Annotated in this window: 56 protein-coding genes (2 of these 56 running past the window's edge); 26 read left to right on the top strand and 30 right to left on the bottom strand. The window is 71.4% G+C overall.

The features are described from left to right. Positions 1-400, bottom strand: partial view of a transcriptional regulator NrdR gene (nrdR, locus tag AC3A3L_RS13285; protein WP_487640506.1) — the 5' portion only. Its footprint begins 77 nt before the window's first position; 400 of the gene's 477 nt are visible here — the first part of the coding sequence; it begins with the start codon at positions 398-400; its stop codon lies off the left edge, out of view. 347 nt (positions 401-747) lie between these two features. Here nrdR and AC3A3L_RS13290 point away from each other — a divergent pair, with 347 nt between their 5' ends. Then, a complete protein-coding gene (locus AC3A3L_RS13290; RefSeq protein ID WP_487640507.1) occupies positions 748-1,083 on the top strand; it encodes a hypothetical protein in 336 nt (111 codons plus the stop codon). Positions 1,084-1,092: 9 nt separating this feature from the next. Here the strand turns inward: AC3A3L_RS13290 and AC3A3L_RS13295 are convergent, their stop codons facing one another. The 4 genes from AC3A3L_RS13295 to AC3A3L_RS13310 form a co-directional block, all read right to left on the bottom strand. Next, on the bottom strand, positions 1,093-1,560 hold the full coding sequence (locus AC3A3L_RS13295; protein ID WP_487640508.1) for a hypothetical protein: 468 nt from the start codon (positions 1,558-1,560) through the stop codon (positions 1,093-1,095). 308 nt (positions 1,561-1,868) lie between these two features. Further along, positions 1,869-2,420 (bottom strand): hypothetical protein, encoded by a 552-nt coding sequence (locus tag AC3A3L_RS13300; RefSeq protein WP_487640509.1) that lies wholly within the window; start codon positions 2,418-2,420, stop codon positions 1,869-1,871. A 286-nt stretch (positions 2,421-2,706) separates the two neighbouring features. Next, positions 2,707-3,057 (bottom strand): LysM peptidoglycan-binding domain-containing protein, encoded by a 351-nt coding sequence (locus tag AC3A3L_RS13305; protein WP_487640510.1) that lies wholly within the window; start codon positions 3,055-3,057, stop codon positions 2,707-2,709. Between the two features lie 188 nt (positions 3,058-3,245). Continuing rightward, the gene (locus AC3A3L_RS13310) at positions 3,246-4,040 is read right to left on the bottom strand and encodes an SDR family NAD(P)-dependent oxidoreductase (RefSeq protein WP_487640511.1); all 795 of its coding nucleotides are present in this window, start codon (positions 4,038-4,040) and stop codon (positions 3,246-3,248) included. Between the two features lie 128 nt (positions 4,041-4,168). Here AC3A3L_RS13310 and lexA point away from each other — a divergent pair, with 128 nt between their 5' ends. The 3 genes from lexA to AC3A3L_RS13325 all read left to right on the top strand — a co-directional run bounded on the left by lexA (position 4,169) and on the right by AC3A3L_RS13325 (position 6,967). Continuing rightward, the gene (gene lexA / locus AC3A3L_RS13315) at positions 4,169-4,891 is read left to right on the top strand and encodes a transcriptional repressor LexA (protein ID WP_487640512.1); all 723 of its coding nucleotides are present in this window, start codon (positions 4,169-4,171) and stop codon (positions 4,889-4,891) included. Between the two features lie 88 nt (positions 4,892-4,979). Beyond that, complete coding sequence (locus AC3A3L_RS13320) at positions 4,980-6,197, top strand: NAD(P)/FAD-dependent oxidoreductase (RefSeq protein ID WP_487640513.1); 1,218 nt, start codon at positions 4,980-4,982, stop codon at positions 6,195-6,197. 38 nt (positions 6,198-6,235) lie between these two features. After that, a complete protein-coding gene (locus tag AC3A3L_RS13325) occupies positions 6,236-6,967 on the top strand; it encodes a sulfotransferase family 2 domain-containing protein (protein ID WP_487640514.1) in 732 nt (243 codons plus the stop codon). On the opposite strand, the gene AC3A3L_RS13330 is transcribed toward AC3A3L_RS13325, so the two are convergent. The 3 genes from AC3A3L_RS13330 to secD all read right to left on the bottom strand — a co-directional run bounded on the left by AC3A3L_RS13330 (position 6,949) and on the right by secD (position 11,573). Beyond that, entirely contained in the window at positions 6,949-8,964 is a 2,016-nt protein-coding gene (locus tag AC3A3L_RS13330; RefSeq protein WP_487640582.1) for an ATP-dependent DNA helicase, read from the bottom strand. The two genes, AC3A3L_RS13325 and AC3A3L_RS13330, sit on opposite strands and share 19 nt — an antisense overlap. 64 nt (positions 8,965-9,028) lie before the next feature. Beyond that, on the bottom strand, positions 9,029-9,160 hold the full coding sequence (locus tag AC3A3L_RS13335; protein WP_263575278.1) for a hypothetical protein: 132 nt from the start codon (positions 9,158-9,160) through the stop codon (positions 9,029-9,031). 127 nt (positions 9,161-9,287) lie between these two features. Further along, on the bottom strand, positions 9,288-11,573 hold the full coding sequence (gene secD, locus AC3A3L_RS13340) for a protein translocase subunit SecD (protein WP_487640515.1): 2,286 nt from the start codon (positions 11,571-11,573) through the stop codon (positions 9,288-9,290). 211 nt (positions 11,574-11,784) lie between these two features. On the opposite strand from secD, the gene AC3A3L_RS13345 reads away from it, so the two are divergent. Further along, positions 11,785-13,923 carry a M14 family metallopeptidase gene (locus tag AC3A3L_RS13345; RefSeq protein ID WP_487640516.1) on the top strand — a complete coding sequence of 713 codons (2,139 nt, stop codon included), beginning with the start codon at positions 11,785-11,787 and terminating at the stop codon, positions 13,921-13,923. A gap of 76 nt (positions 13,924-13,999) precedes the next feature. Here AC3A3L_RS13345 and hflX read toward each other — a convergent pair whose 3' ends face one another. The 7 genes from hflX to AC3A3L_RS13380 all read right to left on the bottom strand — a co-directional run bounded on the left by hflX (position 14,000) and on the right by AC3A3L_RS13380 (position 21,204). Continuing rightward, positions 14,000-15,523, bottom strand: coding sequence for a GTPase HflX (gene hflX, locus AC3A3L_RS13350; protein ID WP_487640517.1), 1,524 nt, complete (start codon positions 15,521-15,523; stop codon positions 14,000-14,002). A 72-nt stretch (positions 15,524-15,595) separates the two neighbouring features. Then, positions 15,596-16,324 (bottom strand): NYN domain-containing protein, encoded by a 729-nt coding sequence (locus tag AC3A3L_RS13355; RefSeq protein ID WP_487640518.1) that lies wholly within the window; start codon positions 16,322-16,324, stop codon positions 15,596-15,598. Positions 16,325-16,461: 137 nt separating this feature from the next. Beyond that, entirely contained in the window at positions 16,462-17,238 is a 777-nt protein-coding gene (locus AC3A3L_RS13360; RefSeq protein WP_487640519.1) for an SDR family oxidoreductase, read from the bottom strand. Between the two features lie 24 nt (positions 17,239-17,262). Further along, complete coding sequence (gene dapF, locus AC3A3L_RS13365) at positions 17,263-18,048, bottom strand: diaminopimelate epimerase (protein ID WP_487640520.1); 786 nt, start codon at positions 18,046-18,048, stop codon at positions 17,263-17,265. Positions 18,049-18,113: 65 nt separating this feature from the next. Then, positions 18,114-19,970: a gamma-glutamyltransferase gene (gene ggt, locus AC3A3L_RS13370; RefSeq protein WP_487640521.1), complete on the bottom strand. Its 1,857-nt coding sequence runs from the start codon at positions 19,968-19,970 to the stop codon at positions 18,114-18,116. A 78-nt stretch (positions 19,971-20,048) separates the two neighbouring features. Next, entirely contained in the window at positions 20,049-20,567 is a 519-nt protein-coding gene (locus AC3A3L_RS13375) for a dihydrofolate reductase family protein (RefSeq protein WP_487640522.1), read from the bottom strand. A gap of 61 nt (positions 20,568-20,628) precedes the next feature. After that, positions 20,629-21,204 carry a TetR/AcrR family transcriptional regulator gene (locus AC3A3L_RS13380; RefSeq protein WP_487640523.1) on the bottom strand — a complete coding sequence of 192 codons (576 nt, stop codon included), beginning with the start codon at positions 21,202-21,204 and terminating at the stop codon, positions 20,629-20,631. A 66-nt stretch (positions 21,205-21,270) separates the two neighbouring features. On the opposite strand from AC3A3L_RS13380, the gene AC3A3L_RS13385 reads away from it, so the two are divergent. After that, on the top strand, positions 21,271-21,900 hold the full coding sequence (locus AC3A3L_RS13385; RefSeq protein ID WP_487640524.1) for an NAD(P)H-dependent oxidoreductase: 630 nt from the start codon (positions 21,271-21,273) through the stop codon (positions 21,898-21,900). A 12-nt stretch (positions 21,901-21,912) separates the two neighbouring features. Here AC3A3L_RS13385 and miaA read toward each other — a convergent pair whose 3' ends face one another. Then, positions 21,913-22,827, bottom strand: a complete 915-nt coding sequence (gene miaA / locus AC3A3L_RS13390; protein WP_487640525.1) for a tRNA (adenosine(37)-N6)-dimethylallyltransferase MiaA — start codon at positions 22,825-22,827, stop codon at positions 21,913-21,915. 36 nt (positions 22,828-22,863) lie between these two features. Here miaA and AC3A3L_RS13395 point away from each other — a divergent pair, with 36 nt between their 5' ends. Genes AC3A3L_RS13395 through AC3A3L_RS13405 form a run of 3 tightly spaced genes read left to right on the top strand, consistent with a single transcriptional unit; the run spans position 22,864 to position 23,944 of the window. Next, on the top strand, positions 22,864-23,082 hold the full coding sequence (locus AC3A3L_RS13395) for an antitoxin (protein ID WP_487640526.1): 219 nt from the start codon (positions 22,864-22,866) through the stop codon (positions 23,080-23,082). Positions 23,083-23,102: 20 nt separating this feature from the next. Continuing rightward, positions 23,103-23,630: an NUDIX hydrolase gene (locus AC3A3L_RS13400; protein WP_487640527.1), complete on the top strand. Its 528-nt coding sequence runs from the start codon at positions 23,103-23,105 to the stop codon at positions 23,628-23,630. Then, positions 23,627-23,944 carry a hypothetical protein gene (locus tag AC3A3L_RS13405; RefSeq protein WP_487640528.1) on the top strand — a complete coding sequence of 106 codons (318 nt, stop codon included), beginning with the start codon at positions 23,627-23,629 and terminating at the stop codon, positions 23,942-23,944. The genes AC3A3L_RS13400 and AC3A3L_RS13405 overlap by 4 nt, the downstream gene beginning before the upstream one ends. Positions 23,945-24,036: 92 nt before the next feature. On the opposite strand, the gene AC3A3L_RS13410 is transcribed toward AC3A3L_RS13405, so the two are convergent. From AC3A3L_RS13410 to AC3A3L_RS13420, 3 genes are all read right to left on the bottom strand, one after another. Then, complete coding sequence (locus AC3A3L_RS13410; RefSeq protein WP_487640529.1) at positions 24,037-25,014, bottom strand: hypothetical protein; 978 nt, start codon at positions 25,012-25,014, stop codon at positions 24,037-24,039. Between the two features lie 155 nt (positions 25,015-25,169). Continuing rightward, on the bottom strand, positions 25,170-26,258 hold the full coding sequence (locus tag AC3A3L_RS13415; RefSeq protein ID WP_487640530.1) for a glycerate kinase: 1,089 nt from the start codon (positions 26,256-26,258) through the stop codon (positions 25,170-25,172). Further along, complete coding sequence (locus AC3A3L_RS13420) at positions 26,255-27,250, bottom strand: LacI family DNA-binding transcriptional regulator (RefSeq protein ID WP_487640531.1); 996 nt, start codon at positions 27,248-27,250, stop codon at positions 26,255-26,257. Before AC3A3L_RS13420 ends, AC3A3L_RS13415 begins: the two co-directional genes overlap by 4 nt. A gap of 163 nt (positions 27,251-27,413) precedes the next feature. On the opposite strand from AC3A3L_RS13420, the gene AC3A3L_RS13425 reads away from it, so the two are divergent. The 10 genes from AC3A3L_RS13425 to AC3A3L_RS13470 all read left to right on the top strand — a co-directional run bounded on the left by AC3A3L_RS13425 (position 27,414) and on the right by AC3A3L_RS13470 (position 38,665). Continuing rightward, complete coding sequence (locus AC3A3L_RS13425) at positions 27,414-28,643, top strand: amino acid ABC transporter substrate-binding protein (protein ID WP_487640532.1); 1,230 nt, start codon at positions 27,414-27,416, stop codon at positions 28,641-28,643. A 57-nt stretch (positions 28,644-28,700) separates the two neighbouring features. After that, complete coding sequence (locus tag AC3A3L_RS13430; RefSeq protein ID WP_487640533.1) at positions 28,701-29,579, top strand: branched-chain amino acid ABC transporter permease; 879 nt, start codon at positions 28,701-28,703, stop codon at positions 29,577-29,579. A 10-nt stretch (positions 29,580-29,589) separates the two neighbouring features. After that, a complete protein-coding gene (locus tag AC3A3L_RS13435; protein ID WP_487640534.1) occupies positions 29,590-30,690 on the top strand; it encodes a branched-chain amino acid ABC transporter permease in 1,101 nt (366 codons plus the stop codon). Further along, a complete protein-coding gene (locus AC3A3L_RS13440; protein WP_487640535.1) occupies positions 30,687-31,448 on the top strand; it encodes an ABC transporter ATP-binding protein in 762 nt (253 codons plus the stop codon). The genes AC3A3L_RS13435 and AC3A3L_RS13440 overlap by 4 nt, the downstream gene beginning before the upstream one ends. After that, positions 31,438-32,211, top strand: a complete 774-nt coding sequence (locus tag AC3A3L_RS13445; RefSeq protein WP_487640536.1) for an ABC transporter ATP-binding protein — start codon at positions 31,438-31,440, stop codon at positions 32,209-32,211. Before AC3A3L_RS13440 ends, AC3A3L_RS13445 begins: the two co-directional genes overlap by 11 nt. 38 nt (positions 32,212-32,249) lie before the next feature. Beyond that, positions 32,250-33,389 carry a Gfo/Idh/MocA family protein gene (locus AC3A3L_RS13450; protein WP_487640537.1) on the top strand — a complete coding sequence of 380 codons (1,140 nt, stop codon included), beginning with the start codon at positions 32,250-32,252 and terminating at the stop codon, positions 33,387-33,389. Continuing rightward, the gene (locus tag AC3A3L_RS13455; protein ID WP_487640538.1) at positions 33,386-34,558 is read left to right on the top strand and encodes a dihydrodipicolinate synthase family protein; all 1,173 of its coding nucleotides are present in this window, start codon (positions 33,386-33,388) and stop codon (positions 34,556-34,558) included. The genes AC3A3L_RS13450 and AC3A3L_RS13455 overlap by 4 nt, the downstream gene beginning before the upstream one ends. Next, positions 34,555-35,472: a sugar phosphate isomerase/epimerase family protein gene (locus tag AC3A3L_RS13460; RefSeq protein WP_487640539.1), complete on the top strand. Its 918-nt coding sequence runs from the start codon at positions 34,555-34,557 to the stop codon at positions 35,470-35,472. The genes AC3A3L_RS13455 and AC3A3L_RS13460 overlap by 4 nt, the downstream gene beginning before the upstream one ends. 65 nt (positions 35,473-35,537) lie before the next feature. After that, entirely contained in the window at positions 35,538-36,239 is a 702-nt protein-coding gene (locus AC3A3L_RS13465) for a hypothetical protein (protein WP_487640540.1), read from the top strand. Between the two features lie 125 nt (positions 36,240-36,364). Further along, on the top strand, positions 36,365-38,665 hold the full coding sequence (locus AC3A3L_RS13470; RefSeq protein ID WP_487640541.1) for a PQQ-dependent sugar dehydrogenase: 2,301 nt from the start codon (positions 36,365-36,367) through the stop codon (positions 38,663-38,665). Positions 38,666-38,788: 123 nt separating this feature from the next. On the opposite strand, the gene miaB is transcribed toward AC3A3L_RS13470, so the two are convergent. After that, positions 38,789-40,294, bottom strand: a complete 1,506-nt coding sequence (gene miaB / locus AC3A3L_RS13475; protein WP_487640542.1) for a tRNA (N6-isopentenyl adenosine(37)-C2)-methylthiotransferase MiaB — start codon at positions 40,292-40,294, stop codon at positions 38,789-38,791. Positions 40,295-40,577: 283 nt separating this feature from the next. On the opposite strand from miaB, the gene AC3A3L_RS13480 reads away from it, so the two are divergent. The 6 genes from AC3A3L_RS13480 to AC3A3L_RS13505 all read left to right on the top strand — a co-directional run bounded on the left by AC3A3L_RS13480 (position 40,578) and on the right by AC3A3L_RS13505 (position 45,675). Then, the gene (locus AC3A3L_RS13480) at positions 40,578-41,723 is read left to right on the top strand and encodes a glycoside hydrolase family 16 protein (RefSeq protein WP_487640543.1); all 1,146 of its coding nucleotides are present in this window, start codon (positions 40,578-40,580) and stop codon (positions 41,721-41,723) included. A gap of 19 nt (positions 41,724-41,742) precedes the next feature. Further along, complete coding sequence (locus AC3A3L_RS13485) at positions 41,743-42,240, top strand: 2'-5' RNA ligase family protein (protein ID WP_487640544.1); 498 nt, start codon at positions 41,743-41,745, stop codon at positions 42,238-42,240. Positions 42,241-42,299: 59 nt separating this feature from the next. Beyond that, entirely contained in the window at positions 42,300-43,076 is a 777-nt protein-coding gene (locus AC3A3L_RS13490) for an amino acid ABC transporter ATP-binding protein (protein ID WP_487640545.1), read from the top strand. Between the two features lie 50 nt (positions 43,077-43,126). Then, a complete protein-coding gene (locus AC3A3L_RS13495) occupies positions 43,127-44,014 on the top strand; it encodes a glutamate ABC transporter substrate-binding protein (RefSeq protein WP_487640546.1) in 888 nt (295 codons plus the stop codon). A 111-nt stretch (positions 44,015-44,125) separates the two neighbouring features. After that, on the top strand, positions 44,126-44,815 hold the full coding sequence (locus AC3A3L_RS13500; RefSeq protein ID WP_487640547.1) for an amino acid ABC transporter permease: 690 nt from the start codon (positions 44,126-44,128) through the stop codon (positions 44,813-44,815). After that, positions 44,812-45,675, top strand: coding sequence for an amino acid ABC transporter permease (locus AC3A3L_RS13505; RefSeq protein WP_487640548.1), 864 nt, complete (start codon positions 44,812-44,814; stop codon positions 45,673-45,675). Before AC3A3L_RS13500 ends, AC3A3L_RS13505 begins: the two co-directional genes overlap by 4 nt. Here AC3A3L_RS13505 and AC3A3L_RS13510 read toward each other — a convergent pair. From AC3A3L_RS13510 to AC3A3L_RS13530, 5 genes are all read right to left on the bottom strand, one after another. Then, a complete protein-coding gene (locus tag AC3A3L_RS13510) occupies positions 45,672-46,142 on the bottom strand; it encodes a hotdog fold domain-containing protein (RefSeq protein WP_487640549.1) in 471 nt (156 codons plus the stop codon). The genes AC3A3L_RS13505 and AC3A3L_RS13510 overlap by 4 nt on opposite strands. A gap of 119 nt (positions 46,143-46,261) precedes the next feature. Continuing rightward, entirely contained in the window at positions 46,262-47,176 is a 915-nt protein-coding gene (locus tag AC3A3L_RS13515; RefSeq protein WP_487640550.1) for a N5-glutamine methyltransferase family protein, read from the bottom strand. Next, positions 47,173-48,021, bottom strand: a complete 849-nt coding sequence (locus tag AC3A3L_RS13520) for an SGNH/GDSL hydrolase family protein (protein WP_487640551.1) — start codon at positions 48,019-48,021, stop codon at positions 47,173-47,175. The genes AC3A3L_RS13515 and AC3A3L_RS13520 overlap by 4 nt, the downstream gene beginning before the upstream one ends. Positions 48,022-48,097: 76 nt before the next feature. Further along, a complete protein-coding gene (locus AC3A3L_RS13525) occupies positions 48,098-48,484 on the bottom strand; it encodes a VOC family protein (protein ID WP_487640552.1) in 387 nt (128 codons plus the stop codon). Next, positions 48,481-49,284 carry a trans-aconitate 2-methyltransferase gene (locus tag AC3A3L_RS13530; protein WP_487640553.1) on the bottom strand — a complete coding sequence of 268 codons (804 nt, stop codon included), beginning with the start codon at positions 49,282-49,284 and terminating at the stop codon, positions 48,481-48,483. The genes AC3A3L_RS13525 and AC3A3L_RS13530 overlap by 4 nt, the downstream gene beginning before the upstream one ends. Before the next feature lie 208 nt (positions 49,285-49,492). Between AC3A3L_RS13530 and AC3A3L_RS13535 the strand changes: the two genes are divergently transcribed. Beyond that, positions 49,493-49,978 carry a MarR family winged helix-turn-helix transcriptional regulator gene (locus AC3A3L_RS13535; protein ID WP_487640554.1) on the top strand — a complete coding sequence of 162 codons (486 nt, stop codon included), beginning with the start codon at positions 49,493-49,495 and terminating at the stop codon, positions 49,976-49,978. Between the two features lie 99 nt (positions 49,979-50,077). Here AC3A3L_RS13535 and AC3A3L_RS13540 read toward each other — a convergent pair whose 3' ends face one another. The 5 genes from AC3A3L_RS13540 to rsmA all read right to left on the bottom strand — a co-directional run. Then, on the bottom strand, positions 50,078-51,913 hold the full coding sequence (locus AC3A3L_RS13540) for an ABC-F family ATP-binding cassette domain-containing protein (RefSeq protein WP_487640555.1): 1,836 nt from the start codon (positions 51,911-51,913) through the stop codon (positions 50,078-50,080). 194 nt (positions 51,914-52,107) lie between these two features. Continuing rightward, positions 52,108-53,640 (bottom strand): flotillin family protein, encoded by a 1,533-nt coding sequence (locus AC3A3L_RS13545; RefSeq protein ID WP_487640556.1) that lies wholly within the window; start codon positions 53,638-53,640, stop codon positions 52,108-52,110. A 43-nt stretch (positions 53,641-53,683) separates the two neighbouring features. Beyond that, positions 53,684-54,181, bottom strand: coding sequence for a hypothetical protein (locus AC3A3L_RS13550; protein ID WP_487640557.1), 498 nt, complete (start codon positions 54,179-54,181; stop codon positions 53,684-53,686). Positions 54,182-54,300: 119 nt separating this feature from the next. Then, a complete protein-coding gene (locus tag AC3A3L_RS13555) occupies positions 54,301-55,212 on the bottom strand; it encodes a 4-(cytidine 5'-diphospho)-2-C-methyl-D-erythritol kinase (protein WP_487640558.1) in 912 nt (303 codons plus the stop codon). Next, on the bottom strand, positions 55,209-55,642 hold the 3' end of the coding sequence (gene rsmA / locus AC3A3L_RS13560; protein ID WP_487640559.1) for a 16S rRNA (adenine(1518)-N(6)/adenine(1519)-N(6))-dimethyltransferase RsmA. The gene runs 478 nt beyond the window's last position; only the last 434 of its 912 coding nucleotides appear in the window; its start codon lies off the right edge, out of view — the gene reads right to left on this strand; the stop codon is at positions 55,209-55,211. The genes AC3A3L_RS13555 and rsmA overlap by 4 nt, the downstream gene beginning before the upstream one ends.

The raw sequence follows: 55,642 nt of genomic DNA on the forward strand, positions 1-55,642 counted from the left end.
CCGACTCGAACGCGCGGTAGACGGAGGCGAACCGGAGGTACGCCACCTCGTCGAGCGCCCGCAGCGGCGCCAGGATCGCGAGCCCGACGTCGTTGGCGTCGAACTCGGCCTGCCCGCTCAGGCGCAGGGCGTCCTCGACCTCCTGGCCGAGGCAGGCGAGCTGGGCGTCGGTGACCGGGCGGCCCTTGCAGGCCTTCCGGACGCCGGCGATCGCCTTGTCGCGGTTGAACGGCTCGGTCGCGCCGGAGCGCTTGAGCACCGTCAGCTGCATCTTCTCGACCGTCGTGAAGCGGCGGTCGCAGGCGGCGCACGTACGACGGCGACGGATCGAACCGCCGTCGTCGGCGACCCGGGAGTCGAGGACCTTGGTGTCCTCGTTCTTGCAGTAGGGACAGTGCATGCTGGTCCTCCTTCCGGGCGCGCTTCACACACCTGTAGAACAGGGTGCGGACTGGGGATCTTCCTGTGGACAACTAGCCTGTTGCTGTGTGCTTCTCCCCCTGGCCTGTGCACCAGATGTGGATAACTACAGCGGTGTAACTACTAGATGTAGTGGTAACCGTACGCCCCGACCACTACGTCTGACAAGCGAACGGCAGACTTCCTCCGACCTTTTTGCCGGGGTCGGTAAAACCGCAGGTCAGTAGCGTTTCGGCGCCCTCGAGACGGCGTGTCGACGGCTTCTCTCGGCCGGTTCTCCGCCGGTTCCACTGCCCCACTCAGGCCACATCGGCCACAATGAGCCCCGTGTCCACCGGGAAGAGAGCAGGGTCGCGCCGGGCGGCTCCGGCACCCCGGAAGCTCAACAAGGCTGCCCTCGGTCTCGGCACCGCGATCACCCTTTGCCTCGTCGCCTGGGGCTACCTCGTCTACGCAGCCATCGACTTCGGTACGGCGGCGCGCAGCGGCTCCAGCGGCTCGGCCTGGAGCTTCATGGCCCTGGCCTGCCTGGGCGCGATCGCCTGCCTCTTCGTCGGGCTGCTGCTGGTCGCCCGGTTGACCCGGGCACTGGGGATCACCCAGCCCCCTCCCTCAGCCGACGCTCCTCCGCGTCCCGTCGGCGGGAAACGCGCCGCTCGTTGATCGACCCGGCTACTCGAGAACGAGCTGCGGGAGGGCCTCGACGACCTCGAGGTCCTGCTCGGCCCCGGCGACCGTTAGCGTGTCCGGGATCGAGGTCCACTCCCCCTGCCCGATCCGGTACTCGCCGGCGTACGTCGTGTCCACGCGTACGACGACCTCGCCGGTGCGCTCGTACATGTGCGTGATCTCGAGATCGGGGTGCGGGCTCCCGGGGCTGGCGGTCGTGGTGCTGGCGTCGTCGCCGAAGTAGTAAGTGTAGGAGACCGGCACTGCGCGGAGGACCACCGACTGGCCGGCGATCGTGAGGTCCTGGTCGATCGACCGGTGGTCGGGCGTGTAGAAGTTCGTCTCGAAGTTCACCAGCGTCTTGCCGCCGCGCGGTTGCACCACGAGCTTCGACGACGGCCACGCGATCCGCTTGAACTGCCGGATGATCAGCTTGGCCAGGTCGATCTCCTGGACCGCGTTCTGGGGCACACAGACGTCGCCGACGTCTTCCCCGTCTCTGAAGACGTCGTGGACGTATCCCTCTTGGCCACCTTCCGTGCACTCGACGTGCTCCGTGCAGATGCCCCCGTTGTCGCACTGGATCGAGACGACCCACGTGTGGCCGTCACCCGAGCCGGCGCTGTCGGAGTAGTCCGCATATGTCCATTGGCATTGAGCATTCGCCCCCTGCAGGCCTGCACTTATGCAGCCGTCCGCAGCCGCGGGCGGGGCGCCGACCAGCACTAGTCCGCCCGCTACGCACGCCAGCATCGTTACGAAGCGGCACGCTAGTGCCATCAGAGAATCCCGTAGTGAGTAACCGTCCAACCCCCGGTGGTCTCCTTCAACGTCACCCGGATCGTCATCCTGCCGGGCGGCAAGGTCTCCGGCCGTCCCGAGGACTGCCTATAGATGCGGGTCTCAGGCAGGCGAAGGCCGACGTCGTAGGTCGGCGGCTGAGACCCTGCTTCCTCTAGGCGTACGACCTTCGCACCGGCGAACTCGATACGCCCACCATCCCCGTAGATGTCATCCACGTTCTTGGCGAGGCTCTTGCAAGCTGCGCAGTTCGGCGAGATGTCCAGGTAGTCAGCCGACTCACCGGTTCTCTGCATCTCATCACCAGTGGCTTGCCACCGCCGGATGAAGTCCTCCGGACTCTCCGCCTCAGCCGTCTCGGTCTCGGTCGGAGTGGGCGTCGGAGACGAGCTCGTGGTCTCGGGCATCTTCGGCTCGGGTTCCGGCTCAGGGTCGTCAGAGCACCCGGCCAGCAGGACGGGGACCGCGAGGGTCAGCGCGAGTGCGCGGCGTACGTGCATGAGGTGCCTTCCCGAGAACAACGTCAGCACGCTGAAACTACCCATCTAGCTGACTGCGGAACCAGACAGAAGGCAAAACCTGTGGAGAACCGGCCGAGGGTGGCGGCGGACGACAGCCGATCGGGCGCCGCGGATGTCGTATGCCGCCACCCCTCGACCGCCTGGATCTCGTGACGGTCGCTGCGCGACCTCCTCGATCAGCAAGACTGCGCGACTGGCAGGAAATGCGCCGAGGGGCAGGCCACCAGGCCCGCCCCTCGGTCTTCCCCTTGGTTCCACCAGCCGGGGTCGAAGCGGCTGATGGAGGCCTCGCGCGTCAGTCGGAGACGACCGGGACGCGGAGCTTCTGGCCGGCCGAGAGGCCGGCGGACTCGAGGGCGTTGAGCCGCTCGATCTCGCTCATCATCGAGCGGACGTCGCCGTCGGTGGCGATCTCGCTGGCGATCCCCCAGAGGGTGTCGCCGGGCGCGACCTGGACGACCTCGGTCGGGGCCGGCTTGCCGGCCTCGCCGGTGCCGACCGCGCCGCCGGCGAGCATGAACGCCACGCCGAGGACGAGGAACAGCGACGTCAGGAACACCACCAGGCGGCCGCGACGGGTCAGACGGACCGTCGAGCGGGCACGCGGGGTGGCAGTGAAAGCGGGGGCAAGGCTGAGGGTGCTCATGGTGGCCTCCTGGGGAAGATCAGCCGGTCGTGTTCTGTCGAGCGAATGTCTAGTCGGACCCACCGACAGTGGCCTCGGCCACCGGGTGTCGATCAGACATTCGATCGAACATGTGTACGACGTTAGAGCACGTGTTCGAACAGTTCAAGCACCTCGTCGAACAAATGTTCGGCGTGTTCGAACAGCCGTCAGCGGCGTCGCATCGCCCGGCGACCCTGGGCAGCGAACAGCCGCGCGGCGTACTCGAGCGAGCCCGGTGAGAGGGCCGCTCCCCGCACGACCCCTCCCCTCCAGCCAGGCATCGTCCGCACCACGCGACGCGAGCCGACGAGGGCCACCGCGGCTTCCGCGACCTCGGAGACAGTAAGGATCCGGCCGCCGGACCAGGTCAGCTGCGACCCCAGCCCGTCGGGGTCCTGCGCGGCGAGCATCGCGGTGTCGACGCCGTCCGGGCACAGCGCGTGCACCCGCACCCCGCGGGGCGCCTCGGCGTTGACCGACGCCGACAGGGAGACGACAGCGGCCTTCGTCGCGGCGTACGTGCTGTAGCCCGGCACCGGGCCGAGCCCGGAGAGCGACGCGACGTTGACGACGTCGCCGCCCGCGGGTCCGAAGGCAGCGAGCGCCGCGCGCATGCCCCACGTCGTACCGAGCAGGTTGACCTCCACCAACCGGCGCACCTGCTCCTCCGACAGGTCGGCGAGCGCGCCGTCGTCACCGACGCCGGCGTTGTTGAACCACGCCGTGAGCTGCCCGTGCCTCGCTGCCTCCTCGGCAACCAGACGGTGCGACGAAGGATCGCGTACGTCCTGGGCGAGGCCGGCGACCGCGCCGATCTCCGCGGCCGTCGCGGCGGCCGCCCATCCGTCGACGTCGCCGATGACGACGTGGTGGCCGCGCGCGACCATCAGCTCGGCGACCCCGCGCCCGATCCCGCGGGCACCACCGGTCACGACGCACGAGGTCTGGAGCGCAGTCGACATGCCCGGACAGTAGCGACACGCGGCTTCGAACAGGTGTTTGATCCTGCGGTGCCGGGAGGTCTACGGTGGGCGCACCAGATCCTCCCTGTCCAGCCGCGGACGGAGGGGTCGACGTCACTGGAGGACGCATGGCCAAGCAGGACGACAAGAACGTCATCGAGATGCCCGACGGTCCCCCGGACGCCACCGGCCTGACCCCGCGCCAGCAGCGGGTGCTCGCCACGATCAAGGACTCCATCGAGACCAAGGGCTACCCGCCCTCGATGCGCGAGATCGGCCAGGCCGTCGGCCTCACGTCGTCGTCCAGCGTCGCCCACCAGCTGCGCGTGCTCGAGGGCAAGGGCTTCCTCAAGCGTGACCCCAACCGGCCCCGTGCCCTCGAGGTGTTCCTGCCCGAGGTGATGGCCGCGCGGCGCAGCATGTCGAGCGCCGACGAGAGCACCTTCGACGAGACCGGCATCGGCGACGCGAACCCCGTCGCGACCAACGTCCCGGTCGTCGGCCGGATCGCCGCCGGTGGCCCGATCCTCGCCGAGGAGCAGGTCACCGACGTCTTCCCGCTGCCCAAGCAGCTCGTCGGCGACGGCACGCTCTTCCTCCTCGAGGTCTCCGGTGACTCGATGGTCGACGCGGCGATCTGCAACGGCGACTACGTCGTCATCCGCCAGGAGCAGACCGCCACCAACGGCCAGATCGTCGCGGCGATGATCGAGGGCGAGGCGACCGTCAAGACGTTCCAGCGCAAGGACGGCCACGTGTGGCTGCTCCCCCACAACGACGCCTACGACCCGATCCCCGGCGACAACGCCACGATCCTCGGCGTCGTGACGGCGGTGCTGCGCAGCCTCTGACCCGGTCTCGTGACGCGACTCCGTCGCTCCTCGACCAGCGGGACGAAGGGGTGTTGAAAGGGCACCGACCTCAGGCCACGATGGCCGCATGAGCAACGTCGAGCAGTCCTATGACTACGTCATCGTCGGTGCGGGGGTCGCCGCGGCGAGCGCCGTGAAGGGCATCCGGTCTCAGGACGCGAGCGGCCGCATCGCCGTCCTCGGCTCCGAGCCCGACAAGCCGGTCTACCGACCCGTCCTCACCAAGGACCTCTGGCTCAAGGACGACGAGACCCTCGAGGGGTCCTCGCTCGCCGGCGACCTCGACGCGGACGACGCCGTCGACCTGGTCACCGACACGACCGTGACCGAGATCGACCCCGGCGCACATGTCGTACGCCTCGCCGACGGCAGCACCGTCGGCTACGGCAAGCTGTTGCTCGCCACCGGCGCCGAGCCGCGCGTGCTGGGGGTCGACCCCGGTCCGCGGGTCATCTACTACCGCACCGCCGCCGACTACCAGCGGCTGCGTGCCGTCGCGACCGAGGGCAGCCACGTCGCCGTCATCGGCGGCGGCTACATCGGCTCGGAGATCACCTCGTCCCTCGTGCAGAACGGCGTGCAGGTCACGCTCGTGCTCGACCTCGAGGACGTCCAGGAGCTGATGTTCCCCCGCGCCCTCGCCGCCACCCTCACCAAGGCCTTCGCCGATCGCGGGGTCACCGTCGTGCACGGCTCGGTCGAGGGTGGTCAGGAGGACGACGGCGGCGTACGCATCCGCCTCGGCGACGGCACGTCCATCACCGCCGACGCAGCCGTCATAGGAGTCGGCGTCCTCCCGCGCACCGGCCTCGCCGAGGCGGCCGGCCTCGAGGTCGACAACGGCGTCGTGGTGGACGAGCACCTGCGCACCAGCGACGCGGACGTGTACGCCGCGGGCGACGTGGCGTCGTACCCCGACGCGCTCCTCGGGCGCCGCCGCGTCGAGCACGTCGACCACGCCGAGAAGTCCGGCGAGCACGCCGGCAAGGTGATGGCGGGTGCCGAGGACGCGTACGACTACACGCCGTTCTTCTGGTCCGACATCCTCGACTACGGCTACGAGGCCGTCGGCGAGACCAGCAGCCGCCTCGACATGGTCGAGGACTGGAAGGACGGCGAGGTCGGCACCGGCGTCGTCTACTACCTGAAGTCGGGCCAGGTCCGCGGCGTGCTGCTGTGGAACGTCTGGGACAGCGTCGACAAGGCCCGCGAGCTGATCAAGGAGACGTCCGAGTCTCCCGTGTCCGACCCGGAGTCGCTGCGGGGGCGCATCCCGCTCGGCTGAGCCGACCGCCGCTGGTGGGTCCGTGTAGCCTCGCGGCGATGTCTGCCGCCGGCCCCGACGCTCCGCCTCCGGAGCTCTTCCGCACCCGTCCGGGCAACCGGCGCCGGCTCACGCCCGACGCGCAGGCGGAGGTCGACCGGCTCGCCACGTCGGGCGAGGCGTCCGGCTGGCTCAGCCCGCTGGCGTACAACCTCACGATCAGCCACAGCCACCGGTTCGTCTGGTACCGCGTGGCCAAGGTCGCGACGCGCACCATCCGCCACCACTGCGAGACGCACGGCGTGAGCATGGACGTCGACCACGCGATGCGGATCCGCTACCCGTTGGCCAGCTTCGCGGACTACTTCACCTTCGCCTTCGCGCGCGACCCGCTCGACCGCTTCGTCTCCGCGTGGCACGACAAGGTCGTCGACAACAACTACTACGACTTCGACCCGGCGACGCACGAGCGGATGCAGGTGGTCGAGGAGTTCGCCCGCTGGACCGCGGCGCAGGACCTGGCCGCCGTACCGGGCACCGACCAGCACCTCACCCTGCAGAGCAGGATGATCGACCTCAACCGCGTGGACTTCGTCGGCCGGCTCGAGACGTTCGACCGCGACTTCGCCGAGGTGTGCGAGCGCATCGGCGCCCCGGCCGTGCCGACGACCCCGAGGAACCAGACCGCCCCCGGCGGGCGCGACAGGCAGGTCTCAGGCGAGCTGCGCGAGCTGGTGGCCACGATGTACCGACGCGACTACCAGGTCTTCGGCTACGAGCCGCCCGCCTGACCGAGCCGCTTGAGCGCTTGGCGCACGAGCGCCGGGTCGGTGGTCGACCACATCGGCGGCAGCGACGCCTTGAGGAATCGGCCGTATCGGGCGGTCTCGAGGCGAGGGTCGAGGACCGCGACGATGCCGCGGTCGGAGGTCGTGCGGATGAGGCGGCCGGCGCCCTGCGCCATGAGGAGCGCGGCGTGGGTGGCGGCGACCTGCATGAAGCCGTTGCCGCCGGCCTGGTCGGCCGCCCTCTGCCGCGCGGACATGAGCGGGTCGTCGGGCCGCGGGAACGGGATGCGGTCGATGATCACCAGCTGGCAGGTGTCGCCCGGCACGTCGAGGCCCTGCCACAGCGAGAGCGTGCCGAAGAGGCAGGTGTGGGGATCCTCGACGAACTGCTTGGCCAGCTCGGGCAGCTGCGCGTCGCCCTGGGCCAGCGTCGTCAGGTGCGGCAGGCGCGCGCGCACGGCCTCCGCCGCGGTCTCCGCCGCGCGCCGCGACGAGAACAGGCCCAGCGTGCGCCCGTCGAGGGCGTCGACGAGGTCGCAGATCTCGTCGAGCTGCGCGGGGCCGAGGCCGTCGCGGCCGGGCTGCGGCAGGTGGCGGGCGACGTAGAGGATCGACTGCTGGCCGTAGTCGAACGGCGAGCCGACGTCGATGCCCTTCCACGGCAGCGCGTCGTCGGCGTCGGTGGTGGCGACCTGGTGGCCGACGCGCTCGGTCGGCTTGAGGCCGAGCGACGTCGCGACCGCGCCGAACTCACCGCCCAGCATCAGCGTCGCGCTCGTGAAGACCACCGTCTTGTCGGTCAGCAGCTTGTCGCGCATCGGGCCCCACACCTGCAGCGGCGCGACGTGGAGCCGGGCCGGGAAGCGGTCGCGGGCCTCCCCCAGCCACAGCACGTCGGCCTGCGAGCCAGCTGCCATCCGCTCGGCGTTGACGAAGACCTCCTGCACCATCCCCTTCGCCTGGGTGCGGCCGGCGTCGGCCTCACCCTCGCCACCGGACTCGCGCGGGAACGCCGACAGGCACGCGCGCGCCGCGTCGCGTACGAGCACGAGGGCGTCGGACAGCTGCGTGGACATCTGGTCGATGCGGCCGGGCGGCGTCGCCTCGAACGCCTCGGCCAGCTGCTGCGCGGCGTCCTCGAGGTCACCGGCCGGGTCACCGTCGCCGTCGGTCCAGCGGGTGGCGCGGCGGGCCGCGCGCTCGATGTCGTTGACCCCGAGCTCGTCGGTCGCCGCCTGCGTGACGCGTGCGGTCAGCTCGTGGGCCTCGTCGATGACGACCGTGTCGTAGTCGGGGATCATCGGGACGTCCTCGATCGCGTCGATCGCGAGGAGGGAGTGGTTGGTGACGACCAGGTGGCTGCGGTGCGCCTTCTCGCGCGCGAGCTCGGCGAAGCACTCCGCGCCGAACGGGCACTTGCTCGCGCCGAGGCACTCGCGGTGGTTGACCGAGACCTGCCGCCACTCGCGGTCGGTGTGGCGCGGGGCGTTGTCGCGCTCGCCGCTTCCACCCTGCTCGGACTCCTCCTCCGCCCACGCCCGCAGCTCGAGCACCTTCTCGGCCATCGCGCCGAGGGGTACGTCGACGAGCGTGCCCTGGTCGTCGGGGACGCCGGCACGGATCCGGTGGAGGCAGGCGTAGTTGGAGCGGCCCTTGAGGACGGCGTAGGACGTGTCGAGACCGGGCACGCCCTTGACCGCCTCGACCAGCCGGGGCAGGTCGCGCTCGACGAGCTGGTGCTGAAGGGCGAGGGTCGCGGTCGCGACGACGACGCGCTTGTCGTGGAGCATCGCCGGGACGAGGTAGCCCAGCGACTTGCCGGTGCCGGTGCCGGCCTGGACGAGGAGGTGGCGGCCCTCCTCCATCGCCTCGGCGACCTCGGTCGCCATCTGCACCTGGCCGTCGCGCTGCTGCCCGCCGAGGGCGGCGACCGCGGTGCCCAGGACCTCGCTGACGGGGGTCCCGACGGAGGGAGCGGCGGTGGCGGTGTCGGGCACCAGAGCACCCTACGTGGCGGCGCCGACGCTCCGTCGTACGCCGTCCACAGCCGCGCTCAGAAGTCGGTCAGTAGTTCTTCTTGCGGCCGATCTGGCGCTCGATGCGACGCTCGGGCTGGCCGAGGACCCGGGCGAGGATCTTCACCCGGTAGCGGTAGGCGACCACGCCCAGGACGACGATCAGCAGGATCCACAACATGCGGCGATCCTACTCGGCGCCGACAACGCCGACTTGTAGGCGGAAACTGACTCCTGGAGGGGGTTGCAAAGGCCTCCAGGAGTCAGTTTCCCCGCTCGAGCGGGGATTCTGCGAGACGGGGAGAGGATCAGACGACCGCGCCGGAGTCCTCGGGCGCGCGCTCGACCTTCTCCTTCTTGACCCGGCTCATCGGCCACTTCTCGTGGAAGTAGGTGAGGAGCGGGGTGGCGACCACGACGGAGGAGAACGTGCCGACCACGAGGCCGACGAGCAACGCGATCGCGAAGTCCTGGAGCGAGTCACCGCCGAGGAAGACGAGCGCCGCGAGGATGAACATCGAGCCGAGGCCGGTGTTGACCGTGCGCGGGATCGTCTCGACGGCCGCCGTGTTGGCGACGTCCATGAAGTCGTCGTCGGGCTTCGAGCCCCACCAGCGTTCGCGGATGCGGTCGAAGACGACGACGGTGTCGTTGACCGACAGACCCACGATGGTCATCGCCGCCGCGAGGAAGATGCCGTCGATCGGCTTCTGGAGCCACGCGAAGAGGCCGACGACGAGGATGACGTCGTGCGCCATCGCGAGCACGGCGGAGAGACCGAAGGTCCACTTGAAGCGGATGGCCAGGTAGAGCAGCTGGGCCAGGAACGCGACACCGAAGGCGATGAGGGCGTTGTTGCGCAGCTGGTCACCGAGCGAGGCACCGATCGTCTGGTCGTCGACCTTGTCGACGGTGCCTCCGACGGCGGCGAGCTCGTCCTCGATCCGCTGCTCCTCGTCGTTGGAGATCTCGCCGGTGCGGACGGTGAAGTCGGCGGTGTCGGCGGTCTGGACGACGGCCTCGGGGAACCCGGCGTCGGCGACGGCCTGTCGCGCCTGGTCGACGGTGATGTCCTTGCTGACCGAGTAGTCGAGCTGGCGGCCGCCGGTGAACTCGACGCCGAGCTGGAGGCCCTGGGTGACGATGCCCGCGATGGCGAGGACGAGGGCCGCGGCCGAGATGCCCAGCCACGTCTTGCGGCGCTTCATCAGCTGCGGGTTCTTGCGGTCCAGCCAGGTGCGGACCTTGCCGAGGTGGCTGAGGCCGCTGACGGCGGGGTGGGTGGCGACCGGCTTGTTGGACACGGCGAGGTCGCACAGCACGCGCGCGACGATCAGCGCCGAGATCATCGACGCGATGACACCGATGGACAGCGTGACGCCGAAGCCCTTGATCGGGCCGGAGCCGAGGAAGAACAGCAGGCCGGCAGCGAGGAGCGTGGTGATGTTGGAGTCGATGATCGCGCTCCACGCCTTGTTGAAGCCGACCGAGAGAGCACGCCTCAGACCCGCCGAGGGGTAGGCGACGTACTCCTCCCTCGCTCTCTCGAAGACGAGGACGTTGGCGTCGATCGCCATGCCGATGGCGAGCACGAATCCCGCGAGGCCGGGCAAGGTCAGCGTCGAGCCGAGCCCGACGAGCATGGCGTAGGCGAGCAGGGCGTACGACGCCAGCGCGAGCGTCGCGGCGAAGCCGACGAGCCGGTAGACGAAGATGATGAAGAGACCCGTCAGCGCGATACCGATGATGCCGGCCTCGATGGAGGCGTCGATGGCCGCGGCGCCGAGCGACGGGCCGACGAGGCGGTCGGAGATCGCCTTGAGCTCGAGCGGCAGGGCGCCGCCCTCGATCAGCGCGGAGAGGTCCTTGGCCTCGGTGGCGGTGAAGTTGCCGGTGATCTGGGTGGAGCCGCCGCGGATGCCGACGTCGCAGCCGACGTCGGTGTTGACCTCGGGCGAGGAGATGACCTCTCCGTCGAGGACGATCGCGATGCGGCGCTTGGGGTCGCCGGACGGGTTGCACGCGGCCTTGCCGGTGATGTCGGCCCAGGTGTCGCCACCCTTGCCGTTGAAGTCGATACCGACGACCCAGTCGACGCTGTTGTCGGGCTGCTGGGCGCTGGCGCCGGTGACCTCGTCGCCCTGGATGACCGTGGGGCCGACCTCGATCGTGTCGCCCTGGTCGGACGGCAGCACCTGGTTGTTCTTCTTGGACGGCTCGGCGTCCGGCTGGGCGGTGCCGACGACCTCGTGGATGGTCAGCTTGGCGGTGCTGCCGATGCGCTCCTCGGCCCGCTGCGCCTCCTCGTCGTTGGTGACGCCGGGCAGCTCGACGAGGATCCGGTTCTCACCCTGGCGCGCCAGCGTGGACTCGGCGACACCGAGGGCGTCGACGCGGCCGCGCAGCACCTCGAGGGTCTTGTCGACGTTCTCCGCGCTGGCGGGGGTCTGGTCGGTCCCCTCGGCCTCGAAGATGAACTGCGCTCCACCGCGCAGGTCGAGGCCCAGGTTTGGCTTGACGTTGACCGCGAGCGCGACGCACCCGATCAGGAGCCCGACGACGAGGATGAAGCGGACCCAGACACCACGTGACATGCGCGACATCCTCCATGACAAGACTTCGAACGCCCGAATCCGGGCACGGACGGGTCAACGGGTGGCCTCGGCGGAAGGTTCCGGGCGGGATCCGTGACACAAAACGCCAGCGACTGTACGCCGTCAGGGGTATCGACACGGCAGCAGCCCTCAGTGTTGTGTGGATCACACTCGCGATCCCCCCTCGCGGGACAACCATCCGGGAGCACACATGTCACCACGCATTCCACTTCCACGCGCCGGCGCCACCAGGCTGGCCACCGTCACCGCACTCGTCGCCGCCGGACTCGCCGCCACCGCGGCGGGCGCAACCGGTGCCGGGCGCGACGACCCGCCACGCGACCTGGCACGCGCCGCTGACAGCGATGCCACCCAGATCGTCATGGTCAACGCACCGACGGTCGACGATCGCAACGAGGTGATCGGGCTCGGGCTCGACGTCACCGAGCACGCCAACCAGCGCGGCATCGAGGTCGTCCTCCACGACGCCCAGGACGCCCAGACGCTGCGCGACGCCGGCTTCACCTGGCGTGTCACCGTCAAGGACCTCGAGGCGCTCACGAAGAAGAACCGCAAGGCCGACAAGGTGTACGCCGCCTCGGTGGCCGCGTCCGGCCTGCCCAGCGGCCGTACGTCCTACCGCACCTACGCCGACTACCTCAGCGACATGGACAAGCTCGCACGGGACTACCCGTCCCTGACCCGCCCGCTGACGCTGGCCAACAAGACCGTCCTCGGGGAGGACATCCGCGGCATCGAGGTCACCGTCGACGCCGACAACGTCAAGGACGGCAAGCCGACCTTCCTGCTCATGGGCGCCCACCACGCGCGGGAGTGGCCCAGCGCCGAGCACACCATCGAGTTCGCCTTCGACCTGCTCCAGTCCTACAAGGCAGGCGACGCCCGAGCGCGCGACCTGCTGTCGCGCTCGCGCGTGATCCTGGTGCCGGTGGTCAACGTCGACGGCTTCAAGATCTCGCGCTCCGCCACGCCGCGCGGTGACTTCAGCACCTTCGACTACGAGATGAAGCGCAAGAACTGCTCGATCTCGGCCGCCACCCCGGCGCAGTACCGCACCGGGACGTGCGACAACAACCTCGCCGGCCGCCTGCGCGGCACCGACCTCAACCGCAACTACCCCGGCTTCTGGGGCGGCGGCGGTGCCAGCCCGGTCTGGTCGAGCGACACCTTCCGCGGCGACGGACCCGGCAGCGAGCCCGAGAGCGACGCGGTCCGCAAGCTCATCTCCGAGCGCGCGGTCACGATGATGATCTCCAACCACACCTTCAGCAACCTGGTGCTGCGGCCCCCGGCCATCGCGGCCACCGGGCTCGCGATCGACGAGCCGGAGCTGAAGGCGCTCGGTGACGCGATGGCGTCGAAGAACGACTACACCAGCCAGGCGTCGTACCAGCTCTACGACACGTCTGGCTCGACCGAGGACTGGAGCTACTGGATCACCGGCGGCTTCGGCTACACCTTCGAGATCGGCGACGAGGGCTTCCACCCGGCCTACGAGAACGCGGTGGTCGGCGAGTACCTCGGCCTGGCACCTGCCGCGGGCGCCGGGCTCGGCGGCAACCGCGAGGCGTACTGGCTCGCACTGCAGGCAGCGGCCGACCGCGACCTGCACTCGGTCATCACGGGCACGGCCCCGGCCAAGCACACGATCAGCGTGTCGAAGACGGTGACGTCGGAGACCTCGCCGGTCATCCAGCTCGACGGCTCGACCGGAGCGCCGCTGCTCTACACCGACAACCTGCGCACCGACTACACGTCGAAGGGCGGCAAGTTCGACTTCGACGTCAACCCCTCGACCCGCCCGCTCGTCATGGGTCGCTACGGCCGCGAGGCGCAGGCACCGCCGCAGGCGACGGTCACGCTGACCAACCCCGCCGGCGTGCCGGCGGTCGGGTCCAGCGAGTCCACGACCTTCACCGTCCAGGGCCTGCCGACCGTCGACAACGGCTGGCTGGACCTGTCGGTCGGATGGCCCGCCACGGCCGACCCGGAGGCACAGGACTGGGACTTCACGCTCTACGGTCCCGACGGCGAGGTCGTCGGGTCGGGCGCCACGCTCGCCAACCCGGAGAAGATCACGGTCCCGGACCCGCAGCCCGGCACGTACACCCTGGTGGCGGACAACTATGCCGGCGGCACGGCGCAGTACGACTGGTCCGGCACGGTGAGCTTCCGCAACCCCAACCCGCCCAGCCCGACCGGCACCAAGGAGGCCTGGCTGCTGAGCTGCTCCGACAAGCGCGGCAACGTGCTGGCCACCCGTGAGGTGATCGTCGACCGCGGTCAGCAGATCAACGTCGGCAACGCCTGCAAGCGGAACAAGGCCTGACGCTCCGTCTCGCCTGACACGACGACGGCCCGGGTGCGATGCACCCGGGCCGTCGTACGTCGTCGACTGATGCGAGTCAGCGGGCGTAGGCCTCGAGCTCGCCGGCGAGGTCGGCGTTGGCCCGACCGACGACGAGCGTGCCGTCACCGGTGTGCTCCATCGAGCCGATCTCGGCCTCCTGGTGGATCCGGTTGACCAGGTCACCGCGCTCGTAGGGCAGCAGCACGTCGAACTCGACCTGCGGGCGGGGCAGCTCGGACTCGATGGTCCTCAGCGCCTCCTCGATGCCGGCGCCGGTCTTCGCGCTCACCACCACGCTGTGCGGCTCGCGGCGCCGGATCCGGTCGATGACCAGGGGGTCGGCGGCGTCGGCCTTGTTGACCACGATGATCTCGGGGACCTTGGTCGCACCGATCTCGGCGAGCACCTCGCGCACGGCAGCGATCTGGCCCTCGGGGTCGGGGTGCGACCCGTCGACGACGTGGAGCAGCAGGTCGGCGTCGGCGACCTCCTCCAGCGTCGAGCGGAACGCCTCGACGAGGTCGTGCGGGAGGTGGCGGACGAAGCCCACGGTGTCGGACATCGTGTAGACGCGGCCGTCGCTGGTCGTCGTACGACGCGTCGTGGGGTCGAGGGTCGCGAAGAGTGCGTCCTCCACCAGGACTCCCGCGTCGGTCAGCCGGTTGAGCAGCGAGGACTTGCCGGCGTTGGTGTAGCCCGCGATCGCGACGCTCGGCACGTGGTTGCGGCGGCGCGACTGGCGCTTGACCTCGCGGGTGCCACGCATCTCCTTGAGCTCGCGGCGCAGCTTGGCGATCTTGGTGTTGATGCGACGCCGGTCGGTCTCGATCTTGGTCTCACCGGGGCCGCGGCCACCGATGCCCTCACCGCCGGCGGCCCGACCACCCGCCTGCCGGGACAGGTTGCCGCCCCAGCCGCGCAGGCGCTGCTTCATGTACTGCAGCTGGGCCAGCTCGACCTGCGCCTGGCCCTCCTTCGACTTCGCGTGCTGGGCGAAGATGTCGAGGATCAGGGCGGTGCGGTCGACGACCTTGACCTTGATCTTGTCCTCGAGGTTGCGCAGCTGGCTGGGCGCGAGCTCGCCGTCGCAGATGACGGTGTCGGCGCCGGTGGCCTGGACGATCTCGCGGATCGCCTCGACCTTGCCGCGGCCGATGTAGGTCGCCGGGTCGGGCTTCTGGCGACGCTGGAAGACGGCCTCCAGCACCTCGGAGCCGGCGGTCTCGGCGAGCAGCGCGAGCTCGGCCATCGAGTTCTCGGCGTCGGTGACGGAGCCCTCGGTCCAGACACCGACGAGCACGACCTTCTCCAGGCGGAGCTGGCGGTACTCGACCTCGGTGATGTCCTCGAGCTCGGTGCGCAGGCTCGCGACTCGTCGGAGGGCGTGCCGCTCGGCGAGCTCCTGCGCGCCGAGGGTGAGCTCCTCGGGGTCGGCGTCATCGTAGTCGCCGTCGTCGGCGTAGCCGGACTCGAAGGTGTCGTCCTCGAGCAGCTCGTCGTCGAGCTCGATCGTGTCGTCGTCCCAGCCACGGGTGGCGTCGAGGGCGTCGCGCAGGTTGAAGTCAGGTGCGTTCGTCATATACCGACAAGGGTAGGTCGGTGGGCGTCACCTGCGCGAACGGTTTCGCGCAGGGCTGACGCGCGCACCGCCTCAGGCGCGGTGCCGCCCGGCCGCCACCGTCGGCGCCCCGACGAGCGATCCCTCGTCGACGAACTCGTCGCAGGCCGCGCGCACGTCGTGGGGAGTGTGCGCCGGACCCACCACCACGACGCGTACGCCGGCCGCGTGCAGGCGGTGCAACAGCGGGAGCATCGAGGTCATGTCGCCGGCCAGGACCACCTCGTCGACGGAGGCCTCGCGGGCGATGTCGACGGCGTCGATCGCCAGCGCCACGCGCGCCTGCTCGTCGTCGTCGGCGAACTGGTGGAAGGAGTGCAAGCCCTGGCGCCGCAGGTGCTCGACCCACGACCCGAGGTCGGACGAGGTCCAGTCGGCGTAGGCGCGGCACACGGTCACCGACCCGCGGCCGGGCAGCCGGTCGAGCAGCCCGGCAGCGACGTCCGCGGAGATGCGGCGGGCGTCGATCAGCACCGCGACCCGCCGCGGCTGGTCGGGCTCGTCGTGCGACGGCCGCCGCGGGAGGACCCGCGAGGGAGCCGGCAGCACCAGCTCGGGGTCGGCGCCGACCGGCGCCGGGCTGGTCGGCTCGGTCCGCGCCTCCGGCTCGTCGTCGCGGGCTTCCGGCTCGGCCGGAGCGGGCGGCTCGGGCGCGACCCGCAGGGCGCCCCCACGGCGCACGCCCATCCACCGTCGTACGAGCGTCGCGAGCTCGTTCTCGTCGCCGTCGGCAGCTGTGCGCGGCTCCACCACGTTGGTCATCGTGCGCCCCCCACAGGCTTGAGATGAGTGATTCCCCGCGAGCACCATCCCCCTTTCGGGTGTTCCGTGCGGGGGATCTCCCGAATCGTGGACGACGGTCTGGACCAGTCAGCCCACCGACCGCGGGAGGCCGGGCGTCACTTGGGTGGCATCCGGATGCCGCCGTCGACGCGGATCGTCTCGCCGTTCATGTAGGAGTTGGTCAGGCACTCCACCACCATGCTCGCGAGCTCCTCGGGCCGGCCGAGGCGCTTGGGGAAGAGGACGTTCTGGCCGAGGTTGGCCTTGAACTCGTCGGGGTTGGGGAACGCGTCGTAGATCGGGGTGTCGATCAGGCCGGGCGCGACGGTGTTGAGCCGGATGCCGGCCGCGGACAGGTCGCGGGCGACCGGGAGGGTCATGCCGACGACGCCGCCCTTGGAGGCGGAGTAGGACGCCTGGCCGATCTGGCCGTCGAACGCGGCGACCGACGCGAGGTTGACGATGGCGCCGCGCTGGCCGTCGGCGTCGGGCTCGTTGCGGCTCATCACGGTGGCGGCCTGGCGGGTCATGTCGAAGGTGCCGATGAGGTTGATCTCGACGACCTTGCGGAACGCGTCGAGGTCGTGGGCCTGCTCGAGCAGCCCGTCGCGACCGATGGTGCGCTGCGCCCAGCCGATGCCGGCGGAGTTGACGCACGCCCGCAGCGGGGCGATCTCGGCGGCTGCCTCGACGGCGGCGGCGACCTGCTCGGTGCTCGTCACGTCGACCGCGGCGAAGACACCCTTGATCTCCGCGGCCAGCGCCTCGCCCTTCTCGGCGTTGAGGTCGGCGACGACGACCGTCGCACCCTTCGCGGCGAGGGCGCGGGCGACGGCGGCTCCGATGCCGCTCGCGCCGCCGGTGACGATGGCGGTGGATCCGGTGATGTCCATGGCCCGGATCCTAGGACGTCCGACTTACAGGTCCGTGACGCCCTCGGCCACGAGGACGGCGGGGCCGGTCATCAGCACCCGGTCGTCCTCGGTCCACACCACGTGCAGCGTCCCGCCGGGCACGTCGACGCGGTACGACGTCCCGCGGGGGGCGTCGTCGGCGAGCGCCGTGGCGACCGCCACTGCGCAGGCCCCGGTGCCGCACGAGCGGGTCTCCCCCGACCCGCGCTCGTGCACGCGCATGGCGACGTGGCGCTCGCCGCGTCGGACGACGAACTCGACGTTGACGCCCTCGGGGTAGATCGCGTCGTCGTGCTCGGGCGGCTCGAGCAGCGGACCCGCCTCGGCCAGGTTGTCGACGTACGCCACGGCGTGGGGGTTGCCCATCGAGACGTGGAGCGCGGACCACGATCGGCCCATCACCGACACCTCCGTCTCACCCAGCACCTCGGGGCTGCCCATGTCGGCGGTGAAGTCCTCGCCGGCCCGGTCGAGGACCTTCACGCCCGCGCGGGTGTTGATCCGCATCGGGAACGCCTCGCCCTCGCGCTCGTGGAGGTAGCGGGCGAAGACCCGCACCCCGTTGCCGCACATCTCGCTGACCGAGCCGTCGGCGTTGCGGTAGTCCATGAACCACCCGTCGTCCTGGCGGACCGCCCGCAGCACCCCGTCGCCGCCGATGCCGGAGCGCCGGTCGCAGAGCGCGCGCACGCGCTCGGCGGACAGGTCGCCGTGGACCGTGCCGTCGGGGTCGGGCAGCACCACGAAGTCGTTCTCCGTGCCGTGGCCCTTGAGGAACGGATAGCTCACGCGGAGAGTGTGGCACCTCGTCGGTCGAGGGGAGTGCCGCAGCACTCCCCTCGACCGACGTCGGGCTAGCGCGGGTCGACCACCTTCGCGGAGCCCTTGCCGCGACGGCTGGGCTCGGCCACCGCGGTCATCCGCTTGCGCGGACCGAGCTCGATCGCCGTCGCCGCGCCGATCTCGGCGGCGCTGGTGAAGGCGTCGCCGGCGGGGACGAGGTTGTGACCGAGGGCGGTGAGCGCCGGTCCGTAGGCGGCGATGAAGGCCGGCTCCGCGGTGACGTTGGCGGTGTTGCGCTGCGTGGCACGCGGCGCCGCGATCGCCTCCTCGATGGTCATGTCGAGGTCGATGCGGTTGACCAGCATCTGCAGCACGGTGGTGATGATCGTCGACCCGCCGGGCGAGCCGAGCGCCAGGAACGGCTTGCCGTCCTTGAGCACGATCGTCGGCGACATCGAGCTGCGCGGGCGCTTGCCCGGCTGGATGCGGTTGGGGTCGGCGGCGTCGTAGACCGTGGAGAAGTCGGTGAGCTCGTTGTTGAGCAGGAAGCCGTAGCCCGGCACGACCATGCCCGAGCCGCCGGTCTGCTCGATCGTGAGGGTGTACTCCACGACGTTGCCCCACCGGTCGGCGACCGTGAGGTTGGTGGTCGAGATGTTCTCGGTGTCGGCGTCGGTCGTGCCCTTCGCCGACGACGGGCTGCACACGCCGTCGTACGACGTCACGTCACCGGCCGCGACGGGCTTGGTCGCCGCCTTCGCCGGGTTGAGGAAGCAGGCCCGCTCGGCGGCGAACTTGTCGTCCAGCAGCCGCTTGGTGGGGACGTCGACGAACGCCGGGTCGCCGACGTACTTGCCGCGGTCGGCGTAGGCCAGCGCGCTCGCCTCGAGGTAGTGGTGGAGCGCCTGCTCGGTCGTCATCGCCGAGAGGTCGTAGCGCTCGAGGATGTTGAGCGCCTCCCCGACCGTCGTGCCGCCCGACGACGAGGGCGCCATGCCGTAGACGTCGTGGCCGCGGTAGCTGCTCTTGGCGGCGCGCTGCGACCGCACCTTGTAGTCGCGCAGGTCGCGGGCGGTGAGCCAGCCGGCGGGCACGGGCAGGTCGGTGTTCTTGGTCGTGCGGGGTTTGCGCACCACCTCGGACATGAGCCGGGCCAGCTTGCCGCGGTAGAACGCCTTGGTGCCGCGCTGGGCGATCAGGTCGTAGGTGTCGGCGAGGTCGGGGTTGCGGAAGATCGAGCCGACCTTGGGAGCGTCGCCCTTCGGCAGGTAGAGCTTCTTGGTGTCCTTGAACGCCGCGAAGCGCACCTCGTTGTCGAGGGTCTGCTGGCGGAACGTCTCGTCGACCTTGAACCCGCGGCGCGCGACCTTGGAGGCCGGGGCGAGCGCGTCGGCGAGCGAGAGCGTGCCCCAGTTGCCGAGGGCCTTGTCCCAGGTGGCCAGGGTGCCGGGCGTGCCGACGCTCGCGCCGCTGGTCACGAGGTCGGGGGTGAACGTGTAGGGCTTGCCCGTCGCGGGGTCGATGAAGGCGTCCTGCGGCATCTTCATCGGTGCGGTCTCGCGGCCGTCGAGCGTGCGGACCTTGCCGGACTTCGCGTTGTAGAAGACGAAGTAGCCGCCACCGCCGATGCCCGCGCTGTAGGGCTCGGTGACGCCGAGCGTCGCGGCTGCCGCCACCGCGGCGTCGACGGCGTTGCCGCCCGCCTTGAGCACCTTGAGGCCGGCCGCGCTCGCCTCGGGGTCGACGGTGCTGATCGCGCCGCCCTTGCCGACCGCGGTGGGGTCCTTGACGGTCGGGCGCTCGGAGGTGGTGGAGGGAGCAGCCGGCGCGGGCTGGGCGGGGACCGGGGTCGCGACCAGGGCTGCGGCGACGGCCAGGCCGCTGGCGACGGAGACGCCGGCAGTCACGCGGCGGGCGAAGTGGGACATGGGTTTCCTCCCGAGAGTCGGTGGTCCCACCCTGCCGGTGCCCCTGCGGGTTGTCCAACACCCTCGCGGGTGCGTCCGTCAGCGGACGACGGAGTAGCGCCCGCACATGAAGTCGCGGTTGCGGGCGGTCTCCTCGAGGCGCAGCTCGACGTGGCGCGGCAGCACGGGAGCGCCGCTGCCGACGGTCACCGGGGCGTACTGGATCCACACCTCGTCGAGCAGACCCGCGTCGTGGAACTGCCCCACCAGCTCACCGCCGCCCACCACCCACAGGTCCTTGCCGCCGGCGGCCTCGGTCATCTCGGCGTGGATGCGCCGCACGTCGTCACGGTCGAACCGCACGCTCGGCGGCGCCTCGGGGAAGGTGCGGTGGGTCAGCACCCAGGTCGGCAGCGGACCCCACGGGTCGTCGTCGTGGTCGAGGATCCACTGCCACGTGGTCGCCCCCATCACGCAGGCACCGAGCCGCTCACGGAAGGCGGGGTAGGCCATCGGCCCGTCGTTGTCGATGTCGCGCGAGGTCAACCAGTCGAGGGAGTGGTCGTCGGTCGCGATGAAGCCGTCGAGGGTGCAGCCGGTGTAGTAGATCGTCGCCATCGACCCACCATGGCACCACCCACCGACACCGCGCTCGATCGAGCGTGCCGGCCCGGTCGCCCTAGCGGACGAGGGCGTCGAGCGCCGGCTGCGCCGCCTCGCGCGGCAGGTGGCCGAGCGTGATCAGCTGGGCCATCCCGTGGACGGTCGACCACAGCGCGGCCGACAGCGCCACCGGGTCGCGCCCCTCGTAGCCCGGCTCCTGCACCAGCTCGCCGACCAGGGAGCCGAGCAGCTCCTCGTTGCGGGCGATGAGCGGCGCCATCTCGGCGCTGGGCGACCCGGCGGCGCAGTAGTCGGGGTCGAAGACCAGCGCGAACGCCTGGGGGTGGGCTGCCGCGTAGCTCACGTAGGCGAGGCCGAGCGCGCGCACCTTGGCGAGGGTCCCGTCGGCCGCAGCCACCGCCTCCTCCTGCGCGGCCAGCAGCGCCGCCATGCCGCGCACGCCGAGCGCGCTGAGCAGCGCGGCGCGGTCGCCGAAGTGGTGGTAGGGCGCGTTGTGGCTCACCCCGGCCCGCCGCGCGACCTCCCGCAGGCTGATCTTCGCCGCGGACGTGGTCTCGAGCAGGTCGAGCGCGGCGTCCTCGAGCGCGGCCTGGAGATTGCCGTGGTGGTATCCGCCCGCAGATCTTGACATGAGCAACATCCTACTCCAATGTGGACGTTGTCCAGATTCTTGTCACTGTCCAGATAGGAGCCCGTCATGGGCAACGTCCTCGTCATCGACGGCCACCCCGACCCCGCCTCGCTCACCGCGCACCTCGCCGCGTCGTACGCCACCGGCGCCGGCACCTCCGCCACCTCGCTCGTGCTGCGCGACCTCGACTTCGACCTCACCCTGCGCACGGGCTACCGCACCGCGCAGGTGCTCGAGCCCGACCTCGCCCGGGCGCAGCAGCTGCTCGAGTGGGCTGACCACGTCGCTGTCTTCACCCCGCTGTGGTGGGGCTCGGTGCCCGCCCTCCTCAAGGGCTTCTTCGACCGCACGCTCGAGCGTGGCTGGGCCTTCCGCTACAAGGACAACGGCATGCCCGAGGGCCTCCTCGCCGGTCGCACGGGTCGGCTCGCGGTCACCTCCGACTCCCCGCGCTGGTACCTCCCGCTCGTCGGTGACACCACCGTCAAGCAGGTCCGCGGCCGCACGATGGAGTTCTGCGGCATCAAGCCGACCAGGATCACGCGGTACGCCGACGTGCGCGGCCGCACGGACGAGCAGCTCGCGGCGTGGATCCGGGACGCCGCAGACCTCGGCGCCGCCGACGCGGCACGCCCCGGGCTCCCCGGCCGTCCCGCCCACCCCGACGTCGTACGACCGGAGCCGGCCGCGGCCTGACGTCGGCCCGGGTCAGCCGCCGAGCCGCTCGACCGCCCCGACCGCCGTCTCCACGCGGTCGGGGTCGTCGTACGCGATCCAGACGATGCGGGGGTCCTTGCGGAACCACGAGTCCTGGCGCCGGGCGAAGCGGCGGGTGGCGACGGTCGTCTGCTCGATCGCCTCGGCCAGGCTGCGGTCGCCGGCGAGGTAGCCCATCACCTCCCGGTATCCGATGGCTCGGGACGCAGTGCGCGCGTCGGCGAGGCCGCGGGCGAGCAGCGCCTCGACCTCCTCCACGAACCCGCCCGCGAACATCTCCTCGACCCGCCGGGCGATCCGCGCGTCGAGCGTCGGCCGGTCGATGTCGACGCCGACCTGCACGGTCAGCGGGTCGACGTACTGGAGACGCGGGAGGCTGGCGCTGAACGGCCGGCCGGTGAGCGCGACGACCTCGAGGGCCCGGACGACGCGGCGCCCGTTGTCGGGCAGGATCTGCGCGGCCGCCTCGGGGTCGACCCCCGCCAACCGCTGGTGGAGTGCGTGGCTGCCGACCCGCTCGAGCTCGGCCTCGAGCTCGCGACGCAGCGAGTCGTCGGTGCCGGGGAACTCGAAGCGGTCGACGATCGCGCGGGTGTAGAGCGCCGACCCGCCGACCAGCACCGGGGTGGCGTCGCGGCCACGGATGTCGGCGATCGCGTCGCGGGCCCACCCCTGGAAGAGCGCGACGGTGGCCGGGGCGGCGACGTCGTAGAGGTCGAGCAGGTGGTGCGGGATCCCCCGCCGCTCCGACACCGGCAGCTTGGCCGTGCCGACGTCCATCCCCCGGTAGACCTGCATCGCGTCGGTGTTGACGACCTCGCCCCCGAGTCGCTCCGCCAGGTCGAGGCTGAGGCCCGTCTTGCCGGAGGCCGTGGCGCCGACGAGGGCGACGACCGGACGAGGCATGTCCCGATTGTCGCAGCGTGGCTAGTCTCGGGAGGCATGAGCTTCCTGGACAAGGCGAAGGCCGCGCTCACCGACGCGGTCGACCAGCACGGCGACAAGATCGCGCAGGGCATCGACAAGGCCGGCAGCGTGGTCAACGAGAAGACCGGCGGCAAGCACGCCGACAAGATCGAGCAGGCGACCGGCAAGGCGCGCGACGCCCTCGACAACCTCGACGGCAAGAACGACGACATCCCGCCCGGCACCACCCGCTGACCGCCCCCTACGGTGGCCGCGTGACCGACCGCTTCGCCCTCGTCCCGGCGTCCTACGTCTACCTGCTGCGCAACGGGGCCGACGGCACGGAGGTGCTGCTCCAGCGACGGGGCCCGGTCCCCTACATGCCCGACCACTGGGCGGCCGCGGCCGCCGGGCACGTCGAGCCCGGCGAGACGGCGTACGACGCCGCGCGCCGCGAGGCGCTGGAGGAGCTCGGCATCACCGACCTGTCGCTGGAGTTCGTGCTGACGATGCAGCGCAGCCAGTTCGGGCCGCCGATCGAGGAGCGGGTCGACTGGTTCTTCACGGCCCGCTCGTGGACCGGGGAGCCGCGGATCGTCGAGACCGAGAAGGCTGCCGAGCTCGGGTGGTTCGCGCTCGACGCGCTCCCCGCGCCGATGGTGCCGCACGAGGCGCACGCCCTCGCCCACCTCTTCTCCGGGACCGGCTACCTCACCTTCGGGTGGGACGCACCCCCGGGCGGGGGTGGTCCGACCGTGAGGGCCGAGGCAGGATCGCCCGACAACAAGGGAGGGAACCGATGAGCAACGAAGAACTGAGCCCCATGCCCGAGCCGTATGCCGAGGAGCCGCAGCTGGTGGCAGGCGGCGTCGACGCGCTGGAGGGGGATCCCGCCGACTCGGGCCTCGCGCGTGACCTGAACCCCGACGACAACCCCGCCGTCGACGACGTGCTGCCCGACGAGATCGCCGAGCCGGACGAGAAGTCCCAGGCGCCCGAGGGCGAGGCCGAGGACAAGGAGTCCGACACCCCGCGCGGGGAGTCCGACTCCGGTTCCGACGACGCGCCCTCCGCCGGGCAGGAGGCCGAGGACGGCTCGCCCGAGCCCCCCGCCTGACCGCTGCTTTCCTGTCGGAGTCCCCGCTCGAGCGGGGACTCCGACAACAACGTGGGCGATCCGGGTCACCTGGTGGCTCGGACCCTCCACGATCACGCAACAGCGGTCAGTGCGCAGCCGACACCGCAGGGCCTGCCGGGCGGCCACCCGTCCCGCTCGAGGAGCAGCGACAGCTTGGCCGCGGTCGAGCAGGGACGGCCGACCACCTGGCCCCACGTGAGTCGTACGGTGTCGCGCCCCTCCACCGCCGCGTCGAGGTCTCGTTCGAAGTCCCGGTCGCGTTGCTCGGCGGTGTCGTGCCACAACCGGCCGTCCAGCTCGATGAGCCGTTCCCCATAGACCGCATCGCGGTAGACGATCCCCGTCGCGGTCCCGGCGCGGACCTGCCTCTGCGCGCGCGGCAGGCCGTGCGGCTGCTCGATCCCGGTGAGGAACGCGTGCTCGAGCACCGAGCAGGTGCCGCGGGCGACGTCGGCGAGCACCGCCTCGAGGAAGAACCGCCGGGGCGCGCGGGTCCGCGACGCCAACGCCTGCTGCATGCGTACGGCGGTGGTGTGCCGGCCCTGCACCGCCCGAGCGACCGCTCCGACGGCGGCGAAGTCGCCTGTCGTGCCGAGGGCGACGTCGAGCGCAGCCTCGTCGTAGCGCAGGCGCGGTGGGCCCAGGTTCCAGTGGACGCGCTCGTCGAGGCTGAACGTGCGCGTCACCCGCACCCCGGCCGGCGCGACGACGCGCCGCGACCTCGGGACCACGACCTCGATCGAACCGTCGTGGGCGTCGGCGCGGCCCGGGCCATCCGCAGCGCGCATCGCGGAGCTGCCGCCGAGTGCGGCGCCGAGGTCCGCCCCGGCGAGGCCTCGCGGGCTTGCGCACGCTAGGACCGCACCCCATGCACGCTGCACCCAGGTGGGGTCGCCGGTGTGCGAGAGGTAGACACCGGGAAGGAGCGGGCCGAGCTCGCGCCGCCGGACCAGTCGACGTACGTCATGGGGCAGCAGGCCGAGAGACATCGCCTGCGCCCGGGAGACCACGCCGTCCTGGGCAGCCAGAAGAGCCTCGAGGTCGGTCATCCGTCCACCCTGCTGCCCGCGGCGGGCCGTCGCGACCGCCGGACGGCGATCTGTGGACGACGAGATCGTGGAGCATCCGAGTCACCAGGTGGCACGGATCTTCCACGCTCGCGAGGGAGTCACCGGATGTCCGGTGACTCCCACAGCAGGCGACCTCAGGCCAGGTGGTCGCGGGCGATGCGCTCGCCGAGGTCGGCGAGGAGCCGGGCGGGCTCGCGGAGGCAGGTGTCGACGTCGGGCTCGACGTCGGTCAGGGCGTACGCCGCCCGGATGCCGGCCGCGGCGAGCCGGTCCGCCGGCAGGAGGTTGCGACCGCAGACGGCCACCACGGGCGCACCCGCCCGCCCGGCTGCCGCCGAGACGCCGACCGGCGCCTTGCCGCGCAGGCTCTGCGCGTCGAGCGAGCCCTCACCGGTGACGACCAGGGCCGCCCCGCGGACCCGGTCGTCGAAGCCGAGCAGGTCGAGCATCAGCGCGATACCCGGGCGCAGCTCTGCACCCAGCATCGCGACCAGCCCGAACCCGACTCCGCCGGCGGCTCCCGCACCAGGCTCGTCGCGGCGGTCGGCGCCGGTCGCGGCCGCGACCCGGTCGGCCCAGCGGACCAGGCGCGTGTCCAGCCGGGCGACGTCGTCGCTGCTCGCCCCCTTCTGGGGTGCGTAGACCGGTGCGGCCCCGTCGGGACCGGTCAACGGGTTGTCGACGTCGCACGCCACGACCACCCGGGAGTCCGCGAGCGCCGGGTGGAGGCCGTCGAGCAGGAGCCGGTCGCCGTCGTCCTTCGCGCCCAGGGCGCCGAGCATGCCGAGCCCGCCGTCGGTGCTGGCGCTGCCGCCGATCCCGACGACGAGGTCGCGGCACCCGGCGTCGAGGGCGTACGCCATGACCTCGCCGAGGCCACGGCTGGAGGCCGTCAGCGGGGCGGGCGTCCCGCCGGGCAGCCGCACGAGGCCGCACACGTCGGCCATCTCGATCACGGCGGTGGTGCCGCGTCGCGCGTAGGCGGTCTCGACCGGCTCGCCGGTCGGCCCGGACGCGGTGACGGGGACCCGCTCGAACCCGCTCGCCACGGCCGCGTCCAGCGTCCCGTCACCACCGTCGGCGACGGGCACGCAGTCGACGTCGGCCCCGGGCAGCACCCGACTCAGGCCGGCCGCGACGGCCTCGGCGACCAGCGGGGCCGACAGGGAGCCCTTGAACTTGTCGGGAGCGACGAGCACGCGCGGGCTGCGCACCGCGCTCATGCGGGCGGTCGCCCGGTCGAGTCGCGGACCACCAGCTCGGCGCCGACCGTACGGCGACGGGGACGGGCTCCGGGGTCCTTGAGGGCGAGGAGCAGGGCCTGCTCCCCCATCTCCGACATCGGCAGGCGGACCGTCGTGAGCGACGGCGCGAGGTCGCCCGCCACCGCGACGTCGTCGAAGCCGGTGACGGACACCTGGCCCGGCACGGACACACCCCGCGCGCGCAGCGTGGAGAGGATGCCGATGGCCATGTCGTCGTTGAGGGCCAGCACGGCGGTGATGCCCGGGTGCTCGTCCAGGATCCGCTCGGCGGCGTCCTTGCCGCCCGCCCGCGTGAAGTCGGCCTCGACCACCGGGACGTCGGAGAAGTCCAGTCCGGCCGCGGTGCAGGCCTGCTCGATCCCGGCGAGCCGGTCGGCGACCGTGGTGAGCTGGCGGGACCCGCTGGCCACGGCGATGCGGCGGTGGCCGAGCGCGAGCACGTGCTCGGCGACCGCCCGGGCGCCGGGGATGTTGTCGGGCAGCACCGCGTCGACGCCGAGGTGGTGGCGGCCGATGACGGCGACCCGCCCACCTGCGCGCTGGAACGCCTGGAGCTCCGCCTTCGCCGGGGCCTGCACCGAGGCGTCGACGAGGCCCGAGCCGGCGACGATGATCGCGCCGACGCGGTTGGCGACGAGCATCCGCAGCTGCTCGAGCTCCCGCTCCGGGTCGCGCCCGGTGTGGCAGATCTGGACGGTGAGCCCCTCCCGCGCTCCGACCCCGAGCACGCCGCTGGCGATCTCGGAGAAGTAGGGGTCGCCGATCTCGTGCACCACGAGCCCCACGGACCGGGTGGCACCGCCGGCCAGGCTGCGCGCGTGGAGGTTGACGACGTACCCCATGGCGCGGGCCTGCGCGCGCACCCGCTCCGCGACGCCCTCGCTGACCCCCGGCGCACCCGAGAGGCTGCGCGAGGCCGTCGCGATCGACACGCCCGCGGCCTCGGCCACGTCCTGCAACCTCGGGCTCGACGGCATCCCCTTGGGCATCCCCTCGCCCTCCTGTCCCTGTCCGGCCAAATTGCGATGTGACCCTTGCCACATCCTCGGCGCTCGTGCCACAGTAGCCGAAAGCGCTTACGAAAGCGCTTACGCATTGGACACGAGGAGTGACATGAAGGTCAAGACCCCCCACCGCGTCGCCGGACTCGCCGTGGTCTCCTGCCTCGCACTGACCAGCTGCATGAGCTCCGGTGCCGAGAGCGACTCCGGCGAGGAGGGCGACGGTCCGATCAAGATCGGCATCTCGCTCCCCCTGACCGGCGACTTCTCCGAGCCCGGCAAGGGCGTGCAGCGCGGCTACGAGGCCTGGGCCGACTACGTCAACGAGAACGGCGGTCTGCTGGGCCGCGACGTCGAGCTCACGATCCTGGACGACCAGTCCAACGCCGACCGCGTCGCCGCCGACTACGAGAAGCTCATCAACCAGGACGGGGTGGACCTGGTCTTCGGTCCGTTCTCCACCCGTCTCGTCGTCCCGGCGGCCCAGGTGGCCCAGGACTACGGCTTCCTCTTCGTGGAGCCGGCCGGCGCCGCCGAGGAGGTCTTCACCCAAGGCTTCGACAACCTCTTCTACGCCGCTCCCGCGGTGGCCGACGACCACTACGACTACCTCGCCGACGCCATCGAGGCGATGCCCGAGGCCGAGCGGCCGAAGACGGCTGCCTACGCCGCGATGGACGACCCGTTCGCCATGGGCACGGCCTACGGCCTGAAGAACCGGCTCGAGGAGATGGGCGTCGAGACGGTCGTCGACGAGGTCTACCCGCCCAACACCACCGACTTCGGCTCCATCGCCGCGAAGGTCGCCGACAGCGACGCCGACGTCGTGGTGGGCGGCACCCAGTACCAGGACGCGGTCAACATGATCGTCGCCCTCCAGCAGCTCAACTACCAGCCGAAGATGGCGGCCTTCTCGACCGCGCCGACCAACCCGGAGTTCCCGGAGGCGATCGGCGACAAGACCGAGGGGATCATCTCCCCGACCGGCTACACGCCCGAGGCGACGTTCCCCACCAACAAGGAGTTCGTCGACTTCTACACCGAGACGCACGGCAACCCGCCGGCCGAGGACGAGGCCAACGCCTGGACCACCGGCCAGGTCGTGGCCGCCGCCGTCGAGGCCGTCGAGTGCGCCAGCCCCGACCCCGAGTGCCAGGGGCAGCTCATCGACTGGCTGCGGGAGAACGAGGTCGAGACCGTCGTCGGCCCGCTGACGTGGGACGCCGAGGGCCGCCCGCAGGGCGCGCACCTCATCCAGCAGTACGTCGACGGGAACATCCGCATCGTCCTGCCCGAGGAGGCCAAGGAGGCCGACCTCATCGTCGAGAAGCCGCGGTGGTGACCCCAGCGCCCGCCCGACCGACCGACTGACCGACGCTTCCTACCGTTAGGTTCCCCGATGTCCCTGTTCGTCCAGAGCCTGGTGCTCGGCGTGCTGCTGGGAGGGCTCTACGCCCTCCTGGCGGCGGGCCTCACCCTCTACTTCGGCGTGATGCGCGTGGTGATGATCGCCCACTCGGCGTTCCTCATCCTCGCGGCGTACCTCGCCTGGTGGTTCACCAACCAGACCGGGATCGACCCGCTGTTCTCCCTCCTGGTGACCGTGCCCCTGTTCTTCGGGATGGGCGTGTTCATGCAGCGGGCGCTGATCAGCCGGCTCCGACCGGCGACGCTGACGATGATGTCGGTGCTGCTCACCTTCTCCATCGCCCTGGTGATCGAAGGCATGCTCGGCTTCGTCTTCAGCGGCACCCAGCGACGCATCCGGCTCGACTACGGCGGCGCGAGCCTCGAGATCCTCGGCGCCAACGTCGCGGTGGTCAAGCTGATCGCGTTCGGTCTGGCCGTCGTCTCCCTGGCGGCGCTCTTCCTCCTCATGAAGAAGACGCAGTTCGGCCAGTCGCTGCGCGCCACCATCCAGCACCCGGAGGCGGCCCGCCTGATCGGCATCAACACCGAGCGGGTCGCCGGCTACGGCTTCGGCCTCGGCCTCGCCACCGCCGCCGTCGGCGGTACGGCGCTCGCCCTCGACTCGACGTTCTACCCCTCGCTCCACTGGCACTGGATCGGCCCGCTGATGGCGATCATCGTCGTCGGCGGCCTGGGCAGCATCCCCGGCGCAGCCATCGCCGCGATGGTGCTGGGCATGGGCCAGGCCCTGCTCCAGATCCCGCTCGGGACGACGTGGGCCCAGACGTTCTTCTACATCGCGTTGTTCGCCACCTTGATGGTGCGGCCGCAGGGATTCTTCGGAGGTCGTCTTGCCCAGCGCTTCTGACACCGTGACCGTGACCGACCGCCGCTCGCGCGGGTCGGTGCTCCTCAAGGCAGTCGGCCTGGTGGTCCTCGCCGCCGCCGTCCTGTCCTTCCCGTCCGTGGCTGCGAACCCGTTCATCCTCTCGGTGGGCGTCGTGATCATGAGCTACGCCGTGCTGGCGACCTCGTGGAACTTCGTCGGCGGGTTCACCGGCTACATCTCGCTCGGCCACGCGGCGTACTCCGGCCTCGGCGGCTACGCCACCGGACTGCTGATCATCCACACCGGCATCAACCCGTGGCTCGGCATGCTGCTCGCCGGCCTGGTGGTCGCCGTGCTCGCCGTGCCGATCGGCATCGCCAGCCTCCGGGTGCGCGGCGCGTCGTTCGTGATCGTCTCGATCGCCCTCGTGCTGATCCTGCTGCTGGTCTTCCAGTCGTGGGGCTCGTTCACCGGCGGCTCCAACGGCCTGCGCGTCCCGCGGCCCTTCGGCCCGGAGGTCCTGCGACCCGAGCAGCACGAGCGGTTCTTCTACCTGCACGCCGCCCTGCTGGCCGTCGCCCTCCTGGTGTGGTGGCTCATCGACCGCTCGCGCTTCGGCACCGGCCTCAAGGCGATCCGCGAGGACGAGGACAAGGCGCAGGCGCTCGGCGTGCCGACCTTCACGTACAAGCTCATCGCCTTCGTCGTCTCGGCGTTCTTCACCGCCCTCGGCGGCGGGCTCTACGCCCTGTGGTTCGGCTTCCTCGACCCGATCTTCCAGTTCTCGATCCTGGTCGGCTCCTACATGGTGCTGATGAGCCTGCTCGGCGGCATCCGGAGCCTCTTCGGCCCGCTGCTCGGCGCGGTGATCGTGGGCTACGCGGTGGAGTACTTCAAGAACCAGTACGGCGACACCCAGTTCCACCTCGTCGCGATGGGCCTGCTGCTCGGACTCGTCGTCCTCTTCATGCCGGACGGGATCATCCCGGCCGTCACCAACCTGGTCGACCGCTTCCGGCCGCAGAAGACCTCGATCCGCGAGGTCAGCCAGGCCGAGCTCGCCGAGCAGCGGCGTACGACGTCGGATCCCGAGGCAGCGCAGGCCGACCAGCGGGCCGACACCGCCGTCACCGAAGGAGCCCGCTCATGAGCACGACCGCAGCAGCACCGGCCCGGACGGCCAGCCTGGCGACCGTCGGCCTGACCAAGCGATACGGCGGCGTGACCGCCGTCGACGGGGCGACCGTCACCTTCCAGCACGGCAAGGTCAACGCGCTGATCGGCCCCAACGGCTCCGGCAAGACGACCTTCTTCAACTGCGTCACGGGGATGAACCGGCCCGACGAGGGCACGGTGAGCTACCGGGGCGCCGACATCACCGGCAAGGCACCGCACAAGATCGCGCGGGCCGGGGTGGGCCGCAGCTTCCAGCTGTGCCGGGTCTTCCCCCGTATGACGGTCATGGAGAACATGCTCGTCGCCGTCCGGTCGACGTCCCTGCGCCGCCAGCTCGCCTCCGCCCGCAACGCCGAGGAGCTCGACCGCGCCCGCGGCCTCCTGGCCCGCGTCGGCATCGAGCACCTCGAGCACTCGCTGGCCCGCGACATCTCCTACGGCCAGCAGAAGCTGCTCGAGCTCGCCGGCGTGCTGATGGCCGACCCCGACACGATCATGCTCGACGAGCCGGCGGGCGGGGTGAACCCCGCCCTCATCGACCGGATCGCGAACCTGGTCCGCTCGCTCAACGCCGAGGGCAAGACGTTCATCGTCGTCGAGCACAACATGGAGCTGGTCATGGGCCTCTCCGACCACGTCGTGGTCTTCGACCGCGGCCGCCCCATCTGCGAGGGCACCCCTGCGGTCGTGCAGAGCGACCCCCGAGTCCTGGAGGCCTACCTTGGCATCTGACGCCAGCACGCCCGACAAGTCGCAGGAGTACCTCCTCGAGCTCGACGACGTCGAGGCCGGCTACGGCCGCGCGGCGCTCGTGCTCCGTGGCCTCACCGTCAAGGTCCCGCCGGCCACCGTCGTGTGCCTCGTCGGCCCCAACGGCGCCGGCAAGTCCACCGTCCTCAAGGTCGCCAGCGGCATGCTGACGCCCCGCTCCGGCACCATCCGGGTGGCCGGCAAGGACGTCACGAAGAACTCGCCGCAGCAGATGCTCGGGGCCGGGCTCTCCCACGTCCTGCAGGGCCACAGCGTCTTCCGTGAGATGACCGTCGAGGAGAACGTCCGCCTCGGCGCGTTCACCGTCAAGGACAAGGGCGAGGTCAACGACCGCATCGACTTCGTCAAGACGCTCTTCCCGGTCGTCGCCGAGCGCTGGTCCGCACTGGCCGGCGCGCTGTCGGGCGGCCAGCAGAAGCAGGTGGAGTTCGCCCGCTCGCTCATGGTCAGCCCTCGCGTGGTCCTCCTCGACGAGCCGTCGATGGGCCTGGACCCCAAGGCCACCGGCACGGTCTTCGAGCAGGTCGTCCGGATGCGCGACGCCGGCACCGCGGTGCTGCTCGTCGAGCAGAACGCGCGCCGCGCGCTCGAGACCGCCGACCTCGGCTGCGTGCTCGACCTGGGCCGCGTCCACATCTCCGGCCCGGCCGACGAGCTGCTGCGTGACCCACAGCTCGCCGAGCTCTACCTCGGAGGGCGTCCCACAGCGGCGCCCACCACCTGACGTACTCCCATCCGACTGACCTCACGTGAGGAACCTCCATGCCTGACCAGACCTATCGCATCCTGATGAACGGCGTGACCGGCCGGATGGGATACCGCCAGCACCTGCTGCGCTCGATCCTCGCGATCCGCGACGACGGCGGCATCCCGATGCCCGACGGCACGCGGCTGCAGGTGGAGCCGGTGCTCCTCGGCCGCAACGCCGACAAGCTGGCCCGCCTCGCCGACCAGCACCGGATCGCGGACTGGTCGACCGACCTCGACACCGCGCTGGCCGAAGACCCCGCCCCGATCTACTTCGACGCGCAGGTCACGAGCGAGCGCAAGAAGGCCATCCTCAAGGCGGCCGCCGCCGGCAAGCACGTCTACACCGAGAAGCCGATCGCCGAGACCGTCGCGGAGGGCGAGGAGCTCGTCGCCGCCGCGGAGAAGAGCGGCATCATCAACGGCGTCGTGCACGACAAGCTCTACCTGCCCGGGCTGATGAAGCTCAAGCGGCTCGTCGACTCCGGCTTCTTCGGCCGGATCCTGTCGGTGCGCGGCGAGTTCGGCTACTGGGTGTTCGAGGGCGACGGCCTGCCCGCGCAGCGCCCGAGCTGGAACTACCGCGCCGAGGACGGTGGCGGGATGGTCCTCGACATGTTCTGCCACTGGAACTACGTCCTGGAGAACCTGTTCGGCGCGGTCGAGGCGGTCACCGCCAAGGCCGTCACCCACATCCCGGAGCGTTGGGACGAGCAGGGCGAGCGGTACGACGCAACGGCCGACGACGCGGCGTACGCCATCTTCGAGCTGGCCGGTGGCATCATCGCGCAGGTCAACTCGTCCTGGGCGGTGCGCGTGGAGCGCAAGGAGCTCGTGGAGTTCCAGGTCGACGGCACCCACGGCTCCGCGGTGGCCGGTCTGTTCAACTGCCGCATCCAGCCGCGCGAGGCCACGCCGATGCCGGTGTGGAACCCCGACCTGCCCACGACCGAGGACTTCCGCGGCCAGTGGCGCGAGATCCCCGACAACCAAGTCTTCGGCAACGGCTTCCGCGCGCAGTGGGAGCAGTTCCTGCTCGACGTGCACGCTGGCCGGCCGCACCACTACGACTTCGCCGCCGGGGTCCGCGGGCTCGAGCTCGTCGACGCCGGCCTGACCTCGTCCCGCGAGGGCCGCCGGGTGGCCCTCCGATGACGCTCACCTCCAGCGGGTCTGTCGACGTCCCCCTCGCCGACGGCGGGTGGGAGACGGTCGTCCTCCACGAGCCGCGGCAGTGGAAGGAGCACCCCGAGCCCTTCGCGGAGCGGGTCGCCTTCGCCGCGGCGCACGTGGTCGCCGACGCCCGCGGCGAGAACGTGCCCGGCGCCCCCGCGGTCGTCGACTGGGACGCCACGCTCGCCTTCCGCCGCGAGCTGTTCCGCTACGGCTTCGGTGTCGCCGAGGCCATGGACACCGCCCAGCGCAACATGGGCCTGGACTGGCCGGCCGTGCAGGAGCTGGTGAGCCGGTCGGCCGAGCAGGCCCGTGACTACGACGCCCGGATCGCGTCGGGCGCCGGCACCGACCACGTCGCCGCGGGTGCGTCCCTCGACGAGGTGCGCAAGGCGTACGCCGAGCAGGTCGGGTTCGTGGAGTCCACGGGCTCGCAGGTCATCCTGATGGCCTCGCGCCAGCTGGCGGCCGCGGCGACCAGCGCCGACGACTACCTGTCGGTCTACGCCGAGCTGCTCGAGCAGGTGCGCGAGCCGGTGGTGCTGCACTGGCTGGGCGAGGCGTTCGACCCCCAGCTGCGCGGCTACTGGGGCTCGACCGACGTCGCGACCGCGACGGCCACCTTCCTCGACCTGGTCCGGGCGCACACCGACAAGGTCGACGGGGTCAAGGTCTCGCTGCTCTCCGCCGACCACGAGACCGGGCTGCGGGCGCAGCTGCCCGAGGGCGTGCGCCTCTACACCGGCGACGACTTCAACTACCCCGAGCTGATCAAGGGGGACGGCACCCACCACTCCGACGCCCTGCTCGGGGCCTTCGCCGCGATCACGCCGGCCGCCTCCGCGGCGCTGGCCGCGCTCGACGAGGGCGACCTGGCGACGTACGACGCGGAGATGGCGCCGACGCTCCCGCTGTCGCGGCACGTGTTCGAGGCGCCGACCTACTACTACAAGACCGGCATCGCGTTCCTGTCGTGGCTCTGCGGCCACCAGCCGGGCTTCACCATGGTCGGCGGGCTGCAGGCCGCCCGCAGCGTGGTCCACCTCGGCCGGCTCTTCGCGCTGGCGAACGAGGCGCGGCTGCTGCCGGACCCCGAGCTCGCGGCCCACCGGATGCGGTTGTGGCTCGACGGCGCGGGACTCGTCCGATGACCGCCTCCGAGGTCGCCGTCGACGCCGCGCTCGACGTGCCGTCCGGGACTCCCGCCCGCGTCGAGACCCCTGCCCCGGGTGACCCGCGGCTGGCCCGCCTCTCGCTCAACCAGAAGACCGTCGACGGGTGGAGCCTGCGCGAGGCGGTCGAGGGCTGCGTCGCCGCGGGCCTCCCGGCCATCGGCGCCTGGCGCGAGCCGGTGGCCGACGTCGGCCTCGAGGCCGCCGCCCGGATGGTGTCCGACGCCGGCCTGCGCGTCTCCTCGGTCTGCCGTGGCGGCTTCTTCACCGGTGCCGGCGACCTGTCGGTGGCCGATCGGCACGACGACAACCGACGCGCGCTCGACGAGGCTGCGACGCTCGGCGCGCCCTGCCTGGTGCTGGTGCCCGGCGGCCTGCCCGCGGGCGACCGCGACCTGCCGCGCGCACGCGCCCGGGCGACCGAGGCGATCGAGGCGCTGGTCCCCCACGCCCTCGACGTCGGCGTTCGCCTCGCCATCGAGCCGATGCACCCGATCTTCGCCGCCGACCGCGGCGTCGTGTCGACGCTGGCGCAGGCGCTCGACATCGCCGACCCCCTGCCGGTCGAGGCCGTCGGCGTGGTGGTCGACACCTTCCACGTGTGGTGGGAGCCGGGCGTCGAGGAGCAGATCACCCGCGCCGGCGACCGCATCGCGTCCTACCAGGTCTGCGAGTGGATCACCCCGCTGCCGCCCGACGCGCTGCTGTCGCGCGGGATGATGGGCGACGGCCACATCGACTTCCCCCGCCTCACCTCCCTCGTCTCCGCCGCCGGCTACACCGGCGACGTCGAGGTCGAGATCTTCAACGCCGACGTCTGGGCCGCCGACGGCCGCGACGTCGTCGCCACCCTCGCGCGCCGCTACGTCGAGCTGGTGGAGCCGCACCTCTGACCGTTCCCCGCCCGCCGGGGCACCTGCCGTCACACCTCATTTCTCGGACAAGGAAGGCAGACCACATGAACAGACGTCGGACCACCACTGCCCTGCTCGCGGGCGCGGCCCTCGCCTGGCCGGTCGCGCTCCCTGCGGCCGCGGCCGCACCGGACGCCGTACGCACCACGCGGGTGGTCGCGCCCGCCACGCCCCAGCACTGGGACCCGCTCACCGACGACCTGTGGGCCTACGAGGGCGAGGAGCTCGTCCTCACCCGTCCCGGCACGAACCCGAACGACGGCGTCCGGCGCCCGTTCGAGTACGCCATCGTGACGAAGGGCCCCGAGCTCACCGACACCAGTGTCCGCGCCGAGGTGCGCCTCGACGAGTCGGTGGCGGTGAGCAACCGCGACGTCATCGTGATCTGGAACTACCAGGGCCCCAGGCGCTTCTACTACGCGCACTTCTCGCAGGACAACACGATCTACCCCCACAACGGGATCTTCGTCGTCGACAACGCCGACCGCCGTCGCGTCGACGACCAGTGGACCGGCTCCGTGGGTGCTCCACCTGCGGTCACCGACGCCGAGTGGCACGACGTCCGGGTCGACCACGACGCCGACACCGGCGAGATCGAGGTGTGGGTCGACGGCGCCGCCGAGCCGCTGATGACGGCCACCGACACGACGTTCACGGGAGGTCGGGTCGGCTTCGGCTCGTTCGACAACTTCGGCCGTACCCGTCACTTCCGCGCGACCGGCACCGCAGCACCCGCTGCACCGTGACCGGTCCCTAGATCCCCATCGGTCCCCCGACTCTCGTCGGGGGACCGACGAGGGCTGCCACGGCCCCGGCCAAGGAAACCGCGGCAGCAGCTGTCTCCAACCACCTCAACAGTAGGGACCGCCCCATGCGAAAGACACGCTGGTGGGTCACTGCCGTCACCACATCCCTGGTGGCAGCGGCCCTCTCCCCCATGGCCACGTCGGCCACGGCGACGGACGCCTCCGGGCCCGGTGCTCCGCCGATCCCGCCCGACCCGGAGCCCTCCAACCTCGGCCTCGTGCTCGAGGAGTACGCCCAGCTGCCCGCGTCCGAGCCCAACGGGCCGTGGACCGACGTCCGGCTCGGCGACCGCCACAACCGGATCAACTACATCGGTGAGGTGCCGGACGGGTCGGGCCGCCTCTACGTCCCCGACCTCAACGGTGACCTCTACCTGCTCGAGGACAAGCAGCCGTCGGTCTACCTCGACGTCGCCTCGCGCTTCCCGGAGTTCATGGCCTGGCGCGGCCTCGGGTCGGGCTTCGGCTTCGTCACCTTCCACCCCGAGTTCGAGGACAACGGGAAGTTCTACACGACCCACACCGAGACGCCGAACGCCCCCGGCGAGCAGACCTACCCGGGCCAGCCCAACGGCAGCGGCGCGGTGCAGAGCGTGGTCACGGAGTGGACGGCCGACGACCCCGCCGCCGACACCTTCAGCGGCACCAGCCGCGAGCTCTTCCGCTTCCGCTTCGTCGGCCAGACGCACGCCATCCAGCAGATCGACTTCAACCCGACCGCCGAGCCCGGGGACGAGGACTACGGCCTGCTCTACCTCGCGGTCGGCGACGGCGGCTACGGCGTGAGCGCCTCGGACCCGCAGGACCTCGACACCCCCGCCGGCAAGATCCTGCGGATCGACCCGGCCGGGACCAACGGGCCCAACGGGCAGTACGGCATCCCGCCGAGCAACCCGTGGGTCGGCGAGGCCGGCGCCCTGGGCGAGATCTACGCCATCGGCATGCGCGACCCGCACCGGTTCAGCTGGGACGCCGGGGGCAAGCACGACATGTTCCTCGGCCACATCGGCCAGCGGGCGATCGAGGCGGTCTACGAGGTCGACGCCGGTGACGACTTCGGCTGGCCCGACGTCGAGTCCCGCCTGGACTACCAGAACGAGACGCAGTGCCGGCTCGACCCGATGACCGAGGAGCAGGCCGCCAAGGGATACGACTTCCCCGTCGCGTCCTACGCGCACGACACCCCGGCCAACTGGAGCTGCAACTCCGACTCGGGCCACGCCATCTCCGGCGGGCACGTCCACCGCGGCGACCTGCCGGGCCTCAAGGGCATGTACGTCTTCGGCGACCTCGTCGAGGGCAAGGTGTTCTACACCCACGAGGCCCACATGCGCGACGACGCCGAGGGCGCGGCCGACCGCGAGGCGACCGTGCGCGAGCTGCAGCTCTACGACACCTCCGGCACCCGGATGCGGATGACCGACTTCGTCGGCGACGGCCGCGTCGACCTGCGCTTCGGCACCGACGAGGACCGCAGCCTCTACCTGCTCGCCAAGGCCAACGGCACGATCTGGAAGGTCGTGGGGACCAAGCGTGCCCCGTGGCCGGACGACGTCGAGCCGTCACTGCGCGACGCCGTCGTGGCGTCGTACGACTTCGAGCACCCCTTCGCCGCCAACGACTCCTACGAGGAGGACCAGGGCCCGAGCCGCACGCTGATCCGGCTCGTCAACGGCGGCGACCGGATGCGCGTCGACGACGGCGCCCGTCCGGGTTCGAACAACTCGCTGCAGGTGCACAGCGCGGCCGAGTCGCCCACGGGCACGGCGTGGAAGGCCGGCACCTACGAGAACGACGCCGACGGAGTGGCCTCGCTCTCGCGCTTCACCAGCGCGAAGGGCACGACGGTGATGGGCTGGTTCAAGATGACCGGGCAGAACCCGACGCCCGGCTACAACGCCATCGGCCTCGCCGGCGTCCTGGCCGGTAACTCCGACGGGCACGGCGTACGCGCCCTGCTCGAGCTCATCAACGTCAACGGCGAGCTCAAGCTGGTCGCGCTCGGCCGGCGGCTCGACACCGGCAGCTCGTGGACCTACGCGGCCTCCCAGCCGTGGCAGGAGCTGCTGCCGGACGACGAGTGGGTGCACCTCGCGGCGACGTTCGACTTCGCGAAGGGGTCGATGGCGCTCTACCGCAACGGCAAGCCGGTGGACGGGTCCTACACCGCCACCAACGACCCCTGGCAGGTCGACGGCACCGGCACCTCGGCGACCAACCCGCGCGGCATCAAGATCGGTGGCTCGTTCCCGCAGAACGGCACCGAGCGCAACCCGTGCAACTGCCGCATGGACGACCTGGTGTTCCTCGACGACGTCGCCTCGGCGTCGGAGGTGGCCCGCCAGTACCGCCGCTACCTGCGCTGATCGACCCTCGCTGGTCGACCCGCGCTGGTCGAGGGAGGCGCCCTGGCGCCTGTCACGAGACCCGGCCACCAGGTCGGGTCTCGTGACGGCCGCTTCGCGGCCTCCTCGACCAGCGGCTATGTCTCAGCCGCAGGCGTTCGCCGCGGGCGGGAGCGGCGCCGGCACACCGACCGACGGCATGCCGAGGCCGACCGAGGCCGCGGCGGGCGGGGCGGTCGTACGCCGCTCCCAGGCGTCGCCCGCGCGGGTGCGGCGCACCGACTGGACGGGTGAGTCGGCGACGAGGTGGTGCGGGGCGGCGTAGGTGACCTCGACGGTCACCATGTCGCCGGGCCGGACCGAGTCGGCGTCCACACCGGAGAAGTCGGCGGCGAAGTGGACGAGCCGGTTGTCGGGCGCGCGGCCGGACAGACGCTTGGTCGCGGTGTCCTTGCGGCCCTCGCCCTCGGCGACCATCAGCTCGACGGTGCGTCCGACGAGCGCCTTGTTCTCCGCCCAGGAGATCTCCTCGACGACCTCGACGAGCCGCTGGTAGCGGTCCTTCACCACGTCCGGGGGCACCTGGTCCTCGAGGACGGCGGCGGGGGTGCCGGGGCGCTTGGAGTACTGGAAGGTGAAGGCGGCCGAGAAGCGGGCCGCACGCACGACGTCGAGGGTGGCCTGGAAGTCCTCCTCGGTCTCGCCGGGGAAGCCCACGATGATGTCGGTGGTGATCGCGGCGTCCGGGATCGCGGCGCGGACGCGCTCGATGATCCCGAGGTACTTCGACTGCCGGTAGGACCGGCGCATGTCGCGCAGCACCTTGTCCGAGCCCGACTGCAGGGGCATGTGCAGCGACGGCATCACGTTGGGCGTCTCGGCCATCGCCTCGATGACGTCGTCGGTGAACTCCGCGGGGTGCGGTGAGGTGAAGCGCACCCGCTCGAGGCCCTCGATCTCACCGCACGCGCGCAGCAGCTTGGAGAAGGCCTGGCGGTCGCCGAACTCGACGCCGTACGCGTTGACGTTCTGCCCGAGCAGGGTGACCTCGGTGACGCCCTCGGCGACGAGCGCCTCGACCTCGGCGAGGATCTCCCCGGGGCGGCGGTCCTTCTCCTTGCCGCGCAGGGCCGGGACGATGCAGAACGTGCACGTGTTGTTGCACCCGACCGAGATCGACACCCAGGCGGCGTACGCCGACTCGCGCTTGGTCGGCAGCGTCGAGGGGAAGACCGACAGCGACTCCAGGATCTCGACCTGGGCCTCCTCCTGCACCCGCGCCCGCTCGAGCAGCACCGGCAGCGAGCCGATGTTGTGGGTGCCGAAGACGACGTCGACCCACGGCGCCCTCTTCGTGATCGTGTCGCGGTCCTTCTGCGCCAGGCAGCCGCCGACGGCGATCTGCATGCCGGGCCTCTGCGCCTTCACCGGCGCGAGGTGGCCGAGGTTGCCGTAGAGCTTGTTGTCGGCGTTCTCCCGGACCGCGCAGGTGTTGAAGACGACGACGTCTGCCTGCTCGTCGGCGCTCGCGCGGACGTAGCCGGCGTCCTCCAGCAGGCCGCTGAGCCGCTCGGAGTCGTGGACGTTCATCTGGCACCCGTGGGTCTTGACCTCGTAGGTGCGGGCGGGGGTCTCTGCGACGGTGCTCATCTCGGTGACAAGGGTACGGCGACCGGCGGGGGCCCGGGAATCGCGACGCCGCGCTGGTCCACTCCCGTCCGTCCGGCGTATTACCCACCGCTGACTGGCGGGGCGATGCCCGGAGGGGCCACAGTGGGTAACTCATCCACAATTGGGTAACAAGCGAGACAGCGCGACCACCGTCACCACTGTCTCGGGAGGCTCCATGCGTCCGTCACTCGTCCCATCCGCCCCGCCGCTGAGGCGCAAGCGCGCGCGATTTCGGTCTACCTGCGGCGTTGTTACCGTCCTGTTGATCGCGGCGTCGCTGCAGCTGCTCGCCACCGGTTCCCCCGCCTCGGCCGAGCAGCGCCGGCTCCATGACGTCCGGGTCACCGTCGACGTGCTGCCACCGATCGCCCAGCCCGGCAAGGAGCCCGCGGGCCCCGTCCGGGGCGCGGCCCTGGTCGCGCACTTCGACCCGGCGTCGCCGGGCAGCGACGTCGTGTTCGAGCGGTCGGTGCGCGGGGGTGGCTGGCGGGTGGTCGGCCGTGACACCCAGGACGCCGGCGGCGTCGCGACCCTCGCCGTCCGGAGGGGGACCTACCGGGTGAGCTCCGAGGCCGGCGGGATCACCTGGACCTCGCGCCAGGTGAGGGCACCGCGCTGGGCGCCCGACTTCGAGGACACGTTCTCCGGCAGCCGGCTGGACCGGACGGTGTGGAACGACCAGGACCGCAAGCACGACGCCGACCTCGCACCCCGCACGTGCGCCCTCGTCGACCCCGGCGCACGGTCGGTCGGCGGCGGCGTCCTCCATCTCGGCGTGGCGCTCGACCCCGCCCGTGCCGGCCAGTCCTGCGACTGGGACTGGAACGGGCGCTCCGGCCGGAGCCCGTACCTGCTCACCACCCAGGTCGCCACCGAGCACACCTACCTCACCCAGTACGGCATCGCCGCCGCGCGCATCAAGCTCCAGCGCGCCGACGGCATGCACTCGGCGTTCTGGATGCTCCCCGAGGACAGCCGGTTCCACGACGACGACCCATCCCGTGGCGCCGAGATCGACGTGATGGAGTTCTGGGGCGACAGCGGCCGCGGCACGGAGACGATCGGGTCGTTCGTGACGTGGCACGGACCGGGCTGGTCGTCGCTGAGCATCGGCGGGAAGTTCCCGAGCGCCCGGCGCGCCCTCGGCCCGGACCGCGAGTGGTGGCAGGAGTTCCACGTGTTCTCGGTCGAGTGGACCCCCGAGGAGTACGTCTTCCGGGTCGACGGTCGCGAGCACTACCGCGAGAGCCGGGCGGTCTCCCACGTGCCGGGCTACCTGATCCTCTCGATGCTGGCCGCCGACTACGAGCTCGACGACCTCGACGCCGCCGACCTCGACGACACGGCCGAGGTCGACTGGGTCCAGGTCTACGAGGGGGCGTCGGTCCGGGAGGGCCGCCCACGCTGACGCGACCTAGGCTCGCGGCATGCCCCGGATGCACGCGCTCGAGCTGCTGCCCGACGAGGCCGGCTGCGACGTCGTACGCCGTGACTGGCAGGCGCTGCGTGACGCCGGGCTGCCCTCCCAGCTCGACCACCGCGGCGCCACCAACAGCCCGCACGTCACCGTGCTGGCCGCCCCGGCGCTCGGCCCGGACGACGAGCAGCGGGCGGCGGGCCTCGTGGCGGGACTGCTGCCGGTGGAGGTGAGGGCGTCGGGGATCGCGCTCCTCGGCGGCACCCGCGTCTCCGTCGTCCGCGTCCTCGACGTGCCCGACGAGCTGGTGCGCGCCGTGCTCCGGCTGCGGTCGCGGGTGCGCGACGTCCAGCACCTGGGGTGGCTGCCGCACGTCACGCTGGCCCGGCGCATGGCCCGCGCCGACGTGGGCCGCGCCGTGGAGGTGCTCGGGCACGAGGACGTCGTCCTGAGGCTCACCTCCCTGCGCCGGTGGGATCCCGGGGCAGGAATCGTCACCACTCTGTAATAGTCCTCAAGGGCCATGCGTGATGGCCCATCCGGTGCGCCTGCCGATAGGTTGCGCCTATGACCGCGCAGGAAACGGGAACCGTCAGCGCCGGCCGGGGCGAGCCCCTCGTCGTCCTGACAGGTGTCCAGAAGCACTTCGGGCAGCTCCACGCCCTCAAGGACATCGAGCTCACCGTCAAGCGCGGCGAGGTCGTGGTCGTGATCGGGCCGTCCGGCTCGGGCAAGTCCACGCTGTGCCGCACCATCAACCGGCTCGAGACGATCGACGAGGGCACGATCACCCTCGACGGCAAGGACCTCCCCCAGGAGGGCAAGGCGCTGGCCGCGCTGCGCGCCGAGGTCGGCATGGTCTTCCAGAGCTTCAACCTCTTCGCCCACAAGACGATCCTGGAGAACGTCACGCTCGGACCCATCAAGGTCCGCGGCACGGGCAAGGCCGAGGCCGAGAAGAAGGCCCGCGAGCTCCTCGACCGCGTCGGCGTCGGCCACCAGGCCGAGAAGTACCCCGCCCAGCTCTCCGGAGGCCAGCAGCAGCGCGTGGCGATCGCCCGCGCGCTGGCGATGGAGCCGAAGGTGATGCTCTTCGACGAGCCGACCTCGGCCCTCGACCCGGAGATGATCAAGGAGGTCCTCGACGTCATGGTGGACCTCGCCCAGCAGGGCATGACGATGGTCGTCGTCACCCACGAGATGGGCTTCGCCCGCACCGCTGCGGACCGGGTCGTCTTCATGGCCGACGGCGCGATCGTCGAGGAGAACACCCCCGAGGAGTTCTTCACCAACCCCCGATCGGACCGCGCCAAGGACTTCCTCGGCAAGATCCTCAAGCACTGAGGCGTCGCGTCCGACCACGAGTTCCCGCACCACAACATAGGGAGAAGCGAATGCGATTCATCCGTACCAAGGCGGTCATCGCGACCGTCGGACTTGCCCTCTCGCTCGCCGCCTGCGGCGACGCAGGTGACGACGGCGGTGACACCACCGACGTCGAGGTCCAGGAGAACGCCGGCGACGAGTTCGACGACGGGACGGCCATGAAGGAGTTCGCCGACTCGGGCGAGATCACCATCGGCGTGAAGTACGACCAGCCCGGCATCGGCTTCAAGGGCGCCACGGACGACATGCCGGTCGGGTTCGACCCCGAGATCGGCAAGATCCTCGCCGCGTCGCTCGGCATCGCACCGGAGGACATCACGTGGAAGGAGACCATCTCCGACAACCGTGAGCCGTTCCTGGAGGAGGGCGAGGTCGACCTCGTCATCGCGTCGTACTCCATCACCGACGAGCGTCGCCAGGTCGTCGGCCAGGCCGGCCCCTACTACGTCACCGGCCAGCAGCTGCTGGTGAAGTCCGACAGCGACATCGAGTCGCTCGACGACGTCAAGGGCACCGAGGTCTGCTCGGTGACCGGCTCGACGTCGCTGGACAACATCAAGGCCGAGGGCGCCAAGCCGCGCGGCTTCGACACCTACTCCGAGTGCGTCGACCAGGTCCTCAGCGGCACCGTGGACGCGATGACCACCGACGGTGCGATCCTGCTCGGCTACGCCGCGGAGAACCCCGACGAGCTCAAGGTCGTCGTGGACCCGTTCTCCGAGGAGCGCTACGGCGTCGGCTACAGCCTGGACAAGCCCGAGATGTGCCAGTGGATCGTGGACACGATCACCCAGGCGCAGGAGGACGGCGACTGGGACGCGGCCTTCGAGGCCACCCTGGGCCAGTCGGGCGTCGACACGCCCGAGCCGCCGGCCATGGACGAGTGCCCGGCCTGACGCCGGACCACCCGTCACCTGAAGCACCTGATCCACACCTGACGCACGACTGATCGGACGCCGGTGGGCCGCGAGGCCCACCGGCGTCCACCAGAGAGGAGCCCGCCGCCCATGGACGCGGTGTTCTCGAACTTCGACGAGTACCTCAAGGCGTTCGGCCTGACGATCGGCCTGTTCGTCGTCTCCGGCATCGCCTCGCTGGTGCTCGGGACCATCCTCGCCGTCCTGCGGGTCGGCCCGGTGTCGATCCTCAACAAGGCGGCGGCGCTCTACGTCACGCTCTTCCGCAACACGCCGCTGCTGATGATCTTCATCTTCATCTTCATCGCGATGCCGGTGCTGGGCTACAACTTCAAGGTCGTCGAGAACCTCGAGATCGCGGGCTACAACGTCTCCGCCTTCTTCTTCCGCGCCTGCCTGGCGCTGACCCTCTACACCTCGGCCTTCGTCTGCGAGGCGATGCGCTCCGGCGTCAACGCCGTCCCGCTCGGACAGGCCGAGGCCGGCCGGGCCATCGGCCTCACCTTCTCCCAGTCGATGAGCCTCGTCATCCTGCCCCAGGCCGCGCGCGCGGTGATCCCGCCGATGACGAGCGTGTTGATCGCCCTGGCCAAGAACACCTCCGTGGCGGCGGCCTTCGGCCTCGCCGAGGCGACCGCCACGATGCGCGGCTTCACCAACGACAACGCCGACCAGCGGATCGGGATCTTCCTCGCCTTCGCGATCGGCTACATCGTCGTCGTCGAGGTCATCTCGCTGTCGTCCTACCTCGTCGAGCGAAAGGTGAGGGTCGCCCGATGAGCTCCTCCGTCCTCTTCGACGCCCCCGGCCCCAAGACGGTCGCCCGGCACCGCATCTACACCGTGGTCAGCATCCTCGTGCTGGTCGCGATGGTCGCCTACGCCATCTGGGCGCTCTACGACGCAGGTCAGCTCGAGTACGACCTCTGGGAGCCCTTCGTCACCCCGGACTACGTCGAGTACATCCTCGTCGACGGCCTCCTCGAGACCCTCAAGATGGCATTCTTCTCGATCATCTTCGCGGTGGTCTTCGGCCTCGTCTTCGGTGTCGCCAAGCTGTCCGACCACGGGTGGGTGCGCTGGCCGGCATGGCTCGTCGTGGAGTTCTTCCGCGCCGTCCCCGTCCTGCTGCTGATGGTCTTCACGTTCTTCCTGCTCGCGATCGGCAACGGCCCGCTGACGTCGTTCTGGTGCGTCGTCATCGCCCTGACGCTCTACAACGGCTCGGTGCTCGCCGAGGTGTTCCGCGCCGGCATCAACGCCGTCCCGCGCGGCCAGGCCGAGGCGGCGTACGCCATCGGCATGCGCAAGTCGCAGGTGATGACGACGGTGCTGCTGCCGCAGGCGGTCAAGATCATGCTGCCGGCCATCATCAGCCAGATGGTCGTCGCGCTGAAGGACACCAGCCTCGGCTACTACATCCTCGCCCCCGGCCTGACGGCAGTGGCGAAGCCGATCTACCTCGAGTTCTCCAACCAGGTGCCCACGGCGATCGTCATCACCGGCCTCTACGTCGCGGTCAACCTCGTCCTCACCTGGATCGCGACCATCGTCCAACGGCGCCTGGTGGGCGAGAAGAAGGTGCTCGACGTGCCGATGGTCGGCGAGGCGCACAACAGCGGCAACGCCACGGCGCTCTAGCGCTTCTCGGTCAACCACAGCCGGATCTCGCCCTCGACGACCACGGTGCCGTCGGTTCGCACGCCCCGCACGCGCACCGGGAGGTCGTACCCCTCCCCCACCTCGGCCGTCCACTGCTCGGGGTCGGTCTCGGCGATGCAGGTGATGTCGGTCGTGGCCTTGGCCGTGTAGGCGACCTCCATGCCCTTCGGGATCCAGCGCCGGCCGCGCGGGATCGTCGACTCGGCGAGCGCGCCCATCGCGGCCTCGAGCCCGTTGCACAGGGCGATGGCGTGGACCGTCCCGAGGTGGTTGTGCACCCGACGGCGCTTCGGGACCACCAGCTCGACGTGGTCGGGCTCGATCACGGTGAACCGTGGCCGGACGGAGGCGAAGTACGGCGCCTTCTGGCTGAAGGCGAGCGAGAAGAGGCGGCTGCCCATCGGGAGGGCGGAGGTCTTCTTCCAGAGGTCCAGGACGGCAGTCATGCCCCGAGGCTACCAGTGGGTAACTTGTGCATTTTCCCCGCTCGAGCGGCGAAACTGGCTCCTGGTGGCCTTTGCAACCCCCTCCAGGAGTCAGTTTCCGCCGAAAGTCGGCCTGCCCGTCAGCTCCGGCGAGCAGTGATGACGCGGATGTTGCCCTCGTCGTCCTCGACCGGCTCGACGACCTCCCAGCCGGGGAAGCGGGGGATCCGCTTCTGCCAGTACGCCCCCTGGCCGAGGCCGATCTCGAAGCAGAGCCAGCCACCGGGCCGCAGCCAGTCGGGTGCCTCCTGCACCAGCCGGCTGACGATCGAGAGCCCGAGGCTGCCGCCGTCGAAGGCCATCCGGGGCTCGTGCTCGGAGATCTCGGCCGCCATCTCCCCCACCCGCGCCGACGAGATGTAGGGCGGGTTGCAGATGAGCACGTCGACGCTACCGCGGAGGTCGGCGGGCAGGGCGTCGAAGAGGTCACCGTCGTGCAGGGCCACCCGGTCGGCGACGCCGGTGAAGAGCATGTTGGCCCGGGCCAGGCCGACAGCGGCTGTCGAGAGGTCGGCGGCGTGCAGCGTGACCTGCGGTGCCGCCACCGCGACCGCGGCCGCGAGGTTGCCCGCGCCCGTGCAGAGGTCGACGACCAATGACCCGTCGGTGGCCCGGACCAGGTCGACGGCGGTGCGCCCGAGGATCTCGGTCTCGACCCGCGGCACCAGCGCCTCCGGGCCGGCCAGCAGCTCGACCCCGAGGAAGCTCTGCCGTCCGGTGAGGTGACCCAGCGGCGACCCGGCGACCCGGCGCTCCACCAGCGCGGCGAGCAGGCGCTCGCCCTCCTCGGACAGCGGAGCGAGGGGGACCGCGGTCGCGGCCGCCACCGAGAGCGGACGACCCGCCGCTGCCGCCCAGAGGGCGCGGAGCGTCGACTCGGGGGTCTCCTCGGGATGGTCGGGCAGGATCTCGGCCTCGGCCTCGAGGCGCGCGAGGTGGCGTGCGAACAGGGGCGGCGCGTCGAGCGTGGTGGCGGTCGTCGTGGTGGTGGTCATGCGGATGCTCCCTGGGTGAGGACGTCGAGGAACCGGGCGGCCAGCAACGCGGACCCCGCGGCGTTGAGGTGCTCGCGGTCGGCGTCGGCCCACCCGGGGGCGAGCGTGGCGAGCCGGGTCCCGTCGGAGGTGGTGCTCTCGACGGCGGCGATGTCGAAGAGGTCGTCGTCGGCGTAGGTCTCGCGCACGAGGCCGTTGAACCGCTCGCGGGCGGCGTTGTCGTCACCGCGCACGAGGACCTTGAGGTGCTGCTTGATGCCGGAGGGCGCCGCGGTCAGCGGCACGGTCGCGTGGACGAAGCGGACGTCCGGGTAGTCGCGCTGCAGGCCGTCGAGGGTCGTGCGGTAGGCGGCGAACACCTGGTCGACGTCGGTGTCGGCCGTGACGTCGGTGAAGCAGAGCTTGACCATGGCGACGTCGACCTCGTCGGCCATGCCGGACCGCATGGTCTCGTCGAAGTTGGCGAGCTTGCCCAACGGGTCGCCGTTGACGCCGATCTCCGCGTGGACGACGGCTCCCTGCCCTTCCGGCAGGTCGGGCGGCGGGTCGCCGACCGCGACCTGCACGACCGGCGCCTCGGGGACGTCCGCGTCGGCGTACAGGCGCTCGAGCCCGTCGAGCAGGTTCCAGCCGATCGACATGTGGCCGATGAAGACCCGCTGACCGGCGGCAGCACCGAGCTCGGCGGGCGTGACGGTCTCGGCGGCCGTGTCCGGCGACGGCTCCGGCTCGCGCGGGCCCCAGAAGCGGACCAGCACGACGGCGCCGACCGCCAGGACGACGGCAGCGCCCAGCAGCACCCGCCCGACGACGCGTGCCCGCGACCCCCTGCGCTCCCTCAGCACCGGGCCACCGTAGGGACGCGCTCGCCGACGCCGTGCCCGATCGCGGTGAGGTGCCCCCATTCTGGGGACGGGCGCGTCAGGCCGGCTGCAGCACCTCGACCCGGTTGCCGTGGCCGTCGAAGGTGTGGAGGCGGACGTGGCCGGGGAACGAGTCCCGTTGGCTCTCGTCGACCTCGAAGCCGAGGGCACGCAGCCGCGCGGCCACCTCGTCCAGCCCGTCAGGGCCGTCGACGACGAAGGCGGGATGTGCCTTGCGCGCCGGGGCGAACGGGTCCTCGACGCCGACGTGGAGCTCGGCCGCGACGGCACCCGAGTCGTCGTACGCCCGGAACCAGCACCCGCCCCGCGCCGCCAGGTCGGCGGGCTTGTCGACCTCGGTCATGCCGAGGCCCTCGCCGTAGAAGCGGCGGGCGACGCCCTCTCCCCCGGGCGGGCACGCGACCTGCACGTGGTGGAGCCTCACGGCACCGGCACCCCCTGCGGCTTGCGGGCCACCACGAAGATGCGGCGGAACGGCAGGACGACGCGGCCGGCGGCGTCGGCCGGGTAGGCCTCGCGCAGCAGCGCCTTGAACTCGTCCTCGAAGAGCGGGCGGAGGTCGTCGGGAAGGGCCTGCAGCGTGGGCCGGGCACCGGTGCCGGAGACCCAGTCGAAGACCGGGTCCTCGCCGGTGAGGACGTGGAGGTACGTCGTCTCCCACGCGTCGACCTCGCAGCCGAGGTCCAGCAGGACGCGGGCGTAGTCGGCCGGGTCGTGGCTGGTCGGGACGCGGGCGTCGCGCACGTGCGCGGCGTACGGCTCGCGGGCAGCGAGGTCGGTGCGCGTGGTGTGGCTGGGCTCGTCGAAGTTGCCGGGCACCTGGAACGCGAGCCAGCCGCCGGGCTGCAGGCGGTCGACCAGCCCAGGCAGCAGGTCGAGGTGCTCGGGGACCCACTGGAGGGTGGCGTTGGAGACCAGCACGTCGATGGGCTCGCGGAGGGCGAGCGGGTCGGGCCGCGCCCAATCGCGCAGGTCGCCGACCTCCCAGCGGATGCCGTCGACCGCGCGGGCGGCGTCGATCATCTCGGCGCTGCTGTCGACACCCGTGACGTCGGCACCTCGCCAGCGGTCGGCCAGCAGGGCGGTGAGGTTGCCGGGGCCGCAGCCGAGGTCGACGACGACGCGCGGGTTCTCGGCGGGCACCCGCGCGAGCAGGTCGACGAACGGCCTGCCGCGCTCGTCGGCGTACGCCAGGTAGCGGTCGGGGTCCCAGGTGTGGCTCATGGCGTCCTCCACAGGTCGTCGGTCGCAGCCCTCGTTCTCCCCCCGAGATATCTGAGGACGTGGTGGTAGGTCAATCGGCGTCGTCGCCTACCAGGACGTCCTCAGGTAGCCGGGCGACGGCCGAGGGTGTCTTGATGTCGAGATACTTCACCCTCCCGCCCAACAGTCTCGATGTCAAGATTCTCGACAGATCTGGCACGATGTCGTCATGCGTGACGAGGTGGACGACCTGGTCGAGGCCTGGGGCCGCGAGCGCGGCGACCTGGACCTCGCGCCCGTCGAGGTGTTCTCCCGCATCAGCCGCCTGGCCCGCCACCTCGACCTCGCCCGGCGCGACGCCTTCACCGCGCATGGCATCGAGTCGTGGGAGTTCGACGTCCTCGCTGCCCTGCGCCGGGCCGGCCAGCCGTACGAGCTCTCCCCCGGCCGGCTGCTGCGCGAGACGCTCGTGACCAGCGGCACCATGACCAACCGGGTGGACCGGCTCACCGCGCGCGGCCTCGTCGAACGGCTCCCCGACCCGCGCGACCGCCGTGGCGTGCTGGTGCGGCTGACCGCCGACGGCAAGGCCGCGGTCGACGGTGCCTTCGAGGCGCTGCTCGCCGCGGAGGCCGACCTGCTCGCCGACCTCTCCGACCGCGACCGCACCCAGCTCGCCGGCCTGCTGCGGTCGCTCCTCGCGCCCTTCAGCTGAGCTTGTCGGCGGAGACCGACACCTGGAGGGGGTTGCAGCGGCCTCCGAGTGCCAGTTTCCCCGCTCGAGCGGGGACTTCGACAGAGGGGCCGGAGGGCGCTACTCGACGACCTCGGAGGCCTCGAGCCACTCCAGCTCCAGCTCCTCCTTCTCACCGGCCAGCTCGCCGAGCTGCTCGCCGACGCGCGCGAGCAGGTCGTAGTCGGTGAGGTTGGCCTCCATCTCGGCGTGCAGCTCCGCCTCGCGTACGGCGATGCGCTCGAGCTGCTTCTCGACGCGGGCGAGCACCTTGCGGGCGGCGCGGTCCTCGGCGGACCCGGGGCGCGCCTTGGGGGTGGCCGCGGCCGACGGCACCGAGGATGCGTCTGCGTCAGGCGAACCCGCACCGATGGGGGCCGGTTCGGATGCCGCAGCGGCGGCAGCCGAGGCAGCAGCGGCAGCCTGCAGGGCAGACCGTCGCTCGAGGTACTCGTCGACCCCGCGCGGCAGCATCGAGACCTGCCCGTCGCCGAGGAGCGCCCAGACCGAGTCGGTGACCCGCTCGAGGAAGTAGCGGTCGTGGGAGACCACGATGAGCGTCCCGGGCCAGGAGTCGAGGAAGTCCTCGAGGACGTTGAGGGTGTCGATGTCGAGGTCGTTGGTGGGCTCGTCGAGGAGCAGCACGTTGGGCTCGGTCAGCAGCAGCTTGAGCAGCTGGAAGCGCCGCCGCTCGCCACCGGAGAGGTCGCCGAGCCGCGCGGTCAGCCGGTCGCCGGTGAAGCCGAAGCGCTCCAGCAGCGAGGTGGCGGTGAGCTCCTGGCCGTCGAGCGTCTTGGTCACGCGGCGGATCGACTCGACGGTCGGCAGCACCCGCGCCTCGGGGTCGATCTCGTCGAGCGCCTGCGTGAGGTGCTGCATCTCGACGGTGCGACCGTGCTTGACCCGGCCGACGTCGGGCGGCAGCGCGCCGGAGATGAGCGAGAGCAGCGACGTCTTCCCGGCGCCGTTGACGCCGACGATGCCGACCCGGTCACCGGGGCCGATGCGCCAGGTGGCGTGGTCGAGCAGCACCCGGTCGCCGCGGGCGAGGTCGACGTCCTCGATGTCGATGACGTCCTTGCCGAGCCGCTGGCTGGCGAAGCGCTGCAGCTCCATCCGGTCGCGCGGCGGCGGCACGTCGTCGATGAGCGCGTTGGCCGCCTCGATGCGGAACTTCGGCTTCGACGTACGCGCGGGGGCGCCCCGCCGCAGCCACGCGAGCTCCTTGCGGGCGAGGTTCTGCCGCCGCGTCTCGGTGGCCGCCGCCTGGCGCTGGCGCTCGGCCTTGGCGAGGACGTACGCCGCGTAGCCGCCCTCGTAGGAGTCGACCGCGCCGTCGTGCACCTCCCACGTCGTCTGGCACACCGCGTCGAGGAACCACCGGTCGTGGGTCACCACGATCAGCGCGCTCGGCAGCCCGACGAGGTGGCCGGCGAGCCAGGCCACGGCCTCGACGTCGAGGTGGTTGGTCGGCTCGTCGAGGACGATCAGGTCGTGGCGCCCGAGCAGCAGCGCGGCGAGCGCGCAGCGGCGCCGCTCGCCACCGGACAGGCCGACCACCGCGCGGTCGAGGGTCACCCCCGCCAGCAGCTCCTCGACGACCTGACGCATCGTCGGGTCGGCGGCCCACTCGTGGTCCTGCCGCCCGCCGAGCACCGCCTCGCGGACGGTGTGGCTGTCGACGAGCTCGTCGCCCTGGTGGAGGTAGCCGATCTCGACGCCACGGGTACGCGAGACGCGGCCGGAGTCGGGCTGCTCGATGCCCGTCATCACCTCGAGCAGGGTCGTCTTGCCGTCGCCGTTGCGGCCCACGACGCCGACGCGCTCACCCAGGGAGATACCGAGCGAGACGTTGTCGAGCAGGGGCCGCACGCCGTAGGACTTCGAGACGCGCTCGAGGTTGATCAGGTTCGCCATGTCCGGGCGATCCTCTCAGGTGCGCCCCAGCCGGGACGGATCGGCGTACGCCCTGCGCCCAGCGGTGAGTGAGACATCGTCTGCGGCCACAGAACCTGTCCTGCTCACCGCTGCGCCGCGTGACGCCGGACCGGCGGTGGGTGAGGCAACTTCCGGGGACAGAAAACCTGTCTCACTCACCGCTCACGACGACGTCAGCTGGACGAGGTGCCGTCAGCGCCGCCCGCCAGGCTCGGGGTCGTGGACCCGTTGGTGGCGGAGTACTTCTGGATCAGCGACTCGACGTCGAGGCCCGTCGTGGCCTTGAGCATCTCCATGGTCTGCACGAGGTTGTTGGTCACCTGCTTGGGGAGCTCGCCGGCGCCGTCGGCGGAGATCACCGTCAGCTTGTCGATCCCGCCCATCGGGCGCGCCAGCTCGGCGGCCACCTTGGGCATCACCTCGATGAGCATCTGCAGCACGGCGGCCTCGTTGTAGCCCGCGAAGGCGGCCGCCTTCTTGTCCATCGCCTCGGCCTCGGCCTGTCCGGCGGCGAGGATCGCGGCGGCCTCCGCCTCACCCTCGGCGCGTACGGCGTCCGCCTCGGCGACGCGGCGGGCCTTCTCGGCCTCACCGCGCTTGGCGCCCTCGATGGCCTCGGCCTCGGCGAGCGCCGACCGGCGGGACTTCTCGCCCTCACCGGTCAGGCGGGCCTTCGCGGCCTCCGCCTCGGCGTTGGCGATCGAGGCGGCCTTGCGCGCCTCGGCCTCGAGGATGGCGGAGCTGCGGCGACCCTGCGCCTCGGTCTCGACGCGGTAGCGCTCGGCGTCGGCGGGCTTGCGCACCTCCGTGTCGAGCTGGCGCTCCTTGAGGGCGGCCTGCCGGACGGCGACCTTCTCCTGCTCCAGCAGGATGGCCTGGTCGCGGTCGGCCTGCGCGAGCGGGCCGGCGGCGGCGGCCTGGGCGTTGGCCGCGTCGGTCTCGGCCTTGATCTCGGCGTTCTTGAGGGCGAGGGCGCGCTGCGTGACCGCGATCTCCTGCTCGGCGGCGATCCGCGCCTGCTCGGCCGCCTGGCGGGCGTTGGCCTCGGCGATCGCGGCGAGCTGGCCGAGCTTGGCGGCCTCCGGACGACCGAGGTCGGCGAGGTAGGAGCCGTCGTCGGTGATGTCCTGGATCTGGAAGGTGTCGAGCACGAGCCCCTGGCCGGTGAGCGAGGACTCGGACTCCTCGGCCACCCGCTGCGCGAACGCGGCACGGTCGCGGATGATCTGCTCGACCGACATCGAGCCGACGATCGAGCGCAGCGCGCCGGCGAGGACCTCCTGGGTGAACGTCTCGATCTCCTCCTGCTGGCTGAGGAAGCGCTGGCCGGCCGCGCGGATGGAGTCCTCGTTGCCGCCGACCTTGACCAGCGCCACGCCGTCGAGGTTCAGCTTGATGCCCTGACCGGAGACCGCGCCGCGGATCTGCACCGAGATGCGGCGCGAGGACAGGTCGAGCGTGGCGAGTCGCTGCACGAACGGGATGACGAACACGCCACCGCCCATGACGACCTTCTGGCCGGACAGGTCGGTGGAGATCTCGCCGGTCTCCGGGTTGCGCACCTCGCCCTTGCCCTTGCGGCCGGTGATGATGAAGGACTCGTTGGGTCCGGCCACCTTGTAGCGCGTGGTCACCAGCAGGGCGAGCAGCACCAGCAGGAGGACGAAGCCGGCCACAGCAGTGACGACCGGGGACAGAGCGAACATGGGCGGTTCTCCTAGAGGTGGTGCGTGGACTTCAGGGGAGGCTTCAGGGGAGGAAGAGGGGCTCGACCTGGACGGCCGTCGGCGAGATGACCTGGGTGACGCTGACCTGGGTGCCGGCAGGCACGGCGACGCTCGAGCGGGCGTTCAGGCGCGTGAGGTGGCCGCCGACGCTGAGCGAGACGACGCCGAAGCCGCCGTCGGGGATCGCGCTGACCACCGACCCGATCTTCTCGAGGAGGTCGGAGGTGCGCACGGTGTCGCCCTTGCCGTCGCCGTGCAGGAACCGCGCGGCCCGGGCCGCGAGCCAGCCCAGCAGGATGCCCAGCACCAGGCCGATGACGACCGCCAGCGAGGTCGAGCCGGTTGCCGCGAGGGCGATGGCGCCGCCGAAGCCGAGGGCGCCGAGGAAGCCGGCGAGCGCCTCGGTCGAGAAGAACCCTGCGCTGAGGCCCTCGAGCGCACCGTCGAGGACGTCGCCGACGACCAGCGCCACGAGGAGCAGCAGGACGCCTACGGCGCCCACCACCAGGAACACGGTCACGATGCCTCCCCCAGGCGATCAGTGCGACGTCGTCGACGTCGCGGACAACATAGCGGCATGCTTCCCCGTCCGCCGCGGTTCACACCATCCGGTCGCGACCCCATCCGGGGTCAGAACAGCTAGCGCAGGTCCCACTCCGCTTCGCGGGTGCTGACGACGTGGGCGCCGGCGACGGGGCCGACCGCGGACAGCACGACGTCGTACGACGCCGACAGCGCGGTGAGCACCTCCATGGAGCCCTCCTGGGAGTCGCAGAGGAAGACGCAGGTCGGGCCGGAGCCGCTCACCATGCCGCGCAGGGCGCCCTCGGCCTCACCGCGTGCGATCAGGTCGCCGAGCTCGGGGCGCAGGTCGATGGCCGGCTCCTGCAGGTCGTTGTGGAGCGCGCGGGCGAGCCGGACCGGCTCGCCGGTGGCGAGGGCGGCGAGCAGCTCGGCCGGCTCGGCGGGCTGGGTGGGCGCGTCGGGCCGGATCCGGTCGAAGTGGCGGTAGACCTCCGGTGTCGAGAGGCCGACGGCGGCGGGTACGACGACCCACCACCACGTGCCGTGGTCGACGATCGGCTCGACGACCTCGCCGCGGCCCCGGCCCCGCGCCGTACCGCCCACGAGGGAGAAGGGCACGTCGCTGCCGAGCCGGGCCGCCTGCGCGAGCAGGAGCTCGTCGGCCTGGCCGAGGTCGTGGAGCCGGTCGTGCGCGAGCAGGGCTGCCGCGCCGTCGGCCGAGCCGCCCGCCATGCCGCCCGCGACCGGGATCTGCTTGGCGATCTGGACGTGGTGTCGACTCCCGCACGACGCCTCGGACAGCGCCCGCATCGCGATGTTCGTCGCGTCGGTCGGCACACCGGCGACCTCGACGTGGGGCGAGCCGGAGACCGACAGCCAGTCCGTCTCGGCGTCGGAGACCGTGACGTCGTCGTAGAGCGAGATCGCCTGGTAGACCGTGTCGAGCGGGTGGAACCCGTCCTCGCGCGGAGCACCGACGCCGAGGTGGAGGTTGATCTTCGCGGCGGCGCGGACCGTGGTGGTCACTCGGCGGCCCGGTCTCGTGACGGGCGCGGGGCGCCCTCCTCGACCAGCAGGTAGAGCCCCTCGGCGATGCGGGCGAAGTCGTTGACGTCGAGCACCTCGCCGCGGGCGGTCGGGTCGACGCCCGCGGCCTCGAGCGCGGCGGTCGCGACCTCGGCCGACCCGGCCAGCCCGCGCAGCGCGGCACGCACCTGCTTGCGACGCTGGGCGAAGGCTGCGTCGACCACGGCAAAGACCTGCTCGCGGGTGGCCGTCGTCTCCGGCGGCTCGCGGCGGGTCCACGCGACCAGGCCCGAGTCGACGTTGGGGGCCGGCCAGAAGACGTTGCGCCCGATCGCGCCCGCCCGGCGCACGTCGGCGAACCACGCGGCCTTCACGCTGGGCACGCCGTAGGTCTTCGACCCGGGCGGTGCGGCGAGGCGGTCGGCGACCT

Source organism: Nocardioides sp. Soil_C_8 (assembly GCF_057656315.1).

Excerpts from the sequence above, each read along its gene's own strand:
- AC3A3L_RS13305 (WP_487640510.1), bottom strand. The coding sequence starts at position 3,057 with ATGAGCACCCTCAGCCTTGCCCCCGCTTTCACTGCCACCCCGCGTGCC.
- AC3A3L_RS13310 (WP_487640511.1), bottom strand. The coding sequence starts at position 4,040 with ATGTCGACTGCGCTCCAGACCTCGTGCGTCGTGACCGGTGGTGCCCGC.
- lexA (WP_487640512.1), top strand. The coding sequence starts at position 4,169 with ATGGCCAAGCAGGACGACAAGAACGTCATCGAGATGCCCGACGGTCCC.
- AC3A3L_RS13320 (WP_487640513.1), top strand. The coding sequence starts at position 4,980 with ATGAGCAACGTCGAGCAGTCCTATGACTACGTCATCGTCGGTGCGGGG.
- AC3A3L_RS13325 (WP_487640514.1), top strand. The coding sequence starts at position 6,236 with ATGTCTGCCGCCGGCCCCGACGCTCCGCCTCCGGAGCTCTTCCGCACC.
- AC3A3L_RS13335 (WP_263575278.1), bottom strand. The coding sequence starts at position 9,160 with ATGTTGTGGATCCTGCTGATCGTCGTCCTGGGCGTGGTCGCCTACCGC.
- secD (WP_487640515.1), bottom strand. The coding sequence starts at position 11,573 with ATGTCACGTGGTGTCTGGGTCCGCTTCATCCTCGTCGTCGGGCTCCTG.
- AC3A3L_RS13345 (WP_487640516.1), top strand. The coding sequence starts at position 11,785 with ATGTCACCACGCATTCCACTTCCACGCGCCGGCGCCACCAGGCTGGCC.
- hflX (WP_487640517.1), bottom strand. The coding sequence starts at position 15,523 with ATGACGAACGCACCTGACTTCAACCTGCGCGACGCCCTCGACGCCACC.
- AC3A3L_RS13355 (WP_487640518.1), bottom strand. The coding sequence starts at position 16,324 with ATGACCAACGTGGTGGAGCCGCGCACAGCTGCCGACGGCGACGAGAAC.
- AC3A3L_RS13360 (WP_487640519.1), bottom strand. The coding sequence starts at position 17,238 with ATGGACATCACCGGATCCACCGCCATCGTCACCGGCGGCGCGAGCGGC.
- ggt (WP_487640521.1), bottom strand. The coding sequence starts at position 19,970 with ATGTCCCACTTCGCCCGCCGCGTGACTGCCGGCGTCTCCGTCGCCAGC.
- AC3A3L_RS13375 (WP_487640522.1), bottom strand. The coding sequence starts at position 20,567 with ATGGCGACGATCTACTACACCGGCTGCACCCTCGACGGCTTCATCGCG.
- AC3A3L_RS13380 (WP_487640523.1), bottom strand. The coding sequence starts at position 21,204 with ATGTCAAGATCTGCGGGCGGATACCACCACGGCAATCTCCAGGCCGCG.
- AC3A3L_RS13385 (WP_487640524.1), top strand. The coding sequence starts at position 21,271 with ATGGGCAACGTCCTCGTCATCGACGGCCACCCCGACCCCGCCTCGCTC.
- miaA (WP_487640525.1), bottom strand. The coding sequence starts at position 22,827 with ATGCCTCGTCCGGTCGTCGCCCTCGTCGGCGCCACGGCCTCCGGCAAG.
- AC3A3L_RS13395 (WP_487640526.1), top strand. The coding sequence starts at position 22,864 with ATGAGCTTCCTGGACAAGGCGAAGGCCGCGCTCACCGACGCGGTCGAC.
- AC3A3L_RS13405 (WP_487640528.1), top strand. The coding sequence starts at position 23,627 with ATGAGCAACGAAGAACTGAGCCCCATGCCCGAGCCGTATGCCGAGGAG.
- AC3A3L_RS13410 (WP_487640529.1), bottom strand. The coding sequence starts at position 25,014 with ATGACCGACCTCGAGGCTCTTCTGGCTGCCCAGGACGGCGTGGTCTCC.
- AC3A3L_RS13415 (WP_487640530.1), bottom strand. The coding sequence starts at position 26,258 with ATGAGCGCGGTGCGCAGCCCGCGCGTGCTCGTCGCTCCCGACAAGTTC.
- AC3A3L_RS13425 (WP_487640532.1), top strand. The coding sequence starts at position 27,414 with ATGAAGGTCAAGACCCCCCACCGCGTCGCCGGACTCGCCGTGGTCTCC.
- AC3A3L_RS13430 (WP_487640533.1), top strand. The coding sequence starts at position 28,701 with ATGTCCCTGTTCGTCCAGAGCCTGGTGCTCGGCGTGCTGCTGGGAGGG.
- AC3A3L_RS13440 (WP_487640535.1), top strand. The coding sequence starts at position 30,687 with ATGAGCACGACCGCAGCAGCACCGGCCCGGACGGCCAGCCTGGCGACC.
- AC3A3L_RS13450 (WP_487640537.1), top strand. The coding sequence starts at position 32,250 with ATGCCTGACCAGACCTATCGCATCCTGATGAACGGCGTGACCGGCCGG.
- AC3A3L_RS13455 (WP_487640538.1), top strand. The coding sequence starts at position 33,386 with ATGACGCTCACCTCCAGCGGGTCTGTCGACGTCCCCCTCGCCGACGGC.
- AC3A3L_RS13460 (WP_487640539.1), top strand. The coding sequence starts at position 34,555 with ATGACCGCCTCCGAGGTCGCCGTCGACGCCGCGCTCGACGTGCCGTCC.
- AC3A3L_RS13465 (WP_487640540.1), top strand. The coding sequence starts at position 35,538 with ATGAACAGACGTCGGACCACCACTGCCCTGCTCGCGGGCGCGGCCCTC.
- AC3A3L_RS13470 (WP_487640541.1), top strand. The coding sequence starts at position 36,365 with ATGCGAAAGACACGCTGGTGGGTCACTGCCGTCACCACATCCCTGGTG.
- miaB (WP_487640542.1), bottom strand. The coding sequence starts at position 40,294 with ATGAGCACCGTCGCAGAGACCCCCGCCCGCACCTACGAGGTCAAGACC.
- AC3A3L_RS13485 (WP_487640544.1), top strand. The coding sequence starts at position 41,743 with ATGCCCCGGATGCACGCGCTCGAGCTGCTGCCCGACGAGGCCGGCTGC.
- AC3A3L_RS13490 (WP_487640545.1), top strand. The coding sequence starts at position 42,300 with ATGACCGCGCAGGAAACGGGAACCGTCAGCGCCGGCCGGGGCGAGCCC.
- AC3A3L_RS13495 (WP_487640546.1), top strand. The coding sequence starts at position 43,127 with ATGCGATTCATCCGTACCAAGGCGGTCATCGCGACCGTCGGACTTGCC.
- AC3A3L_RS13500 (WP_487640547.1), top strand. The coding sequence starts at position 44,126 with ATGGACGCGGTGTTCTCGAACTTCGACGAGTACCTCAAGGCGTTCGGC.
- AC3A3L_RS13505 (WP_487640548.1), top strand. The coding sequence starts at position 44,812 with ATGAGCTCCTCCGTCCTCTTCGACGCCCCCGGCCCCAAGACGGTCGCC.
- AC3A3L_RS13510 (WP_487640549.1), bottom strand. The coding sequence starts at position 46,142 with ATGACTGCCGTCCTGGACCTCTGGAAGAAGACCTCCGCCCTCCCGATG.
- AC3A3L_RS13515 (WP_487640550.1), bottom strand. The coding sequence starts at position 47,176 with ATGACCACCACCACGACGACCGCCACCACGCTCGACGCGCCGCCCCTG.
- AC3A3L_RS13530 (WP_487640553.1), bottom strand. The coding sequence starts at position 49,284 with ATGAGCCACACCTGGGACCCCGACCGCTACCTGGCGTACGCCGACGAG.
- AC3A3L_RS13535 (WP_487640554.1), top strand. The coding sequence starts at position 49,493 with ATGCGTGACGAGGTGGACGACCTGGTCGAGGCCTGGGGCCGCGAGCGC.
- AC3A3L_RS13540 (WP_487640555.1), bottom strand. The coding sequence starts at position 51,913 with ATGGCGAACCTGATCAACCTCGAGCGCGTCTCGAAGTCCTACGGCGTG.
- AC3A3L_RS13545 (WP_487640556.1), bottom strand. The coding sequence starts at position 53,640 with ATGTTCGCTCTGTCCCCGGTCGTCACTGCTGTGGCCGGCTTCGTCCTC.